Source organism: Streptococcus mitis, from assembly GCF_002096845.1.
Classification (GTDB): Bacteria; Bacillota; Bacilli; order Lactobacillales; family Streptococcaceae; genus Streptococcus; species Streptococcus mitis_A.
In genome coordinates, this window is sequence record NZ_NCVK01000009.1 from 1 (window position 1) to 57,671 (window position 57,671).

The following is a 57,671-nucleotide window of genomic DNA, read 5'->3' on the forward strand; positions in this document are numbered from 1 at the left end:
ATTCTCTAAAATATTCTTCATCAAATTTTACAAAATCAAATCCATATTTGAATAAATTTTTGTTGTTCTTTCGATATCCTAAGCGTTCATCTTGTATTCTTTGAAGCTTATCTAAACCACTGACAAATTTTGAAACTTGTTCAGATATCATTCTTTGTTCTTCAGCCAAGTAATGTTCTAATGTTTGCCCATCTTCTAGTACTAGTTCACTCAATGAGTTCTTTTGTATATTACTTGTTCTATATTCTCTATAATCCGCATTCAAAAATAAATTTGAAGTCTGATAAACCTGAATCCCTAAAGAGTCTTCTGTTTTCTTGTTATCAAAAATAACATCTACATACACTCGTTCTGCAAAATCAATTATTCTATTATTTAATTTTTTCAAACAATAGTTTTTTTCAATAAAGAATTCTTTAAATAGTCTGTAAAATTTTTCTTCTACTTCATTTTGATAAAGTCTTGAAATAACTTTAAATAAATTCTTATCAAAAATATCAAATGAAACAATACCATCAGATAAGTCTGCTTCGATTTCTTTTTTAGCTAATTCACTTGAAAACAAGACAGACTCTTTCAAAACTTCGAGCATATTTGATTTCAATTGTTGCTCTCTAATTGTTTTAAAATCAGAAGCGTTAATAGATTCAAAAACAATTAAATAAAAGAGTGAGGGAAGCAATTTCTTCCAGTTTTCTTCATTACCCCATAACAATTCTGAAACACTTACATTCATATTCTTAGCAAGCAACTCTAAAACATATTCAGACAAATGAGTTCGACTATCTTTCATTAATCGACTCATTTTTTGTTTAGCTGTGTCTTTGTTTCCGCCGTAATATGCAAACATATCAGATACTTCTCCAATTCTTTCATCATGCAAAAACAAATACCAATAATATTTTAGTCCTTTTTGTGACTGTTCAGCTTTAAAACTTTTGACTGCTTCAGGTACTGCATCAATCGTTGAACGTTTTATAAATTCTACTGTGTTTTTAAACATTTAATGTCCTACTTTCTATAAGTTTATATTTAGAGTATAACACAATATATTGTACGTTGCAACCGATTTTATAATTTATTTTAAAAACTTTATTGTACAACTATTTCTTCCTTTATATATACTGTTTTTATGTTTCGTAATTATAATAGTTGTATGAAATGCTTCTATGTTTCCATCTGTTTTATTTCAACGAAATACAATTATATTTTTGATATACTTATCTTGTGAATGATGAATCACTTAATTTCATTTCATGTCACATGATTAAAATAGTTGTATGAGAATGTTTTTAAATGTCTGTTTTTCTCTCAATCGACACTCAACCTTAATCATGATACACTTAAAATGTAAATAAAGAAGGTTCAAATATTTACAAGAAAGCTTTAAAAGAAAGAACTAGCTTCAAGCTAGTAAAGGTAAAACTAATGGAAAAATTATTGCAAACAGGCTTATTTGGAAGCAATTCAAAACAATCAGGCGATTCAATTGTAAACGACCGTCGTACTGCCCCAGCTCTTACTAATATTTCAACTTGCGTTGCAGTTAGTGTTACAGAGCCAAAACCATTTTTCCCAATCATCGGTTTTGAGAAAAATCAAAATGGTAAAAACGCCCCAGTTTTTTCTGACAAATCAATTGGTTATGAAGTATTTTTATCAATGCCCAAAGATGATGGAGCAGTTAAATTGATTAGTCTTGTTGTCCCAACTTTAGAAATTGCGAACAAGATCCAGTTCAGACATTTGTATCAGTTAGTCAACCCACGCGGTCGCTATAAGTTCAAAAGTTATGATGTTATAGAAGTTTGGGCTGAAGATGTTAATGAAGTTAGATTGAAGTAGTGAGGAAATAGATATGAAAGAAATTTTTAAAGAATTAGATGACTTATCAGCTTTAGACTTGCCCATCGAATTGCGCAAGATTTTAGCAACATACATTAATTCTGAGGTTCAAGGACGAGTTTCATCTTTCGTGAATTTGAGTTTGGTTTACTCAGATGGACGTTACACTGATTTTATTCGCTCGTATATGTATTTGGAATTTAGGCGAAAAAAAATGTTAGATGACATGCAAGAAATTTGTAGGTATTTATGATTAGATACAGGTTAAATAAAAATACAGGTCATTTAAGTCCAGCTTTTCCCAATATTGTAACTCTACTCCAAGTTCTTGGAGTTGGGTTACTATCTTTTGGGATTGTTGTTAGATGGTTAGTATTTAAAGGAACAGAGATTGGTATTTTTAGAAGTGAAGCACAGTTTAGTTTGAATTTAATAGTGATTGGAATAGCTGTCTTGCTTTTGATTAATCTTGGGTTATTGATTCGGTTAGGTTTGAATCTATCAAAAATTGGGTCAATATCTTTATACTATCAGCTAAGATTGATAGAACGACAGACACACAAAGCGCTGTTGGATTCAGCAACTGCGAATCGCAAAGTTGGTAGCAAATTCATAGATGTTAGTAAAGCGCATGCGAGCTTCGAGAAGCTAAGCAGGCGCATCACGGTTAAAATCAAAAAATTAGCTGACCAGACTAATGACGATTTAGAAAAGTTTGCGGAAATGTTATCAGCTTGTTTAGTGGGTAAAAATCGTTCTTTAATTGTTTTAGATTATTGGTTGAGTGAAGATAATACAGAATTCATTTATTTATTAGATGATATTGTAGAAGCTAGAGCAAGACAGCTACGACCAAAGAAGATAACAGAATTAAGACCAATCAATGATTTTGAAATAACAGTTGAAGAAGGCTTGACATTTTCATTCTTGCGTTCTCCTCAAATTTTATTAGTTGGAAATACAAACAGCTCAAAAACAACGTTTTTAAAATCAATGCTTGCACAAGTATTCATGTTTAATGAAGATGTTGATTTAACAATCTTGGATGTTAAATCTGAGTTCAGCTCATGGGATTTTCTACCAGTTGGGACTATTTTATCAGACAGTGAAGAGATTTTAGAATATTTTGAAGAATTGTTGGAATTAGTTATTAAACGTGAAAAAGAAATTGCGAAATTGTCGGCACGTGATGATATTACTGGAGCAACTTTTGTCAATTTCGGTAAAGAGATGAAGATGAAGCTGTGTATTATCGAAGAATATTCTGCGATGTTATCAAGTATAACTGATACTAAAATGAGAAAAAGGGTTCAAGATTTGGTCTTGTCTATCGTATCTCGTTCTCGTTCGAGTGGTGTCTATATCTGTATCTGTATGCAACAACCGCGTTCGGAATTACTTTCAACAGCTATCAGAGATAATTTAGGTGTTCGTATCTGTTTATCAAATGGCGCTATTACTGACGAATTGGCTCGCATGGTATTTGGAGAAACAGATAATATTGATAATCATGCGCCACGATTTTCAGGATACATCATGACCACTGACGGACAGTTCAGTAAACCAAGAAAATTTTGGAATATCAATCTACACGAACACGGATTGGAAAAGATTAGTACATTTAAAAAAGCGTTTTTATACGGTCAACGATTAAGAAAGAAGTGTAAATAATGGGGTACTAGCATTCATGGGGGTATAGTAATGACCCCCATCCCAGTCCCCACCCCTAACGGGGTCAACTACAAAACAATAAAAAAGGAGTTATGTTATATGATTCAATGTGACGTTGATGAAATTTCATTTGTATTTTTACCAGATTTCAATGAAATGATGTCTAATTATGAAGCATTTGCTTCAAATATCTGTTTAAAAATTGATGAATTATTGGAATTAGAAAAGTACACGGTCAATTTCAAGTTAAATGAAAAAGGATTTGCAGGCTACAATTATATTGTCAATTTTGATGAATTTGAAATTCTATTATGTTTTAACACGGATAGCCCACGAATGGGGATATTTCTCAAATTCTCAGGTCAAGGTTTAAAACATTACTTGAAACGACGCGAAGAAGATAATCAAAAAATTTCGTATCGTCAATTAGTTCAAAAATTTTTTGAATTAGAAAATTATTTTAGTGGTAGTTGTAGAGTTTCAAGGATTGATTTTGCGATTGATTTTATAGATGAAGGTTTGAAAGTGAATCAGATTCATCAGGAGTTAAACAAGTCAATAATCAAATCAAAATACGTTGACAGTTTTACAAATACAATCAAATTAAGAAAAAATCAGTCAAATATCAGTACGATTAACACAAACAACAGAGTAGAAACAATCTATGTTGGTAGCAAGGCAAACAAAGGAAACTCTCTACTACTACGAATTTATGATAAAAAATTGGAGCAGGAGAAAAAGAAGGGCATCTTTTATGATGATGCCTTGAAATGTGATGATTGGGTGCGATTTGAAATGTCAATTAGGCAGGCTTACGCTAATCAAACTGGATTAGATATTTTAAAGTGCAGAAATGATAAAGAACTATCCAGTTTGATCTTTCAACGTTTTACTGACAAATATTTATTTTTCAAAAATGATGAATTATGGGATATTTCAAAGGTTATGCTGGAATACGTTTCGACTGATTTTGATTTATTGAGGTCAAAACCAAGGCGGAAGAATGACTTACTATCTACTTACATTTATTTGTTAAAAAATAGTGGTTTAGAATCTTTTCTATACAAGATTGACAAAATTTACGGTAAAGAATCAATTCAGGAATTTTTCAAGCATGTTTTGATTCATTTCAAAACAAAGTACAAACCCTCTCCTGATACGATTATATTTTTAAATAATCGAAAAGATGAACTAAAGAAAGAAAAGAAGCCGTGGGATGTATTCAAGTAAGAGAACGAAAGGAAAAAATATATGACGGATATGACGAAATTAAATCAAATTGAAGAGCTACTTAATACGCTCATTGTTATCATTCAACAAAAATTAAAAAGTAATAATTCTCATGGGATAGTCACACAAAAAGAACTATTGAAAATTTTACAGATTTCTCCTAACACTTTGAGGTCATGGGAAAATAAAGGTTTAAAACGTCTTGAGCCTCCGATTGAAGGAACACGTACAATTTATTATAAATTGGAAGATGTCATTGGATTTTTGACTATTTAACTTTAAGTATGTTAGAATAGAATTATCAAATAAAGAATGTGAGGGTCCTATTCTAGCCTTTTAATTGTCCGAAAAAAAGAGGCTATATGAGTAAAGAAATCATTCAACACAACAATAAAAAGATAACAAAAATCACAAAACAAAATGGCGTAATTAGTTATTCACTTAAAGGTGTTTACATTGGAACTGATGTAAAGACTGGTAAACGCATCACAAAAACTATCACTGCTAAGACATTGAAATCTTTGGATAGAAAAATTGTTGAAGCTAAAATTGAATTTGAAAAAGCTGGCTCTACCCTTAAAGAAACTATCAAAATTGATAACTTTGAAAGTCTAGCTGAGGTATGGTTTAGCAACTTCAAAACTTGGGTGTCTTCACAAAACACTATCAACCGAGTGAGGGGGTATCTTGATACCTATATTATTCCTCACTTTGGGGATTATAAACCTTGTCAAATTGAACCTGCTGATGTTCAACTTTGGGTAAATAAGCTAGCTAGAAAAGCAAAGAAATCTGTTGATTCCGGTGTAAAACGTGCCCCGAAAGGTAGTGCAAAAGATTTTGGTGCAATGGCTCACAAAGTCAGTGATATTTTTGATTTTGGCATTACAAACTGTGGGCTGACCACTAATCCAGCTAAATCAATCAAGATTCCACCTAAACCAAAAGCAAACAAAGAGCGTATCATGGTACTCCATGATGATAATCTGAAACATTGGTTATTTTACCTTGAGACCTTGCCCAATACCAGAGCAAATAGACGCTTTAAGGTCATTTGTAACACGCTATTAGCGTCTGCATTACGAATCAATGAGTTGCTAGCGTTAGAAATTACTGACCTTGATTTTGAAACTAATGAAATTCTTGTCAGTAAAACATTAATGTGGAAAAGTGCAAATAAAAAACTAGGTATCAAAGGGGAAATGGTTTGTAAGAAAACTCCTAAAACGGATTCTGGGAATCGTAGGGTTGCAGTTTCACTTTCAATCATGGAAAGTCTCAAAGAGTTTCACGAGGAAATGACTGGCTATTTTGAAAAGCATAGTCTACCAAAATCTTCGCTTATCTTCCCAACTATCTATGGCAACTATATGTGTGATAGAAATGAACGTGCAACCCTTAAAAAGCGATTAGTGGCTCTTGGTTTACCTGACTATGGTTTCCATCTTTTCCGCCATACACACGCTTCTATGATGTTAAATGCTGGTATGAACTGGAAAGAGCTACAACATAGAATGGGACACAAGTCCATATCAACAACTATGGATACCTATGCTGAATTAGCTCCTAAAAAGAAGTTTGAAGCAGTGGATATTTTCCTAAATAAAATGGAAGAGCTGGCAAGTTGATTCCATCACTACCTTTTTCACTACCTTTAAACTTAAAACTCTACAATCCTTGATAATATAGGGGATATAGGTCAATTATTTAACCCTTACAGAAGTTAAGTAAGCATTCAATACGAATCAATACAGAAGAAAAACGCTTGATTAGCGTTTTTTCTTTTTGTTAATTTCACTATATTGCAAGGGAAATCATTCGAATCACTACCTTTTTCACTACCTTTTTTGAAATAAGAATATTGATTCGGACGATTAAAAGCAAGAGAAACTTCATTATGAGGTTTCTCTTTTTTTATATTTTCATTCCTAAAAATTTTTGAAATAGAGTAATCTTTTCTAAAATTTTTGGAATCCAAAACGCAGTTCAATAATATACACTATTTTTTCTTGAACAAGCGAATGTAATCCTGTTTGCTATGAATAATATCTGATACAAAGACAGCTTTTCTGTCCTCTAAAATATGATAGAAGGCTAGGTAATCGCCTAAAATGATGCATCGAGTTTTGTGGGGTGGGTATATAATAACTCCTACTCTTTCATCAGCATCAAATCCTGCTTCTGGGAAGACCTCAAGACGCGCTAATCCGTAAAGAATATTTTTAACTGTGTTTGCTCCTGCCTGCTCTGAAAAATAGTTAGCTGAGATATAGTCTTTGATACCTCTTAGCTGTTCTTGTACCGTTTCGGAGATAATAAGGCTATATGCGTTCTCGTTAAATTCCAAGGTTAGCCCTCACTTCATCAAGGCTGTAAGTTCTTCCGTGTTCTAAATCTTCAAAGCTACGGGCAATTTCAGCACGCAACCCTGATAGAAGTTCTTCTCTTTCTTTGTCTACTTGAGTTTCAAATGGCAAGGCTTTATTTTCCACAATGTGTTCCAAAAACAAGTTGAAACTGGCTGTCATATCAAGATTTTGCGCTGTGATAATAGCTTTAGCCTTCTCTAACAAGTCTCTGTTAGTCTTAAAGTTTACCTGTGTGTTTTTTTCTAAAACATTCATGGTAGTACCTCCTTTAGACTATTATATCACTTTGAACTATATCGGTCTAGTTGCGTATAGACGATTATAGCTGGATACTAAGAGAAATCAAAAAGCACTAAGGGAAAGTGACCCAAAGTGCTTAATATCAAGGCTTCAAAGCCTATCTTATTCAATAAAATATTACAACATTTTGTTGTAGAATTCAACGACAAGTGCTTCGTTGATTTCTGGGTTGATTTCATCGCGTTCTGGTAAACGAGTCAATGAACCTTCCAATTTTTCAGCATCGAATGATACGAATGCTGGACGTCCAAGAGTAGCTTCTACTGCTTCAAGGATAGCTGGAACTTTCAATGATTTTTCACGAACTGAGATCACTTGACCTGGAGTTACGCGGTATGATGGGATATCAACGCGTTTTCCGTCAACAAGGATGTGACCGTGGTTTACGAATTGACGAGCTTGACGACGAGTAGTCGCAAGACCAAGACGGTAGACAACGTTATCCAAACGGCGTTCCAAAAGAAGCATGAAGTTGAAACCTAGGATTCCGCCTTTGATTTTTGTAGCTTGTACGAACAAGTTACGGAATTGTTTTTCACCTACACCGTAAGTGAAACGAAGTTTTTGTTTTTCAGCCAATTGCAAACCGTATTCTGACAATTTAGAACGGTTGTTTGGTCCGTGTTGTCCTGGTACGTAGTTACGACGTGCCAATTCTTTACCTGTACCTGTAAGTGAAAGGCCAAGGCGACGAGCTTGTTTCCAAGATGGTCCTGTATAACGTGACATGTGAATGTCCTCCTGATATAAATAATATTTCGGTGGAAATAGTCACTTAGAAAGCCCTGATTCGTGCAGATGCCCTTCGCCTAAACAGCCAAGGTTACTTATCATAAGACACCTGTTGACGAGCTTCATGCTTTCCTGCTGATATTTCGCACAAAATCCATTCTACCATGAATGGCTAGATTTGTAAAGGGGTTTTAAGCTTTATTTTCATTACCAAAGAGATTGAGAAGGAGGGTAAAGGTGCTTCCTAGACCGTACTGGCTGCTGACTGTGATTTCCCCACCCAATTGATGGGCCAATTCACGCGCAATCGCAAGTCCTAAGCCATGACCACCTGTTTTCATGTTACGCGAAGTTTCTACACGATAAAGGCGTTTGAAAATATTCTCCAAATCCTCTGGGGCAATCCCCTGTCCTTCATCGGTCACACTGATTGAAAGCTGGTTCTTCTCCAGCTTAGCCACCACTTCCAACTTTGTCCCTGGAGCAGAGTATTTAAAAGCGTTATTGACCAGATTCACCAAGATACGAGAAAGTTTGGCATAATCTCCCTCAATTCGGGCAGACTCAGGGATTACCTGCAAATGGACATCTCGCTCTTCCTGCTCAATCAAGAACTGAAATTCACTCATGCACTCAATCAAGAGCTGGTCCAAAAAAATGCTGTCTTTGCTGGTCGTTTCGACCTGATTTCTAGCTGTGTTTAGAGTCAAAAAATTCAACTCCTCAACCAGTTTATTGAGTCTTTCCGTCTGACGCCCAATGGTTGCTAGATAATGGTCCTGTTCTCCTTCCTTGATAACCCCATCCAAAATCCCTTCTACCGTCGCTTGGATTGAAGTGATGGGGGTCTTGATATCATGCGATAGCTGGGCAATCATCAAGCCCTTTTCACGTTCGCTTTCCTCCAAGGAATCAAAGGTGGCCTGCAAATCATGGGACATTTCATTGAAAGCTTGGCCTAATTGTTGAAATTCTACAGGGCCTTGAACCTCCAGATTTGATGGAAAGTCCTTATCCGCTACCCGCTTGGCATGTTCCTTGAGTTTGCCCAACGAAGTAAAGACCGGCGATAGGAGAAAGAGACTAATCCCAGCACCGATAAAACTAGCCACGAGAGTCATCCCCACTAGGAAATAAATTTCTCTTTCTTCAATTAGCATTCGCTGGATGGCCCAAAAAACCACGATAATCGTTAGGAGTGTTGAAATGATATACCCCACTAAAATATAACTTTTTAATTTCATTGACTACCTCGTGCTTTCTCAATTTTGTAGCCCAAGCCCCAGACGGTTTTGATAGTCGGTGTTTCTGCACTAGCATGTTTAACCAACTCCTGTCGAAGAGCATGAATATGAACATTCAAGGTATTGGTATCATCTACGTAGTCTTCTTGCCAGACCTTTTCATAGAGGTCTGTCTTAGAGAAAACCCGCTCTGGATTGCTGGCTAAAAGCCATAGAAGGTCGAAGGATTTGACTGTCAAATCAAGCGCCACATCTCCGACTTGGACCTCATGGCTACCGTGATTCATCCGTAAATCCCCGAGACTGACGACCTCTGTCTCACCTCCACGATGAAGGCGCCGCAAGATATTGTGGACACGCAAAACCAGCTCACGAGGGCTAAATGGCTTGGCAATAAAGTCATCTGCCCCTAAGCTCAGGCCATAAATCTTGTCCTGCTCGCTAGTCTTAGCCGTGATAAAGAGAAAAGGCTGATCTGGAGATTGATACTGAACCTCACTAATCAAATCATAACCATCCATCCGAGGCATCATGATATCTGTAATAATCAAATCAATTGGTTTTCGCTTGAAGATTTCTAAGGCCTCTGCTCCATCATGGGCCACCAAAACATTATATCCTGCCTGAACCAGATAACGTTGATGAATATCTGTGATTTCTACCTCGTCGTCAACGAGTAAAATTGTCTTTCCCATCTGTCTCTCCTTTGAAAAAAACAGTGCTATACCACAATAGTATAACACTATTTTAATCTCTTTACGAACATTCTAAACGATATCTGGATTTTTCATATCCTAGATAGAAAGTCTGTAACTAGACTAGTCATTTTCTTCTTTTTTAGCTTTCAAACCGAGTCCACCTAGAAGTCCGGCCAAAGCTAATCCAAAGAATCCAATAGTAGCCATTGATGTTTGGGCTTCACCAGTATATGGAAGCATGTCTTTTTGGTTTTTCATTTGATCAGCCATCATTGGAGTTGACACCTTGTTAGTAGATGTCATCTTGCCTTCATCAGACATTTTGCTTGAGGTTGCTGGAGCTTGATCTTGTTTCATGCTTGGTGTTGTCATTGGCTGGCTAGCATTCATAGTTTTGTCCTGCTCTTTGTTAGACATCATCTTATCCTGACTAGCAGCTGGCATTTTAGATTTCATCTCATCTTGATTGGCACTTGGCATTTGAGCGTTCATCTTAGACGCATCTTGATGACTATTCATCATTGGGGCCGGCATAGCTGAACCATTAGAAGATGGGACGAAACCTGACTGCATCGGAATCAGAGACTGATGTCCATTCAAGTTCACTGTCAAATCCTTAGTCGCTACGAGGTTGCTCAAATCAGCCTTGCCGTCTTTTGCACCGTACACCTTGATGGTAGCTTTATAGCTTTGAGTACCATTTTGTTTCAAGAGGTCAAGAAGATCTTTATCAGATTTGCCTTGGGTACCAGCCAAATCTACTTCGTAGAAGTAGAGACCTTTGCCCAATTTCTCTACTGGTGGAAGAGCAGGATTTTTAGCTGAGCCGTTGTCTGACCATGGAGCCTTGTCGGATGCTTTCAAGATAAGGCGAGTCAACATACCGTCACCGGCGAAGAATTCGTATGGAATGACTTGGTTGACACCAGCTGTGAATGGGCCAGGAAAATTGGCTTTGTCCAAGTAAGTAGCTGGGACATCCACTGTGTCTTTGGTGTTGTCAGCCACACCTTTTTGGACTTCGGCTGGGGTAGTCAAGCCGTTCAAGTTGACATCCAAATCCTTTGTCGCTACGAGATTGCTCAAATCAGCCTTGCCATCTTTAGCACCGTACACCTTGATGGTAGCTTTATAGCTTTGAGTGCCGTTTTGTTTCAAGAGGTCAAGCAACTCTTTATCTGATTTGCCTTGAGTCCCTGCCAAATCTACTTCGTAGAAGTAAAGGCCTTTGCCCAATTTCTCTACTGGTGGAAGAGCGGGATTTTTAGCTGAACCGTTGTCTGACCATGGAGCCTTGTCTGATGCTTTCAAGATAAGGCGAGTCAACATACCGTCACCAGCGAAGAATTCATATGGGATAACTTGGTTGACACCAGCTGTGAATGGGCCTGGGAAGTTAGCCTTGTCCAAGTAAGTAGCTGGGACATCCACTGTATCTTTAGTGTTGTCAGCTACGCCTTTTTGGACTTCAGCTGGAGTGGTTAAGCCGTTCAGGTTAACATCCAAATCCTTAGTCGCTACGAGGTTGCTCAAATCAGCCTTGCCGTCTTTTGCACCGTACACCTTGATGGTAGCTTTATAGCTTTGAGTACCATTTTGTTTCAAGAGGTCAAGAAGATCTTTATCAGATTTGCCTTGGGTACCAGCCAAATCTACTTCGTAGAAGTAGAGACCTTTGCCCAATTTCTCTACTGGTGGAAGAGCAGGATTTTTAGCTGAGCCGTTGTCTGACCATGGAGCCTTGTCGGATGCTTTCAAGATAAGGCGAGTCAACATACCGTCACCAGCGAAGAATTCGTATGGGATAACTTGGTTGACACCGGCTGTGAATGGGCCTGGGAAATTCGCTTTATCCAAGTAAGTGGCTGGGACATCTACTGTGTCTTTAGTATTGTCAGCCACACCTTTTTGAACTTCAGCTGGAGTGGTTGCTGGTTGCGCTTCATTTGCTTCACGGTCTTGTCCAGCAACTGTAGCTGCAGGACTTTCCACAGGTTTAACCGCATCTTCCGTTTCTTTCTTAGATTCTGGTTTTGCTTGCACTTCTTCTTTTGGCGCTACCACTTGGTCTTTATCAGCTACATTCACTTTTTCTGGAGAGCTTGTAGCATCCAAGCTTGCCTTAGGTGCTGAGTCTGCCTGTTCTGAAGGAAGAGCTGTATCGACTGCTACTTTGAGAACTTCTACTGGTAAGTCGCTCTTTTCACTCACCGAAGTAGCATCTGGCACAACTTGAGCAGGGGTCGGATTGAGCCCATCGGCATGTACAGAACTTGGTTGACCAACTAGGACAAAGAAGCCACTGGCTACAACAACTGAGGCAACACCGACACTAAGACGGCGAATAGACCAACGAGTATATCTTTGATTTGGATTGAATTTCATAGGATTCTCCTTAGAGTTTTCTTTATTTGATGACTCTAGTATAATCTCCTAAAATTAAAAAGGATTAAGAAAAAGTTAAAATTTTTCTTAAATCCCTCTTATAAAATACTTATATTAATTAAATCCATAAACAGATTTGGTGATTTGATAGACGACATTGGAAAGTTTGCGAGCTGGCAAGACTGAATGTTTGGTCAAACGGCTCAACATAGTCTTCCGAATAGCCTGAAAAACCTCTGGATTTTCCTGCTGAATATAGGTCCACAGCTCTCGTTTTTTGGCAAGATGCTCTGCTGTGCCTGCTCGGTTGAGCAGGGCACTAGAAATCACCGTCGTAATCTCAATATGATTCAGTAGATATTCTCGCATTTTGGGATAACTCACTTTGGACAAGTCAAGCTGGTCTACTAAAAGACGATTAACCTTGAGTTGCTGGTCAATGCGCTTAATCATCACTTGCTCATTGACAGACTGGTCCTCACGCCCAATCAAATAACGATAGAAATCGACAGGCAGATAGTACATGGTCTTGACCTGCTGAAGGGGGGTAAAGACAAAGAGATTGTCGACATAAAAGGTATGCTCAGGCAATTGGAACTGGCTCGCTCGCAACAAATTTGTCCGATAAATCAGCGAGTGCATCATGATATACTGGCCTTTTGAGAAATTTCCAACCTGATCCCAGCCAAAAATCTGCTGGACAGGCAAGACGGACTCATAACTCATACTCTTCTTACGAGACTGACCTTCCTTTTCATAGACAAAATTGGTCACAAAGGCGTCAACTTCCTGCCCCTCGCTCTCAAGTTCCTGCAAGGTTTCAAGAATTTTCAAGTAGGCACGGGGATCCACCCAGTCATCACTATCCACTACTTTAAAATAACGCCCAGAAGCCTCCGCCAAGCCGCGATTGACCGCACCGCCATGACCTTTATTTTCCTGATAGATGGCTCTAACAATGCTAGGATACTTGCTAGCTAAACGCTCAGCTATTTCCTGAGTCTGGTCCTGAGACCCATCATTGATAATCAAAATCTCAACTTGCTCACCACCAATCACTAGCGATTCCACACAGTAATGAAGATAGGCTGCGGCATTATAGCTAGGAATGGCGATAGACAATAACTTCATAATCTACTCCTTTAGGGAACTGATTTTTTCTTATACTCAATGAAAATCAAAGAGCAAACTAGGAAACTAGCCGCAGGTTGCTCAAAGTACAGCTTTGAGGTTGCAGATAAAACTGACGAAGTCAGCTCAAAACACTGTTTTGAGGTTGTGGATAGAACTGACGAAGTCAGTAACCATACCTACGGCAAGGCGACGTTGACGTGGTTTGAAGAGATTTTCGAAGAGTATTACTCTCTCTTGTCACTCCTTTCTATTCTACCATAAAATCCAGCTTCTGAAGGACTTTTACTGGAATACAAGGTGTTCTACCTCTATTTGCTATCTTGAACATCAAAAAAAGAGGGGATTCCCCTCCTTAGGAATTTAATTCTGCTAAGTCATCTAGATACTGGTTGTTAATGACTGCCAAGATATAGGCACCTGCCTTCAAGAGATCATTAGGGCCAAACTGGACATCTAGCGGTGAATTTTCTTGTTCACGAAATCCTAGGACATTGAGATTGTATTTACCACGTAAATCTAGCTGGCTCAGGCTTTGACCTGCCCACACACTAGGAATTTTCATCTCTACGATAGACACATTTTTATCCAACTGAAAGACATCAACATTGTTATGAAAGAGAATGGTCTGCGCTAGGGACTGCCCCATTTCATACTCAGGTGAGATCACCGAATCAGCACCGATTTTTTCTAGTACCTTCTTAGCTGTCTGGCTTTTGACCTTGGCAATAACCCGTGGCACCCCCAAACTCTTACAATGCATGACTGCAAGCACACTCGACTCCAGATTTTCCCCTGTTGCTACTACAACCGTATCACAGGTATCAATTCCTGCCGTTCTGAGGAGTTCCTCATCTGTAATATCGCCAACAACTCCACGCGCCAAAACTGGCTCAAACTGATTGATGTGCTCGGCGTGGTCATCGATGGCAATGATATTCATATCTTGCTTGGCAAGGGCCGTCAGGACACTACTCCCGAAAATCCCCAAACCTAAAATTCCAATCGTACGATCTGACATAGTTCTTCCTTTCTTATCCAATACTAATATCTGCTTTCATATACTGAATCAAATCTTTCTTATCAGGCTGGTAGTCAGCTAGACTAACCAGCAAGGTCAAGGGACCGATACGGCCAATAAACATGAGCACCATGACAATACTGAGGGCCAACTTGCCCAATTCTGGTGTCAGATTTGCCGTTACCCCAACTGTCGCAAGAGCTGAAATGGTCTCAAACATAAGGTAGATAAATCGCGGTGTTCCTTCTGCCGTAATTCCCAGCAACACCAAGCCCAACAAGAAGGTCATCAAAAAGATAATGAAGACACTAAAGGATTTTTGGACTGTGCGAGCCTCAATAGTTCTCTGCGCAACATTGGCGTGAGGTAAGCCCAGCAATTCACTACGCGCAAAAACCAACAAGACAAAGAAAGTCGTAATCTTGAGACCCCCAGCCGTCCCTCCAGGCGCTCCACCGAGAAACATCTGTAGGATATAGATAAACAAGGTCACAGGCCGAGCTTGGGTATAGTCAATAGAAGCAAAACCAGCTGTTCTCATACTGACAGTTTGGAAAAAGCTAACCAGCACTTTCTCTGGAACACTGAGATTGCCAATGGTTCCTGGATTGTGCCACTCCGTAAAGAGTGTGGATACTGTCCCAAACAGCAAAATCCCTGCAGTCAAGAAAAGGACCAACTTGGTGTGGAAACGCAGACGGCGTTTTTTCTTCTTGTCAAACTGGGTTGCCAAGTCAAACCAAACCATAAAGCCGAGACCACCCGTGATAATCAAGCCAGCAATGACAAGATTGATCAAGGGATCCGTCTGAAAAGCCACTAAACTGCTACTGCCGAAATTATCAAAACCAGCATTACAAAAGGCTGAAATAGCTAAAAAGATAGAGGTAAAAATGCCTCGTCCCCAGCCAAACTCAGGAATAAAACGGAAACTTAGTAGAAAGGCACCCAAACCCTCCACCAGAAAAGTCGTCAAAAAGATGGAACGCATAAAAGACTTCAAAGACTTACTTTCCCCATAACTAAAACTCTCCTGAATGGTTTCACGACTGCGAAGACTGAGCTTTTGATTACCCTGAATATAAAAGACCCCGATAAAAGTCATGAGCCCCAGACCACCAATCTGTATCAAGAACATACAAATCAACTGACCCCAGACATTATAGGTAGTAGCCACTGGTTGCGTAAAAAGGCCAGTCACACAGACCATGGACACCGTCGTAAAAAGATGGTCAAAATAAGTGGCCTGAGAACCATTTGCCTGAACAAAAGGCAAACTCAAAAGAAGAGAGCCTATAAAAATAACTCCAGCGAAACTCAGAAAAATCCGACGAGCTGGCGAAAGTCCACCCAAAGCTCTTTCAATTTTTTTCACAAATAATTTGAATAACATACATCCATTGTACCATAAAAAGAAGGAGAGTAGCTAGATCTGAGAAGTTATCTCAAGGCAAAGTTCCAAGGCCTTCTCGAAAGCTTCTGAACCCCAGTCACGACTATCGTACTGGTCCAAGTCTGCTAAGGAATCAGCTGTGAACAACAATTCTCCCCAGAGAACCCCACGCAGTTGGGCTACTGCCGCAAGCGCAGAACACTCCATCTCCACAACAGCACAGCCTTCTTCCTTGCGATAAGCCACCTTTTCAGCCGTTTCTCGGTAAAAACCATCTGTCGTCCAGGTCATAACTTCTTCATAAGGAATCCCTCTGACTTCCAAAACTCGCTCAATAGCAGCAATGGCTTCTGGCTGAATTTCCATATAACGAGAAGGCGCCACATAGTGATAACTAGCTCCTTCATCTCGTAGAGCCCGAACAGGGACTAGAAAGGCATTTTCTTCTATATCAGCCAGCACACCACAGGTACCCGTAGAGATAATCTGCTCCACACCATAGCCAATCAACCAATCCATAAACTGAGCCGCTGGAGCGGAGCCGACAGGTGCCTGAGCCAGACAAATTTCCTCACCCTTGTAGTTGATAACATAGACTGGATAGGTCTTGGTAGCAGAAATGAATTCGCCGACACAATCCGCCCCTACTTCCCTCGCATAGCGGTCAATCTCCTCACCTAAAAAAGCATAGACACACTTCTTGGGCAAATGCAAATCCAGCCCCTCGTGATTGGGCATGATAACCGCCTGAGGATTGTCATCAAACTCTAAAATGGGAATCGCATGTTTCTGAATCATAACCCACCTCCTCTAATTTTGTACTATTGTATCAAAAGCTGACCGAGTGTCAAGGAGGAAGTTGATAACTTGAGTCAATAAACAAAGACGGGTAGCCTAACAATTGTAGCTTGGAAAGCTATAATTGCAAAATCACTCGTAAAATATGAATCTATAAGCGATATAAAAAGGATAACATTTCTCTTAGAATGCTATCCTTTTTTGTTTATCCTCGTCCGCCAGGGGCTGGGCCACCGCCTTGAGGACCTCCATTCGGACCTCCGCCTCCAGGCATAGAATTGACAATATCTGTTTGTTTTTCGCCGTTGATGTAGATATCCCCACCTGTGTAAGTCGCTGTTCCATCAAAATCAAACCCTGATTGTCCTATCAATTTAATGGTTCCACCGGTAACCGTGATATTCCCGTTTGAGTCAATTGGATCTGTGTCCCCTTGACCGACTTCTACAGTTAGATTACCCCCTGTCATAGTAAAGTAAATATCACTTTGCTGGGCATTTTTATTAGCTGCATTCACCCCATCATCTGTCGAGTAGACATTGATATCACCACCATTGATCGTAATGCCTTTTCCTTCAATTCCTTCAGTCGCATTCTTGACTGTGTAAGTACCGCTATCAATCACTAGGTTGCCAGAAGCGTGAATACCGTCATCTCCTGCTGTGACTGTTATGGTATTGTTAGCCAAATACATATTTCCGACAGTCATATCGTCATCATTATCAACTTTAACACCATCTTCCTTGGCATCGATGGTCATGGTTGTACCAGTGATGTTGAGTTCATCATTGACATTAAAGGCATCGCCAACTGATGTGATGTTAAAAGTTCCACCTGTGATGTGAAGCGTATCATTTGCCTTGATAGCGTTGCTTTTCTTGCCATCTACAGTAAGAGTACCTGAGCCATTGATGGTCAAATCAACCTTTGAAAAGAGAGCGGCATTTGCCTTTTCATCACTGTTAGAGCTTGAGTCAGAGAGACTGTTGGTGGTTCCCTCTGCCAGAGTCAGGTAGACATGACCGGCGCTTGTAGCTGAGATAGCTGCATCTGTATTAGTCATGGTCGCACCTTTTAAGACTAGGTGAACATCTGCCGACTTATCTGCCTCTACCTTTATTTGCACTCCGTCAGACTGACCAGAAATGACATAGGTACCTGCTTTTGAGATGGTCACCGTTGAGCCAGAAACTGTCACACCGTCTCCAGAGACACTTGCAGATGAGCCCGACAATTCAATCTTTGAAGCTATGCTTTCATCATAAGATGTGTCGTAGTCCTTTTCTGTAAAGTAAGAAGATTGACTGTTTTTAGTTGAAGTTGCGATGGCAGTAGTATCTGCTGCTGCAGTCGTACTTGACTTGGTCGTTGATTGCCCGCAAGCTGTCATCAAGGTCAGAGCTGTTAAACTGGTTAAGATTAGGGTCCATTTTTTTGATTTCATACTTTTTTCCTCGCCTTCATTTAGCTTGACCTTAGTTTACAGGGGAAGTCTGAAAAAAATCTAAACTTTTTCTGAAAGTTTTCTTAAGTTCAGTTTCAGTTAAGTTATCTTTAACTAAAGTTTTAGAAAAATTCCCTAGACTAGTCACAAGCAAATTCAACTTGCCCACATATATCTTCTAAATAAGATAGTCTACTGAAACAGTTTGATAAAGGAAACAGGATTTATGAAACCAATTGAAACAAACTTTAAACGAATTGAAACCAAATATATCGTTGCCAAAACTTACTTGGCTAATTTAATAGAAGACTTAAAAACATACCTCGTCGAGGATGATTATCCAACATCTACCATTTCTAATATCTACTTTGATACAGAGAAATTTGATATGATTCAGGATGATAGCCAAGGTACTAAGCGCAAAGAAAAGATTCGGATGCGAACCTATCTCAGTCAAGTCCAGCCTGATAGTCAGGTATTTTTAGAAATCAAATCTAAGGACAGAGCTGGTGTCGGACGAAAACATCGTCTCTTATCGACTCCCCAGTCTATCACCCAGTTTATGACCAAGGGACAGCTGGATAGCAGCATCAAGGACCAAATGATGATTGAAAAAATCCAGCAACTCCAAGAGGAATATCAGCAAGCCATCATCCCTCGTATGTATATCTACTACGACCGCTTTTCTCTCAAGGAAAAGAAAGAAATTAGCGGATTTCCCTACAATAAAATTCGTGTCACCATTGACCAAAATCTAACCTATCGTGATAATAATGTCAGTTTATTTTCAGGAAAGGACGGTTTCCCTCTACTAAACGAGGACATTGTCGTCATGGAAATCAAAGCACCAGGTAGAAAACCCCAATGGCTACAAGATATTCTCGACCAATATGGACTGGTAGAGCAGAAATTTTCAAAATACAGCTGCGCCTACCACAAGTCTCAAGGGCTGGACTATAGCCCACGACCAAGCACAGAAAGTGTAGGTACTGCTTATGTCTAATCTATTCAACTCTATTTTCAACAGTACAACTGCTACTGCCAATCCTATCCAGCTCTTTCTGGCTCTCTTGGTCAGCCTAATCTTAGGTTTGGCGCTGACCTGGGCTTACAAACACCGTACCCTCTATACACGGGAATTTGCTGTTAGTTTGACCCTACTCCCCTGCTTGATGACCTTGGTCATCTTTCTGGTAAATGGCAGCCTAGGAACCTCTATCGCCGTTGCAGGAACCTTTAGCCTCATTCGTTTCCGTTCAGCTACCAGTGGCTCACGGGAACTAATTGCTATCTTCCTTGCCATGATTATCGGACTGGCAGCAGGGACAGGCTACCTAGCTTTAGCGATTCTCTCCACCGTCTTTATCTTAGCAGTATGGCTTCTTTTGGAAAAACAACAAAGCAAGAGCAATCACCAACGTCGCAGACTATTAACCATCACAATTGCCAACCAAGAAGAAAAACTCCAAACTATCCAAGCTGGGCTGGCACAATTCTGTACTGAGTTAGACCTCATTTCGATTGATACCAACAATGATGGACAACAAGTCACCACTGTCTATGAAGTGGATTTCAAAGCTCAAATCGATGACTTCCAAATCATCAATTATCTCACTAAAGAACAGGATACTTACCAGGTTTCCCTGACCAAAAATGCCAAGAAAAGAAAGAATTTGTAGAACTTCTAGCGTAAAACCTGATTTATGATAAAAGGCATCATATCAACGTTTTTTTAAACACTTGATAGGATGCCTTTTTCTAATTTTAGTGACTTTTCGCCCAATCGCTTTATTTAACAGGTATTTCCTTAATCACGCGCGCGGGATTGCCAGCTAGAACAACATTGTCTCCAAAGGACTTGGTAATTACGGCCCCTGCTCCTGCCACTACGTTATTGCCCAGTGTCACTCCAGGAAGGACAATGACACCACCTCCAGCCCAGAAATTGTCACCGATGGTGATGGGCTTGCCATATTCGACCCCTGAATTGCGTTCCTGCGGATCTAGTGGATGTAGGGGAGTCAAGAACTGACAGTTGGGTCCAATCATAGCATTGTCCCCGATACGAATAGGGCAAACATCCAGCATGGTCAAGTTCCAATTAGAATAAAAATTTTCCCCTAGATAGATATTGACTCCATAATCGACCACCAGACGTGGATTGACACAGAGATTTTTCCCAGTCGAACCAAACCAAGTCTTGATAATCTCCGCCCCCTTTAAGGGATCTTCTTCCTTATTTAAAAGCAGACTGTTTTTGGCGAGAAACCTGAGCCAAATCCCGCAACTCGGGGGCAAAGGGATGATAGGGTTCTCCTGCAATCATTTTCTGGTATTCACTGGTCATTTTAATACCTCACACTTACTTTGAGCTCATCATATCAAAAGGGCTTTGAAAGGTCAAGAATAGCCTTTGTCAAAATTCTCATACTCTTTGTATTTATAGGAACCTAATCCGTATTTTCATGATTAATAGTAAAAAACTGTTCAGAATGGACTTACTTATGAATTCTATCTATGGTGACTACGAATCCTATTTACCGACTATCTTGCAAACCTTTATTCAAGACATAGAAAAGGCCGCAACCAATTACAAAAAGGAAACCAACCTCAAACTATATGAGCATTTGCATGCGCGCATCAAAACAGAAAAAAGTATGCGTGAAAAATGCCAACGCAAAGGCCTTCCTCAGACAAGTCAATCTGCGCTTAAAGAAATACGAGACGCTATTGGCGTTCGAATTATCACAGGCTTTACAGATGATATCTACCGCATAGTAGAGTATATTCGCCAGATGCCAAGCATCCATATTTTCAAAGAAAAAGACTATATCCGTCAGGTCAAACCCAACGGCTATCGTTCTTACCATCTGATTCTCGAGGTGACTACCCCCTACCCAGACTGTCTGGGAAATGCCCCAGGAAGCTACTTTATTGAGATCCAACTGCGAACAATTGCTATGGACTCTTGGGCTAGCCTCGAACACCAGATGAAATACAAGAAAAACATCCAAAATCCTGAGAGAATCACGCGCGAGCTCAAACGTTGTGCCGATGAGCTTGCTTCTTGCGACTTGACCATGCAGACCATCCGTGATTTGATTCAGCGCTCTGATTAAGACTAAGGAGAACCTATGAAAATCCTACTTGCCGAAGATGAAACCCAACTTAACCGTGTTATCACCGTTGCGTTAGAACGAGAAGGCTATAGCGTTGATTCTGTTTTTAATGGAAAAGATGCCGTCGAAAAAGCTACAACTAACCACTATCACCTCATGATTTTTGACATCATGATGCCAATCAAAACTGGAATCGAAGCTCTCAAAGAAATTCGCCAGTTGGGTAATACGACCCACGTTATCATGCTGACAGCCATGGCGGAAGTAGATGACCGTGTAACCGGACTCGATGCAGGTGCCGACGACTACTTGACCAAACCTTTTTCACTTAAGGAACTATTGGCTAAGCTCCGATCTACTGCCCGCCGTCTGGAGGACTATACCCCAGATACGGTCCAATTAGGAAATACTCGCTTGGATATTGACGAACAAGAACTATCTGCTACAAACAGCATTCGTTTAGGGAAAAAGGAGACTCAACTCTTGACCCTCCTCATCCAGCATGCTAACCAAGCCCTCAGTTGTCAACAACTACTAGAGAAAGTCTGGCCAGATGAGCTGGAAGAAAGTAATCACGAGCTTGTTTTTCTCTATATTTCCTACCTACGCCAAAAACTCCAAAGTGTCCAGTCTAGCTTACAAATACTTGGGGCAGCAGAAGGTCCCTTCCAATTGACAGGAGGTGACTAGATGTTTCGAAAACTTCGTATCAAATTTATCGCAACGGCCACTCTTGCCATCACTCTGATTCTAACCTTCTTTCTAGTTTTGATAAATAGTATCGTCTACACTCAGACTGAGAACAACATTCACACTGTTCTCTCTATCTTAACCAAGAATGAGGGGGAACTCCCTATTACTGATGAAATCAAAGAAAGTCTGACTGAGAAAAATATCCAGGAAGGAATCGTCTATAATTTCCAATACTTCTCTGTCAGAGAAAAGGAAGATGACTACGCCATCTCTCTCACAAATGTTCAATCCTTGACTGAGGATGAGGTCAAAAGTTTCCTCCCCAATGTCCTCAAAAAGCAGGAAACTTATGGCACCATTACTCATAAGGGGCGTTATTTTACCTACCAAGTGAGCCAATCTACGACTGGGAAACTACTGGTCTTCTTTGAAACGACTTACTATATCCGGGAACGCGGTACCCTACTTCAAGTCTCTATCTGGTTGGCCTTGGCTAGCTTACTCCTCCTCATACTACTCTTCACCTTGATTTCAGGGATTGTCATTCGCCCTTTTATAAAAAACTATGAAAAGCAACGGATGTTTATCACCAATGCAGGACACGAACTCAAAACGCCTCTAGCTATTAGGCCAATACCGAACTACAGGAGTTAATAGAGGGTGAGACTGAGTGGAGTATCAGCACTAAGGAACAGATAGAGCGTCTTAACCATCTGATTGGAAAACTAATCCGCCTTGCTCGACTCGAGGAACAAGAGGATATCAAACTAGCTCCTCAAAATATCTCCTTCATCGCTGAAAAGGTTGCCTCAGATTTTGCTCCTCTCTTTACCAAAGAGGATAAAAAATTTGAAAGTTCTATTGAAGCAGACGTTGTAGAAAAAGTAGCCCAAGAGGAATTTTATGAGCTTCTTAGCATTCTTCTTGACAATGCCCGCAAATACTGTGACCCCGCTGGAACGATTCGCTTGACTCTTCAACGAAAAAATTATCTACTACAAAAACACACTTGTATCACTATTTCTAATGATTATAAGGATGGGCAAGCAGCTGATATTAAACGTTTCTTTGATCGCTTTTATCGTGCGGAGACCTCTCACAACAACCAAACTATAGCTGGCCATGGAATAGGCCTCTCCATGGCTCAGCACCTCGTCAGCTTGTTTAGAGGAAAAATCTTTGTCAGCTACAAAAAACAGGTGATTACCTTTACAGTTTGGCTATAATGGTTTCACTCTTTATTATTCCATAAAAAGCGAACAAGTCTGTATTCTAAGAACAGAATACAAGCTTGTTCGCCTTTTCTATATCTCTAAAATAAATGATTTGTTTTCCTCGTCTCATCGTGCTAAACGAATACGGGTCACAATTCCGTCTGGGTCTGTGATTTCCAACTGGCTCGATGTCAACCACTTGATTGGTACATCAACTTCTTGTGCTCGCTGGGCAATCGTTAACAGTTCTTCTTTATGTGCGACTTCAATGACATAGTAGGCTAAGCCTGGCAAACCTGCCTTACGCGGAGCTAAGCCTTTTCCTCCCCATTCATTGACTGCTAAGTGATGGTGGTAGTCCCCAGCTGCAATCCAACTAGCGCTCGGCAAACTGAATTTATCCTCTAGTCCTAACACCTTTTGATAAAACTGGCTGGACTTTCGACTATCCTTGACGGAAAGATGGATATGCCCCATTCTCGTACCTTCTGCTAGGACAAAGGGCTCTACTCTTTCCCCCAACTCATAGATATCCTGCGCCGCAAGGACCTCAGTGACCCCTATAATACGCCCATCTTCTCGAATATCCCATGTGGAAACGGGTTTATCTCGATAGAGTTCAATGCCATTCCCCTCCAAATCTTCCAAGTAAAGGGCCTCACTGTAACCATGGTCTGCACCACCGACAAGAGGAATCTGTAAATCTGTCAGATGTTTCAAGACATCAGCCAAAGCCTTGCGTGTCGGCAAGAGAATAGCCAGATGGTAAAGGCCATAATGTTCCCTTACTTCTCCACTCTCTTGAGCTTGAATCAGCTGTACCAAGGCTTTTCCACCCAGTCCTAGAATGGACTCTGTCTCAGTTTGAGATAGGATTTCTAAACCAATGATTTGCTGATAAAAGGCTGTTTGGCTTGCCAAATCCTTTACATTTAAAACTGCCTCTGCCAAATAAATGTGGCTCTTGTATTCATAGGTCATAAATAGTCCTCTTTTCTGTTGTAATATTTTTTGTTACAACTATTATATCATTCCCATCAAGAAAGTCAAGTCAGACAACTTGAATCCTCTATTCTAACAAAAAGAGGTCAATGTTCGCCATCAACCTCTTTCTTATCATTCATTCTTTTTGTTAAGTAAAATGACTACTTTACCTATGACTTGCTATTTTCAACCTAGTTTACCCACTCACCATTACCATTTACACGGTAACCATCTGGTGTTGTTGTGCTGACTGCTAAAGCCCCTGAACCATATGCATAGTACCAGTACTTGCCTACTTTAAACCAACCTGTCTTCATGACACCTGATTGATCCAGATAATACCAAGTACCATTTTCCTTGTACCAACCTGTCTTCATAGCTCCTGAGCCATCGAAATAGAACCATCTGCTACCATCTGTTCCCCAGCCTGTAAACATCGCGCCAGAACTATCAAGGAAATACCATGCTCCATCAACTTCTACAAATCCAGTCTGCATGACACCTAAATCATTCAAGTAGTACCATTTACCACCTGTTTTTACCCAGCCTGTCTTCACATCACCAGACTCATAAAAATACCATTTTCCATTAGACTTCACCCAACCAGACTGACTAGATGTAGATGTTCTAAAATCTTTCAGCGGTTTTTCTACAACCGTAGCTTTACTTTTAACTGTTGAAAGGTTTGATGCAGTCACCTCTGTATACTGAATAGCAGAACCATATCCACCAGCCAATTCCTCTGAAGAAGCATCATCACCTAAAGCTAGAGAAATCGTTGCTACTTTCTGAGAACTAGCTGCATTTCTAAAGGCCGCGAGCCCCACATAGGTAAATTTAGAATTGATCAGAACCTCATAATAACCTGTAAATTCTTTAGATGTTCCACCCTTCTTTTTCGCTACATAATTCGCCTTCTCAGCATGCCAGTTTTCAATTGCTTTTAGAAAACCTTCATAGTTCACATCTAAAGCTTCTCCTCTTATACTATTACTAGATGGAAAAGCAGTCCAGATTTCTTTCGTAGAAAGACGCTCAGGTTTCAGAGTTACTGACACCTCAGTAGCGCGTACAAATGCAGTTTTCTCAAGATCAGTAGACCATTTGATAGGGACATACTTATCTACCAAACCTTCATCAGCTGCTTCCTTACGAATCTTATTAATCGCATCCAAAATAGCTTGTTTATCTGGGGTTAAAAATTCTCCCTTAATTCCAACTAAAACGTTGCCACTAGAAGGAGTTAACACTTCTGAACTCAAAACATTTTCATTTCTACCATCAGCAGATTGTGTTGCCACCAATCTGTCATTAGCAAAAACATCATTTGTCAAAACTGCTCCTGCCAAGGTCAAAGCCAAGGCGCTAGCAAATACAATTTTCTTCATCTTTTTCTCCTTTTATCCTCTAGATAGGACAGGTATTTTCACTATTAGATTATATCATATTCCCCTACTATTTGCCCATTTCTACTAATGTTATAAGGTAAATACTATTCCCCAAAAAGTAGAAATTCCTATCCTTTTATTTCACAACAAGTTCATAACGTGTCTTACTTGTGAAGGTTTGACCGGCTTTGAGAATGACTTGGTCTTTGAGGTCACTGTGAATAGCATCTGGTAAAGCTTGCGCTTCAAGGGCAATCCCATTGTGCTGCACCATTGGCTGACCTCCTATGATGACACTTTCATCCACAAAGTTTGCTGTGTAGACAACAAAACAAGGAGCCTCTGTCTTGAAAAGCAGGAAGCGACCTGAGTTTTGGTCATAAAGGAAACCAGCATTGTCATGGCCTGCAGGAAGAGCGAATGGATGATCCAAACCAGATACCAGCTGGATTTGCTCATCTTCTTCTGCAAAGATGTCTTTCAATAAGGCACCATTGTAGATGTGTTTAACCACATCACGATTGGCATCTGGAGTTTTTACAGGAACACCGTCGGGAGCGATTGGGTAAATGCCCTCTGTGTTTAGTTGGAAGACATGACGGTCAATCGTCTGCGTGAAATCACCAGACAAGTTAAAATAGCTGTGGTTGGTTGGATTGACCAGCGTATCCTGATCTGTCGTCACCTTGTAGCTAATTTCATAGGCACCAGTTTCTTCCAAGTGGTAACTGATCCAAATCTTGAGATTGCCAGGAAATCCTCCTGTCCCGTCTGTACGCTCTGTGTAGAGAGTCAAGCCATGGTCGCTCACTTCAACTAGTTCAAACAAGCTAGAATCCCAACCAGTTGAACCACTGTGGTTACAGTTGCTAGCATTGTTGACTTCAAGGTCATAGGTCTTGCCATTAAGCTCAAAGGTCGCACCTGCAATACGGCCCGCCACAGGACCTACGCTCGCTCCATGCTTAGGACTATTGCCTACATAGCTGTCAAAGTCATCAAATCCCAAGATAACGTTGGCAAAATTTCCAGCCTTGTCAGGTGTTACATAGCGCAAGATGGTCGCACCATAAGTCATGACCTCAAGTTGGTAGCCACCGTTCGTCTCAAATCGATAGGCCAAAACATCTTGTCCCTCAACATTTCCAAACACACGCTCTGTGTATGCTTTCATTCTGTTCTCCTTTTACTATTTCTCTCAAGCAAACAAACCATAGAAAGCCTACTGACAATCTATGGTTTACTTGTATGATTTACAAACTCTTTTATCAAGAATCTATAAACGCAGTATTACTTTTGGTATTCGTGGATGATAACACCTTGTACCACACGGTTTACGGTACCTGTAGGAGACGGTGTATCTGGTTTATTTTCTACCTTGAGTGAAGTCAATAGGGCAAAGAGTTGGGCATAAACAATGTAAGGGAAGACACGGTAAATATCATTCAAGACACCGCCACAACCAAGGGCCACTTCTTTGACATTTTCAAGACCAAAGGCTTGATCACTCAAAAGTACAACACGACGAGCAATCTGGTCACCAGCAACTTCACGAACCAAGTCCAAGTCGTACTTACGAGTGTAGTCTGTCTTTGTACCAAAGACCAAAACAACTGTATCTTCGTTGATAAGAGATTTTGGACCGTGACGGAATCCGACTGGGCTTTCATACATGGTCGCAACTTGACCAGCAGTTAGTTCCAAAATCTTGAGCTGAGCTTCATGAGCAAGACCAAAGAAAGGACCAGCGCCTAGATAGATGACACGGTTAAAGTCTAGGTCAACAAGTTCTTTGACATCTTCTGCATTGTCTAGAATTTTACGGGCAAGACTAGATACAACTTCAAAACGTTCAGCTTTAACAGCAAATTCTGTAGGATCAAAAACCAAGAGAGCTGTCAACATCATAGACGTAAAGCTAGAAGTCATGGCAAAGCCAGCATCATTAGAGGCAGCTGGCTGCAAAAGCAAGAGATTGCGGTCATCTCCTTGGGCTTGGAGAGCCAATTTACCGTCCGCTGCACAAGTAATCGTCACTTGATAAAGCTCATCCACCAAGGCTTTTGCCAAATCAACAGTCGCCACACTTTCAGGCGAGTTCCCACTACGAGCAAAAGACACAAGGACAGTTGGCACATCTTTTTTCAAATAAGTTTCTGGATTGGCAACGATATCTGTTGTCGCAATGGCATTGAAATTCCATTTGCGTTCGTCATAGACTTCCTTAAAGTAAGGTACCAAGGTATCTCCCACATAAGCAGAAGTCCCAGCACCTGTCAAGATAACCTTGATATAGTCATGTTTATCCGCAATCCCTTGCAGGAAGGCTGCAATTTCTTCACGTTTTGCTTGATAAGATTCAAAAGCTTCTTTCCATACATCAGGCTGTTGGTAGATTTCACGTGTCGTGATTTCTGCACCCAATTCGAGCAAGTCTTCTTTTGTATAATGTAGCATTGAGTTCCTCTTTTTCTATCAAATATGGGAATGGGAGTAAGCCCCATTCCCATGTATATTCTATATAAAATGCTCTAACGGTTTTCACGTTGTCACATCGTATACTCAATGAAAATCAAAGAGCAAACTAGGAAACTAGCCGCAGGCTGCTCAAAGCACTGCTTTGAGGTTGCAGATAGAACTGACGAAGTCAGCTCAAAACACCGTTTTGAGGTTGCAGATAGAGCTGACGAAGTCAGTAACATACCTACGGCAAGGCGACACTAGTATGGTTTAAAGAGATTTTCGAAGAGTATTATTCATCTTCGTCATCATCGAAGCCAGCTAACAGGTCATTGACTTTCACAATGCTTTCTGCAGCACGGCTCTTGTAGTCCGCATCTGCACCTGTAAGGCTAGCATTGATAAATTCAATCACCATTGGAAGATTCATCCCTGCGTAAAGTTCGATGTCACGACCTTCCATAATCAAACGGCTTACCACGTTACATGGTGTTCCACCGAGAAGATCCGCAAAGACTAGGAAATCATCCAATCCTTCAATAGCAGCTTCAAATTTTGCAGTAAATTCTTCTGGGCCATCTTCTGGAAGAAGAGCTACTGTGTAAATGTTGTCTTGTGGGCCCATGATCATTTCTGTGCTACCTTTAAGCTCCTCACAGAAGCGACCATGGCTCACCAAAATTAATGATTGCGTCATAAATTATGCGCCCATTCCAAGTACAAATTTACCAAAGGCAGAAAGAGCCAAAGCAAGTACGATAATAATACCGATAGCTTTAGTAGAGTTCATACCTTTCTTACCAAGCAACCAGAAGATAAAGGCAGTAAAGATTGCTGGAAGCAAGCGTGGGAAGATTTGGTTCAAGATGTCTTGGAAGTCAATCATCTTCTCACCGATTGCCCATTTGTAAGAAATTTCAAAGTTGATCATTGTTGCTACAAGAGCACCCATCATGAAGACACCAAGTACAGATGCAGCGTCAATCAAAGCTGTCAAGGTACTTTGCATGTTGTTGATAAGATTAACCCCTTCTTTGTAGGCAAATTCCAACTGTTTCCAACGGAAGATGTCATACGCTACTGCAACTGCAATCCAAAGGAAGATACCCCAAGGTTGACCAGCGATAGCCATGGTTGCTGCGATAGATCCCATGATAGCAGGTACAAGCGAACCAAAGATTGTATCTCCAAGAGGAGCAAATGGTCCCATCAAACCTGTCTTGATACCGTTAACGGCATCTTTTGAACCCACACCATCTTTTTCTTCCATGGCAAGGTCAAAACCAGCGATAATGGTGTGGAAGAATGGTGAAGTATTGAAGAATTGAGTATGAACTTTCATCATTTCTTTCAATTCAGGAGTTCCATCCCCATACATTTTACGCAATTGAGGCAAGATCATGTAAAGGTAACCAGAAGCTTGCATACGTTCGTAGTTCCAACCCAATTGGAAAGTAAACAAGCTACGTTTGTTGATTTGATTAAAATCTTCTTTTGTAAGTTTGTAATTAGAATTCGTCATCTTCGATTTCCCCACTTTCTGATGGTGTAGAAGGTGCTGCTACAGCTACTTTTTGGCTATTTTTGAAGTGAAGCACTGCAAGGAAGATACCCACGATAGAGATACCAATCATAGACAATCCTTTAAAGTTGTTGACAAAAGCAATTTTTTCAGCAACATCTTTAGGTAGAGTACCTAAGATACCAGCAACAGCGCCACCAAGACCTGTTACATATGAGTAAAGAACAGTCAACATAGCTGTCAAACCAAATCCCATTGCAAGATAGTGAAGGTTACGTTTAACTGGAAGGTAACGAAGCAGGATTGCAAATCCAAGACCTGGAAGCATACGTCCTGCGAGTGTCAAACCATCTGCAATCCATTTATATGCTTCAACTAAGTCTACCACTGATTGTACGAAGGCACCACCAAAGGCAAGGGCAAAGAAGACTGGAAGGGCACGAGATAAAGCCCATGGAATCGCACCAAGTAGGTAGTTGCGTTCAATACCTTTATAGTCAAAGCGTTCGATCGCAGCATCCACACGGTGAGCGAAGAAGGTAGTAGTCATACGTCCAAGAACGTCGAAGTAAGTCAAGAGAGCTGCTACTGGCACAGCGATTGTTGTAATCGCAAGTGCTGTATCAATTCCTTGTGAAACAGAGAAGGCTGTCGCAAGAACCGCACCAGAAGTTGCGTCAATACGAGAAGCACCACCGAAGGTACCAACCCCAAGAACGAACAGTTGCAAGTTACCACCGATAAGCAGACCAGTAGTCACATCTCCCATAATTAAACCAGTAATAAAACCAGCAAATACAGGGGAACCTGCAGATGAAACGATCGTCAACTCATCACAGATTTGATAAGCTGAGTACAAAGTGAGAAGTAAAATTTGCCACCATTGTATCATAACAATGACCTCCTAAAAATTTTTTCCTATTTTAATAAGCTCAAAAAGTCTGAAATTGGATCATTTGGAACCATTTGAGCAGTTAATTTAACACCTTTTTCTGCTAGTTTGTGGAAATCTTCCACATCCTTGTCTACTACGTTGATAGAACGTGTGATAGAACGAGTTTCTGGTGTTTGAGACATATTCCCAACATTAAGGGTTTCAAGTGGTACACCTGCTTCTACCAAACCAAGGAAGCGGTCTGGTTTACGAGCCACGATAAAGAGACGTTGGCTATCATATTTACCAGCAAGAATATTGGCTGCCGCTTTTTCAATTGGCAAAATACTCAATTTCACACCTGGTGGTGTCGCAAGTTTCAAACCACTCTTTTCAACGTCGTTGTTGACAACTTCGTCGTCTACAACCATAATACGTGAAACATTTAGTTTTCCAGCCCAAAGATTGGCTACTTGTCCGTGGATCAAACGTCCATCGATACGGCATCCTACAATTGTCATAAGTTTTCCCCCTTTATGTGTTTTAGTGTAGGTTTACGAGTTAAATGAATCTCTTCTTTATATTCACCCTCTGTCTCAAAGATAATGATGCGGTTTGCACCTTCCTTAAGATAGCTATGAGGGATATAAAGCGAGAGGGTCGGGCCGACGTTCCAAAAACGTCCTAGATTCTGCCCATTGACAAAGGCAACTCCCTTACCAAACTCAGACAAGTATAGGTAAGTATCTTTTGGCTCTTGGACTGTAAAGTCATAAGCGTAAAAGGCTGGTTGTCCTTCTGTCCATCCTTTTGAAAAATCAATTTTCTCAGGATTGTCTAGAGGGAGTGGATAGTGTTTCCAGTTTAGTAAGAAGTGCAAATCCTTACAAACTCCTGTCCGAATTCCCTTACGTTGCGTATCCGCTAAGAACTTGTGTCCATAGTTGACACGCCCCATATTTTCTATCAAGATATCCAATCTAGACAGCGCTTTCTTTTCACCTTGATAAAAAATATCTTCCCCAATTTCTGTCTGATATTGGGTTTCAACCCACTGACCATCGACATAAAGCTGAGCTCTATCTCGACCATCAATGATACGAAGTCTTTCTTCTTCTGCATCCCAGTTTGTTTCTGTTCGATAAAGTAGGTAGCCATAACTTTGTCCCAATTCCTCCATCTTTTTAGGATAGAGACTTTCTACAGGACTTGACAGACTATCCAAGGTTTCAAATAAGGAAACTTTTTCAACTAGTGGAATAGCATCCAACTCCATACTCTCTTTGTAAAGTGGCTCTAACTGCGGATACTCTGGGAAATGTGTTGCCATCATCTTCTTGACTGCCAGATATTTGGCAGTTGGATTTCCTTCCTCATCTAGAAGGGCATCGTAATCATAAGATGTAACTTGTGGCAAATCCAAGGTTCCTCGAGCTGAGCAACCATTCATGAAGCCAAAGTTTGTACCACCGTGGAACATATAAAGGTTGATAGAGCCTTGCTCCAATACCTCTCGAACAGCTTCTGCCAATTCTTTTGGATCCCGTGTGATAATCGGTTCCTTCCAACGATTGAACCAGCCATCCCAGAACTCCATACACATGAGTGGCCATTTCTTGCCATGTTCATCAAAGAATTCCTGCATCTGTGAAAAGTTGTAAGGTGCCTTAGAACCAAAGTTCCCTGTTACAAAGAGATCATCTTCGATTAGGGTTCCAGCTTTCAGAGTTGCTCTCCATGGACCATCTGATGTAAAGAGTGGACAGGTTACGCCACGCTCTTCCATCAACTGTCGAATCGCTCTCAGATAAGCCTTATCTTCTCCGTAAGAACCATACTCATTTTCAACCTGCATCATGAGAATATTGCCACCATTGTCCAATAAATGTGGAACCAACCGTGCCAAGAGCTGGTCATAGTAGCGACCTACAGCTTCAATATAGACTGGGTCTGATGAACGAATCCTCATATCTTTGGTTAAGAGCCAAGCCGGTAAACCACCAAATTCCCACTCCGCACAGATAAATGGTGACGGACGTACAATAGCATAGAGGCCTAAATCTTGTGCTGTTTGGAGAAATTTCTCCAAATCCAGAGCTCCCTCAAAGTTAAACTCACCCTCACTGGGTTCGTGTAGATTCCAAGCAACGTAAGTCTCTACCGTATTAAAACCAAGAGCCTTCAAGTTATAGAGAGAATGATACCAATCTTCTGGCGGAATCCTAAAATAATGAATGGCGCCGGACAAAATCTTGAACGGTTTCCCATCTAAATAGAAATCGTCCCTAATCTCAAATCGTGTCATGTTACTACCTTCTGACAATTAAAGTTCACGCTTTCATTTGTTGATATAGTAAATATATCTCAATATCCTGCATTTGTCAATAGGTTTTCACAATTTTTTTCATTTTTTACCAACTTTTACACAAAAAAATTATAAAGATATAGATTTTACAGACATAGAACTTCAAGTAGTTAGCATGTATAAAAATGTATAAAATCTCCTTTTTTAATATGTAATTTAACCTTATAGCCTATTATTCTAATTTTTTTATTCAAAAGACTACTATTCTTTCCGTTTTTATGGTAAAATCTTTAACGGAGAAGGAAAATCGAGGTGAAATTATGGCAATTCCAAAATATCAATATATAAAAGATGAATTAAAGAACAAAATCATCTCTGGGCAATTTGCAAGTGGAGATAAATTTTACACTGAAGCTGAATTGATTGCAATGTATGATGTTAGTTCTATCACAGTTGTCCGTGCCTTAAACGACCTTGCCAAAGATGGTTATATTGTCCGCCAACAAGGAAAGGGTACATTCGTTTCACGCGCACGCAAACACAAACTCGTAGAGTTTTCAGATGTAGAAGTTTTTGAAACTAAAGATGATAAGGTGACCGTCCTTTCTATTGAACGCGGAAATAAACTAAACTACTTGGAAAAACTTGGATTACGTGGTGATCAGTTCTACTACAAGATTGAACGTGTCCGCGAAACAAATGGTGTCGCATACATCTACCACACATCATATATCCCAGAACAATACATCAACGCAAATTATCCAAATCTTGAATATTATAGTTCTATCTATAACCGTTTCAAATCAGATTACCACATTCACATGAATGATGAACATTTTGAAGAAATCAATGAAGTAGCATTTCCAACTCCAGAACATGCGGCTTCGGTCCTCGGAGTCGATGAGCAATTCCCAACCGTTTTACAAACCAAGACTACTAAGCTAGAGTCTACTGGTCAAGTTCTCGCTTACAGCGAAACTTATAAACGAGCGGATTATTACAAAATCAAATTCATTTCATGTGACCGTGATCACTAAGAAGAAAGCCTAAGCCTAATCGCTTGGGCTTTTTTCTATACATATTATACCACAATAAAAAGAAAACGCTTACTTTTTTGTATGACCTTCTATATTTTGTAGAATATTTTATAGAAATAAGATCGAATTACACTACATATACATATGTTAATAAATAGAATTGTGTGCTTAATTTTTATTAGTTTTTATACTTATTATAGTTTTAAAGTAATCCTACTTGACTCCTGTTAACATAACAAATAAAATAAAATTGTTGAATTGTGTAAACGTTATTAATATCAAAATGCAATCAGGAGGTTTTGCAATGAAACATGAAAAACAACAGCGTTTTTCCATTCGTAAATATGCTGTAGGAGCTGCTTCTGTTCTATTTGGATTTGCTTTCCAAGCGCAGGCTGTTGCAGCCGATGGAATGACTCCTACTACTACGGAAAACCAACCGACCATCCATACGGTTTCCGATTCCCCTCAAGCATCTGAAAATCTGACTACTGAGGAAACACCTAAAGCAGAGCTTCAACCAGAAGATCCAAAAACTGTAGAAGCAGAAACTCCATCTACTGATAAGCTAGCTAGTCTGTCAAAAACAGAGGAAAAACCGCAAGCGCAAGAGGAAGTGAGTTCAACTCCTAGTGAGAAAGAAGAAGTAGCAACTTCTGCTGAAAAAGAAATTTCTAATAAAAAGTCAGAGGATCTTAGTCCTAAAAAGGAAGAGCTAAAAGAGGCTGATTCTAAAGATCCAAATACAGATAGGACTGATAAACCAGAAGCTGACAAGGATAAAGCAACTAAAAAAGATAAAACGAAAGCAGATGCTGATAAACCAACAACAGAGGCAGGAAAGGAACGCGCTACAACTCAAAATGAAAAATTAGCTAAACGAAAAATCGTTTCAATTGACGCTGGACGTAAATATTTCTCACCTGAGCAGCTCAAAGAAATTATCGATAAGGCGAAAGAATATGGTTATACAGACCTCCATCTCTTAGTAGGTAACGATGGTCTCCGTTTCATGTTGGATGATATGTCTATGAAAGTGGGCGATAAAACCTACTCAAGTGATGATGTCAAACGCGCCATTGAACATGGAACAAACGCTTATTACGATGATCCAAATGGTAACCATCTAACTGAAAGTCAGATGACAGATTTGATTAATTATGCCAAAGACAAGGGTATTGGAGTGATTCCAACTGTCAATAGTCCTGGACATATGGATGCCATTCTCAATGCCATGAAAGAACTGGGTATTGAAAATCCTAACTTTGATTATTTTGGTAAAAAATCTGAACGAACTGTTGACTTAAATAATAAACAAGCAGTCGATTTTACTAAAACTCTGATTGACAAATACGCTAACTACTTCTCTAACACGTCTGAAATCTTCAATATTGGACTAGATGAATATGCCAATGATGCAACAAATGCTAAAGGTTGGAGTGTGCTTCAAGCTGATAAATACTATCCAAACGAAGGCTACCCTATAAAAGGCTATGAAAAATTTATTGCCTACGCAAATGACCTAGCTCGTATTGTAAAATCGCACGGTCTAAAACCAATGGCCTTCAACGATGGTATCTACTACAATAGCGATACAAGCTTTGATAGTTTTGACAAAGACATCATCGTTTCCATGTGGACTGGTGGTTGGGGTGGCTACGATGTTGCTTCTTCTAAACTACTGGCTGAAAAGGGCCACCAAATCCTTAATACCAATGATGCTTGGTACTACGTCCTCGGACGAAATGCTGATGGCCAAGGTTGGTACAATCTCGATCAGGGTCTCAATGGTATTAAAAACACACCAATCACTTCTGTACCAAAAACTGAAGGAGCTGATATCCCTATCATCGGTGGTATGGTAGCTGCTTGGGCTGATACTCCATCTGCTCGCTACTCTCCATCTCGTCTCTTTAAGCTCATGCGTCATTTTGCAAATGCCAATGCTGAATACTTCGCTGCAGACTACCAGTCTGCTGAACAAGCACTAAACGAGGTACCAAAAGACCTGAACCGTTATACTGCAGAAAGCGTTAATGCGGTCAAAGAAGCTGAAAAAGCAATCCGTTCACTTGATAGCAACCTCAGTCGTGCCAGCAAGACACGATTGACCAAGCAATCGCAAAACTTCAAGAAGCTGTTAGTCAGCTAATCTTCACCCCAGAAGCTCAAAAAGAGGAAGATGCTAAACGAGAACTTGAAAAACTTAATAAGAATAAAGTCATTTCCATCGATGCAGGTCGTAAATACTTCTCTTTAGATCAACTCAAACGCATCGTAGACAAGGCGAGCGAGCTCGGCTATTCTGATGCCCATCTCCTTCTAGGAAATGATGGCCTTCGTTTCCTACTCGATGATATGACCATTACTGCCAACGGAAAAACCTATGCTAGTGATGACGTTAAAAAAGCTATTATCGAAGGAACTAAAGCTTACTACGACGATCCAAACGGTACTGCACTGACACAGGCAGAAGTAACAGAGCTTGTTCAATACGCTAAGGAAAAAGGTATTGGTCTAATCCCCGCTATAAATAGTCCTGGACATATGGATGCCATGCTGGTTGCCATGGAAAAACTTGGCATCAAGAATCCTCAAGCCAACTTTGATAAGGTCTCAAAAACAACCATGGATCTTGAAAATCAAGAAGCCCTTAACTTTACCAAAGCCCTTATCGGTAAATACATGGATTACTTTGCTGATAAATCAAAGATTTTCAACTATGGTACAGATGAATATGCCAATGATGCGACCAACGCCCAAGGTTGGTACTACCTCAAATGGTATGGACTCTATAACAAGTTCGCAGACTATTCTAACAGTCTAGCTGCTATGGCTAAGGAAAGAGGGCTACAACCAATGGCCTTCAACGATGGCTTCTACTATGAGGACAAGGACGATGTTCAGTTTGACAAAGATGTCTTGATTTCTTACTGGTCTAAAGGATGGTGGGGCTACAATCTTGCATTACCTCAATACCTCGCAAGCAAGGGTTATAAGTTCTTGAATACCAACGGTGACTGGTACTATGTTATAGGAAATCACAAACAAGATGAAGCCTACCCTCTTTCAAAAGCAGTTGAAAATTCTGGTAAAGTTCCATTCAATCAACTTGCTTCTACCAAATATCCTGAAGTAGACCTTCCAACAGTCGGTAGTATGTTAGCTATTTGGGCAGACAAACCAAGCGCTGAGTACAAGGAAGAAGAAATCTTTGAACTCATGACTGCCTTTGCAGACCACAACAAAGACTACTTCCGTGCTAATTATAATGCTCTCCGCGAAGAAATCGCAAAAATTCCTGAAAACTTAGAAGGATATAGTAAAGAAAGTCTTGAGGCCCTTGACGCAGCTAAAACAGCTCTAAATCACAACCTCAACCGTAATAAACAAGCTGAGCTTGACACACTTGTAGCCAACCTAAAAGCCGCTCGCTTAGGCCTCAAACCAGCTGCAACTCATTCTGGAAGCCTGGATGAAAATGAAGTGGCTGCCAATGTTGAAACCAGTCCAGAACTCATCACAAGAACTGAAGAAATTCCATTTGAAGTTATCAAGAAAGACAATCCAAATCTCCCAGCTGGACAAGAAAAAGTTGTCAAAGCTGGAGTTCTAGGTGAACGTACTTCTTACATCTCTGTTCTTACAGAAAATGGGAAATCAACAGAAACCGTTCTTGATAGCCAGGTAACCAAAGAAGCTGTGAACCAAGTTGTCGAAGTTGGTGCTCCTGTAACTCACAAGGGTGATGAAAGTGGTCTTGCAGCAGCTAGTGATGCAAAACCTAGACTAGATGTCCAAGAGGAAGAAATTCCATTTACAACCATCACTCGTGAAACTAATCAATTGCCTAAAGGACAATCCCGTGTCGTAACAGAAGGTGTAAACGGTCGTCTAAATCATTTCTATTCTGTAACTACGGTTGCAGACGGAACTGAAGTTAGAACATTGGTTAGCAGTGTCGTAGCTCAGGAAGCTGTTACACAAGTAGTCGAAGTCGGAACTCTGGTAACACATGTAGGCAATGAAAACGGACAAGCCGCTATCAAAGAAGAAAAACCAGCACAAAAAATCCCAAGTGTGCCAACTCCTGCGGCAGAAGAAAAATCAGTACTAGAGATTCCAGGCGAATCGGCTCCAACAACTGTTCCTGCTGAGGAAAACAAAGCTCTTCCTCAAGGCCCAACCCCTGTGGCAACAGAGAAAAAACTTCCTGAAACAGGAAGTTACCATTCTGCAGGACTAGTAGTCGCAGGACTCATGACCACACTAGCAGCCTATGGACTCACTAAAAGAAAAGAAGACTAAGTCTTTTGGATAAAAAATAAACAGCGAGATTGTGAACCTCGCTGTTTATTTTTTTAATTAATCACCAAGTCCAAGACGTTCAAAGATATCATCCACTCGTTTGGTGTAATAAAGAGGGTTGAAGATCTCGTCGATTTCCTCTTGAGTCAGGCGTGATGTCACCTCTGGATCTGCCTCAAGAAGCGGTTTAAAGTCGACTTGATTGTCCCAAGCGTAGGCTGTTTTTGGTTGTACCAAGTCATAGGCTTGCTCACGGGTCATGCCTTTTTCAATCAAGGTCAACATAGCACGTTGGCTGAAGATCAAACCAAATGTAGAGTTCATGTTGCGGATCATGTTTTCTGGGAAGACCGTCAAGTTCTTGACGATATTCCCAAAACGGTTGAGCATGTAATCAATCAAGATAGTTGTATCTGGTGTGATGATGCGCTCAGCTGATGAGTGCGAAATATCACGTTCATGCCAGAGAGCCACGTTTTCATAAGCTGTAATCATGTGACCACGGATAACACGCGCCAGACCTGTCATATTTTCAGAACCGATAGGGTTACGTTTATGAGGCATTGCAGATGAACCTTTTTGCCCTTTAGCAAAGAATTCTTCCACTTCGCGTTGTTCTGATTTTTGCAAACCACGAATCTCAGTCGCCATACGCTCGATAGAAGTTGCGATGCTGGCAAGAACTGCAAAGTACTCAGCGTGAAGGTCGCGAGGAAGCACCTGTGTAGAGATTTCTTGAGCACGGATACCCAATTTGTTGCAGACGTATTCCTCTACAAATGGTGGGATATTGGCAAAATTCCCAACCGCACCAGAAATCTTACCAGCTTCCACACCAGCAGCCGCATGCTCGAAACGCTCGATATTGCGCTTCATTTCGCTGTAGCAAGTCGCCAATTTAAGACCAAAAGTTGTAGGTTCAGCGTGCACCCCGTGGGTACGACCCATCATAATGGTGAACTTGTGCTCCTTAGCCTTATCAGCGATGATATTGGTGAAGTTTTCAAGGTCACGACGGATGATGTCGTTGGCTTGCTTGTAAAGGTAACCGTAGGCAGTATCGACTACGTCAGTAGAAGTTAAACCATAGTGGACCCACTTGCGCTCTTCACCAAGAGTCTCAGAAACCGCACGCGTGAAAGCCACCACATCGTGACGCGTCTCTTGCTCAATCTCCAAAATACGGTCGATGTCAAAGTCCGCTTTCTCGCGAATCAAAGCCACATCTTCCTTAGGGATTTCTCCCAACTCAGCCCATGCCTCGTCAGCCAAGATTTCCACCTCAAGCCAAGCACGGTATTTATTTTCTTCACTCCAAATGTTCGCCATCTCAGGGCGAGAGTAACGGTTGATCATTGTTTATTCTCCTATAATATTATTTATCAAAAAACTGTTAAGTTCATCTTTTTTCTTAACTCCGATTGTTTTTTTCAGCGAAAGTTCTACTGTTTCAATATTTACACCTTTCTTATATGATATAATCTCAATAATTCTTGAAATCGTATTTTTTAATACATCTTCTCCGTAATTTGTATTAATTCCCCTAGATTTACATTGAATTTTGAAATCATTAAGATATTCGTTTTCCCTATATCTTTCTATAAGTACCTCGTTTCCCTGAAAAAATTGATTTGAATTATAAAAATCCTTCCAATCGCTTAATGACTCCTCCCATTCTGTCCACTTTTCTTTTTGATGGGGAATGTTCGAATTTAAAAGTTTTAAGATACTTTTCTGACAATAGTTTTTATAACTTTCAATAATTTGATAATACGCTTCTTCAATCTTATACGGTGAAATTGGCAAAGTATATTCTTTAGTTTTTGTAAATTCAATTTTTTCTTTGAGAAGAGCAATTAAGATATTGAACGGTTCAAAAAAAGTCGAATCAACATTACAATAAAAATTAATATATTCTTCTAATTTTTTTATATTACCAGTACCTTTGAAATCTTCTTTTAATAATGCACGTAAATTCAATTTTTCAAATATTCTATATACCTTTTGAATACTAATTAAGGTTGAAAATTGTTTTTCGAATTCTTCGTCAATATCTTCATGATATCTTTCAAAAAAATAAACTTCATTTTCAATTTTATTTACTATAATTAAAATTGAATCCCCTTTGTAAAATACATATACATTCAATTCTTCTTTAAAGGGTCTCTTTAAAAATAAAAAGTACTTTTCACGTATATCAGAAACTATAGCTTTACACGATAAATCCGTAACTTTCTGCTCGTCAAATTCTTTTCTTGGAACCAATGTTAGCCAATAGCCATCTATTTCCTCTATACGTAATACTTTATGTTCAAACTTCATTTCCCACCTACTATTCACGAACTGGATAAAATGTTATGATATTCCCATTTCTTTCTACAATTTTAACAAGAATGTTATTACAAATATAAACACCACTAGTTGGATCGACTAATCGACATGAATGTTCTATCATATCTAAAACCTGCTGTCTAGACCAAGTCTCTGGAAAAAAAGTTGAATACCCTCGGTTGGATTCCTTTAGAATATGAGTGTTTTTGCTACGTACCATATATTCAAAAATATTACCACTAATTATTGCTTTTGTATCCGGAAGAACCTCTGCATTTTCATCTCCAAGATTTCTATTACAATGATACCCTTTAGGAGAGCCAGCTCTACTTATTTCTCCTAAAAATACGTGTTCCAATGCTCTACTTGACAAACTATAATTATTTGTAACCTCATTCATAAGTCACTGTTCCCTTTTACAATCAATCTCTTCTAGCAGTAGTCGAGTGTCTTCTCTTGCTGACTTTATCCTCTACAACAAGCCTAGGCAACCTTTAAAGGATAAGACAACGAACCTTGTAATTAAATCCTGTCTTACTCACTCAAACTCTTCTTTCCCAACCCATACAGATGGATAATGATCTAGTGTGTTCAAATCTGTATCCAGCGGTAGATCGTAGATAGCTAAATAGTTTTCAGGGTATTGTGCAACTAGTTCTTCATATTTAGCTTGCACCTTATCTTGGTCAGCACTAGCAAACAAGACTTCGACAACTGCTCCAGTCTTATCCTTTTCAACAAATGCATGTACGATTATTTGAATCATAGGTTTCTCCTAAAAATCAATTCCTTTCCCAAACTCCTCAACTTTATCCGGTTCATCACTAAACAAAGTCACATGTCCCATCTTGCGGTTGTGTTTCGCTTCTATTTTACCATATATGTGGAGGTGGGCGCTTGGATTTTCTGTGACATATTTTTCAGCAGCCTCGACGTGTTGGCCGAGTACATTAAGTATAACGGCTGGCGCATGCAGTTTGATAGCTGGCAATGGCGATCCCAGAACGCCTAGAATATGGGTATCAAACTGGGAGAAGTCACAGGCTTCGATTGAGTAGTGCCCTGAGTTGTGTGGACGTGGCGCAATTTCGTTGACAATGATGTCATCAGCTGTCGCAAACATTTCCACGCAGAGAGTTCCAGACAAGTTAAGCTGTTCAGCGATTCGCACAGCCATGGCTTTAGCTTTCTCAGCTAGATCATCAGAAATACGAGCTGGCACAATGGTCTTAGATAGAATATTGTTGCGGTGGATATTTTCCTGAACTGGGAAAACCGTCACATCCTTGCCATTTCCTGATACGATGACAGAAATTTCAAAGTCGAAGTTGACAAATTCTTCCAGGACACAGTCTGCTGAATCAGCTAGTGCATAGGCTTCTTCCAAATCTGCTTCTGAGCGAATAACCTTTTGTCCATGCCCATCATAGCCACCAGTTGCCGTCTTGAGGACATAGTTTTTAGACAGGTCGATATCAGCCAAGTCATTGCTAGAATTTACGACCTTGTAAGGAGCAACAGTTACTTGAGCCTTGTTTGAGAGAAAGTCCTTTTCAAAAATACGATTTTGGGAGATGCGAAGCAGGTCGATTCCTTGAGGAAGTTGACCATCCTTGATGACAGCATCCAAACCGTCAGCATCGACATTTTCAAACTCATAGGTGAGGATATCGCAACGCTCAGCCAACTGACGCAGAGCATCCACGTCATTATAAGGAGCCACGATGATCTCCGCCACGCGAGAGGCCGGGCAATCCGCCGCAGGATCCAGCGCGATAACCTTGTGGCCCATGTAGATAGCAGAAATGGCCATCATTTGACCTAGCTGGCCGCCACCGATAATTCCGATTGTTTTAGATGAGCTCATTTGTAGACTCCTCTGCGATTTTTCCTTGCTCCTCTGCGAAATCTGCCAATGCTGTCGCGATAGACTGATCCTCTACTGATAGGAGACGAAGGGCAAAGAGGGCAGCGTTGGTCGCACCTGCTTCACCGATAGCCATAGTTGCGACAGGCACTCCACCTGGCATCTGGACGATAGAGTAGAGCGAGTCCACACCACTAAGGGCACGCGATTTTACGGGCACACCAATGACTGGAAGGGTCGTTTTAGCCGCTACCATGCCTGGCAAATGGGCTGCGCCACCAGCACCCGCGATAATGACCTTGATGCCACGGCTACGAGCTTCTTCGGCATGTTGGAACATGAGGTCTGGTGTACGGTGGGCAGAGACAACTTTCTTTTCGTAGGCTACACCGAAGCGGTCTAGGACTTCTGCTGTTTTTTGCATGGTTGCCCAGTCGGATTTGGAGCCCATGATGATGGAAATTACTGGCTTCATTTCTTCTCCTTTTTCCTCTTTTTCAACAATTACCTTAGGTTGTGAGGGACGGAAGCAAACCTTCGGTTTCATTCCTAAAATTTTAGCCTAAGGTCTTACAATTTCCCTGAACGATTGGATTGTCATCCAATCGTTTTTTCACAACGGCGGTGATTGTTATATATTAGTTCGCTAACGCTCGCAAGTTATGCGACCATTATTGTACTTTGCGACTGCGTCGCCTTTTCTTATATCTTTATCTAATTGCCTTGCTTCCGATATCGGTTCGGTAGAAGAGGCCTTCTGTTTTTTGTTGGTCGAGTTGGCTGTAGATGATGGTTTGGGCTTCTTTGACGGTATCGGCTGTGGTGACGAGCATATAGACACGTCCACCGTTTGATAGCAGTGCTCTGCTATTTTCCGCAAACTTAGCCCCTGCATAGTAGGTGATGATATCGCCTTCTGTCTTGGCTGGCAACTTGACACCTTTTTCATAGTCTAACGGGTAACCGTTGGATGCGACAACCACACCCAGAGTCACACTCTTGTCCGTCCACGTGATGTTTGGCTCCTTGCCATCCAGAATATCTGTGATATTTTGGGCAAAGTCAGATGTCAAACGAGGCAGGATAATCTGGGTTTCAGGATCTCCGAAACGAGCGTTGAACTCGATAACCTTAGGGCCGTCCGCTGTCAAGATAAGACCAGCGTAAAGGATACCAAGATAAGGGCGACCTTCTTTAATCATCCCTTCAAGGACTGGCTTGACAATGGTGTCAACCGCTGTATCAACTACACTCTGTGGCAAGTGTGGAACTGGTGCATAGGCCCCCATCCCACCAGTGTTAGGCCCCTTATCGCCATCATAGGCACGTTTATGGTCCTGAGCTGTTGGCATGATGTAGAACTTGTCACCATTGACAAAGACAAAGAGGGAAAACTCCTCCCCATCAAGGAATTCCTCAATAACTACACGCGCACCTGAGTCACCAAATTTATTGTCCAAAAGCATCTCGTGGGCTGCTTCGACTGCTTGCTCAACCGTCTCCGCAACGACGACACCCTTCCCAAGCGCTAAGCCATCCGCCTTGACGACGATAGGCGCACCTTTCTCCTCGATATAAGCCTTGGCTTCCTCGAAATCTGAGAATGTGCCATAGGCCGCTGTCGGAACGCCGTATTTGACCATGATTTCCTTGGCAAAATCCTTGGACCACTCCAGCTCAGCTGCCAATCTTGTCGGACCAAAGGCTTTAAGACCAGCTTGGTTAAAATCATCCACAATTCCAGCAGCAAGGGCATCATCTGGCCCGATGAAGGTCCAAGCGATATCGTTGGCCTTTGCAAACTCAATCAACTTAGAATGTTCGGAAATAACGATATTTGCCAATTCCAGCCCATCCAGAGTCATTCCGTCATTTCCAGGGGCTACAAAAACTTTTTCAACGTCTTTTGACTCAAGCAACTTCGTGGCAATCGCATGTTCACGACCACCCGAACCGACAACTAACAGCTTCATCTCTCAACCTCTTTTGCGAATTATTTACTAATATTATATCACAAACGTTCGTTTTAATCTTGTTTTATTAAGCATTTTTAAGCAAAAAAGAAAGAAACTGTTTTCTTCCCTTTTGTTTCTTAATGTCTAAAATGTCTCACTCCTGTGAAGACCATGGTCAAGCCATATTTGTCAGCTGCTTCGATAGATTCTTGGTCACGGACAGATCCACCAGGCTGGATGATGGCCTTGATACCTGCTTTGGCGATTTCTTCCACGTTATCCGCAAATGGGAAGAAGGCATCCGAAGCAAGCACAGCACCGTCAAGACGGTCTTTGGCTTGGTCGATGGCAATACGAACAGAGGCCACACGGTTAGTTTGACCTGGGCCAACACCAAGTGTCATGTGGTCGTTGGTCACGATGATACCGTTTGATTTGACGTACTTGATAGCCTTCCAAGCGAACTCGAGAGCTGTCGCTTCTGTCTCAGTGGGCTGGCGTTTGGTCACCACTTGCCAGTCAACTGGACTTTCTTTGACCACGTCTTGGTTTTGAACGAGGAGACCTCCAACAACACCAGTGTATTCTGCTTCCACTTCGCTCGCTTCTTGAGCATCAAATGGCAAAGCAAGGATACGCAAGTTTTTCTTTTTGTTTGTCAAAATAGCTAGCGCCTCATCCGTATAGCTTGGTGCGATGATGATTTCAAGAAAAACACCGTGCATCTTCTCAGCTGTCTCAGCATCTACCTCACGGTTGAGAACGACAATTCCACCAAAGATAGAAACTGGATCAGACTCATAAGCGTAATCCCAAGCAGTTTCGATATCATCAGCTTGACCGATTCCACATGGGTTCATGTGTTTGAGAGCCACAACGGTTGGACGGTCTTTGAAGTCACGGATAATACGAATAGCAGCATCCGCATCGCGGATATTGTTGAATGACAATTCTTTCCCGTTAAGCTGTTTAGCAGATGCAATCGAGTAGTCAGTCGGCAAGGCTTTTTGGTAGAAATCTGCATCCTGTTGAGGATTTTCCCCATATCGCATGGCCTGCTTGAGGTCATAGGTTAAAGTAAGTTTTTCTGGTTTGCTTTCTCCGACTTGAGCTGTGAAGTATTCTGCAATCAAGGCGTCATAAGCCGCTGTGTGACGAAATACTTTGGCTGCCAAACGTTGGCGAGTTTCGTAACTTGTTTCTCCATTTGCTGCCAATTCGTCAAGAACCACAGCGTAGTCAGCTGGATCTACCACAACCGTCACGCTGGCATGATTCTTCGCTGCTGAACGAAGCATAGATGGCCCACCAATATCGATATTCTCCACAGCATCAGCATAAGTCACGTCTGGTTTGAGAATAGTTTCCTTGAATGGGTAAAGGTTGACCACAACAAGGTCGATGAGTTCAATCTGATTATCCTTAGCTGCTTCCAGGTGACTATCCAAGTCACGACGAGCAAGGAGTCCACCGTGTATATTTGGATGAAGGGTCTTGACACGGCCATCCATCATCTCTGGAAAACCAGTCACATCATCGATGGCAATGGTCTTCACCCCAGCATTATCAAGGGCAACCTTGGTTCCACCTGTTGAGATAATCTCCCAACCAAGTTTTTTAAGTTCTTGGGCAAATTCAACAATGCCCGCTTTGTCTGAGACGCTGATTAAGGCGCGTTTAGTCATTATTATTCTCCTTTTTAATCATTAGTTAAACACCAATTAAATGCAGTAACAGTAAAACAAAATAAGCAAAACCAAGGCTAATCATACCTAAGATATTGACCCATTTTCTAGTCTGTGATTTGAACACTCTTATAAAAATTTGGTAAATCAGCAAGCCTACACAAACACCTAGCGTATTTAAAGTCAAATCCGTTACATCTGTTATACCTATTGCTAAAATATACTGTAAGCACTCAAACAATAAACTAATCAAGAAACCTGTCCCGACTATTCTTAAACTAGATAAATTAGTTTTTATCAGAGGGAAACAAACACCTAATGGAATAAAGGAAATCAGATTAAATAACATTTCAGCAAAAACAATTTTTCCATCTACTATTAGTGGTTCTGAAAATGGAATCCAATTGATGTACCTTGGAGCTAAGAAAAATGCTATAAATTCAGGATTGGTCTCAAACTTAAATAAGATTCCCCAAGTTAATAACATCAGATAGACATAAAATACATATCGAGTTGTTTTTTTAGATTCTAACATCACAAATACCTCCGTTTGAATCCGTCTTCAACAATCACTGACTCCAATTTTGAATCAAAGATATCATATGAATCATCAATGGCAATGGTGCTCACCCCAGCATTATCAAGGGCAACCTTGGTTCCACCTGTTGAGATGATGTCCCAACCGAGTTTTTTTAAGTTCTTGGGCAAATTCAACAATGCCCGCTTTGTCTGAGACGCTGATTAAGGCTTTTTTCGTCATTCTATTCCTCTTTCTTTAGGTCCAAGCGCATAGCGACTTCATTATTTTCTTCTATAAATCCTGTTTCCTGAAAACCAAGACTAGTCAGTAGGTGCTTCATTTTTTCATTTCCAACCACATAATCTGCGATAATATGATTGCAAGTGCTATCCATCTGAGCCTTTTTGATCAGAAATTCCACGGCTTTTCGTCCATAACCTCTTCCTTGGTACTGCTGGCCAATCATTATCCGCCAGATAAAGTATTCCGCTTCATCCTTATCTATTTCCAACAGGAGAAAACCAACTACAAGCTCATTCCAATAAATTGCCATTGGAAACACATCCCCATTCTCTCGGTAGAGCCATGCGTCAGCTAAAGAGCGTACATTTGGAGACACGAAACGTGCTCGTTCATCAGCTTCAGATATTTTCAAATCCAGCACTGCCTGAAAACTGCTCTCATCTACTAATTTTATCTCAATCATTTTTTCTCCTAGCAATATTGCACAATCAAAACTTGATTTACTTCTTATCTTCTCCCCACCCCTAAACTCTCCAGCACTTGAGGATAGATTTGATACTCGGTGGCATGGATACGAGCTTCAAAGCTGGCTATGGTATCATCAGCTAACCGTGGCACACGGACTTGTTTGATGACCTTTCCTGTATCCACACCCGAATCCACCCAGTGAATGGTCACACCACTCTCAGCAACGCCAGCATTCCAAGCATCCTCAATCCCATGAGCTCCTGGAAACTCTGGCAGGTAGGCTGGATGAATGTTGACAATCCGACCTTCATAAGCCGCCAATAAGGTTGGCCCAACGATTTTCATGTAGCCCGCTAGGCAAATCAAGTCAATCTGATGTTCTTCCAAGAGTTCGACAAGGGCCGCTTCATAGTCTACCTTGCTCTCAAACTCCTTGAGTTCAAAAGCATAGGACAGAACGCCGAGCTTGTCTGCTCGCTCGAGCACATAGGCGTCACGATGGTCTGAAAAGACAAACTCCACTGGAAATTCTTCGGCAATCACCTGAAAATTTGAGCCATTACCAGAGGCAAAAACTGCTATTTTTTTCATTTGATGACGACACTTTCGTTTTCTTTCTTGACGATACGACCAATTTCATAGACTGGTTCATCCAACAATTCCTTGACACTACCTACATTTTCAGGGCTAACTGCCAGCATGAGTCCCACACCCATATTGAAGATTTCAAACATTTCTTCATGTTTGATTTTACCATATTTTTCAAGAGCTTTGAAAATAGGAAGCACTGGAACTTTGCTTTCCTCAATCTCAGCTGCTAGATCAGTTGCAAACATACGAGGAACATTTTCGATAAAGCCACCACCAGTGATGTGGGCAATGCCGTTGACCAACTCTTCCTTGATGAGTGGCAAAACAGCCTTGACATAGATACGAGTCGGCTCAAGAAGAACTTCCTTGAGTTTCTTGCCTTCCAATTCTGGCAAGACTTCCTCACCTGTGTAGTCGGCAAAGACACGACGGACGAGGGAGTAACCATTTGAGTGAATCCCACTTGAAGCAAGTCCGAGAAGAACATCTCCCTCTGCCACTTTTGAACCATCAATTATTTGAGATTTTTCAGCCACACCGACCGCAAAACCAGCCAAGTCATAGTCATCTTCGCCGTACATGCCAGGCATTTCAGCCGTTTCCCCACCAATGAGGGCAGCGCCTGCCTGCACACAACCTTCTGCCACACCAGCGACAACTTGTTCTAGCTTGGCTGGTTCATTCTTCCCTGTCGCTACGTAGTCAAGGAAATAGAGGGGCTCCGCACCCGCAGCGATGATATCATTGACACACATGGCCACACAGTCCTGACCGATGGTATCGTGCTTGTCGTACTTGATAGCCAGCATGAGTTTGGTTCCGACACCATCAGTTCCTGAAATCAAGACAGGTTCTTTAACCCCAGTCTTTGAAAGGTCAAACATACCACCAAAGCCACCCAGAGCTCCCATGACACCTGCACGCTCCGTACGAGCCACGTGCTTTTTAATCCGTTCAACAACTTCATAACCCGCTTCAACATCCACACCCGACTGGGCATAAGCATTTTTATTTGTCATTTTTATGTTCCTTTTCTTTGAGAAAGATTGCGACGTATTTTTAGATAAACAATCATTTTATCTAAAAATACTAGTCAGGGCTCTAGCTTTGGCCCCATGAGGCAAAGCGTCTACTGACAAATGCTTTAGCTTTTAGTCAGTAGTGAGACGTGGAGCGTACGCATTTTTATTTGCCATTTTTATATTCCTTTTCTTTAATTGAGGATCTATTGTCTATTTGTAAAAACTGGTCTTTTCTTCCAAACTTCTACGATAGTCTTCTTCATAATCATAGAGAGGTGTTGGGTAGTCACCGTCAAAATAAGCGACACATAGACCACCATTTGGCGCATCTGTTTCAATCCCAATCGAATCAATCAAACCTTCAACAGAAAGGTAGGTCAGACTGTCCGCACCAATGATTTGGCGCGTTTCTTCGACCGTATGATTGGCCGCAATTAGCTCCTGACGGGTCTGGATATCAATCCCGTAGAAACATGGATAAGCTAGCGCTGGACTACCAATGGCAACGTGAACCTCAGTCGCACCCGCTTCTTTCAAGAGCTGAACAATACGACGAGAGGTTGTTCCACGTACAATAGAGTCATCAATCATAACCACACGCTTGCCTTTTACAACGCCTGAAACAGCAGATAGTTTCATCCGCACCCCTTGCTCCCGCAATTCTTGAGTTGGCTGGATAAAGGTACGTTGCGTATATTGATTCTTGATAAGACCCATTTCATTTGGCAGACCTGATTCTTCTGCAAAGCCCATAGCCGCGCTGAGGGAAGAATTGGGCACACCGACCACGATATCCGCCTCATGCTTGAATTCACGCGCCAATTGGGCACCCATACGTTTCCGTGCCGTATGGACATTGACACCGTGGATATTAGAATCAGGGCGAGCAAAATAGATATACTCCATAGAACAGATTGCTAACTGAGTATCATCTGTATAGCTATCATACTGGATGCCCTTGTCATCAATGATCACAATCTCACCTGGCTTCAAATCACGAATCCATTCAGCACCAATAACCTCAAAAGCACAAGTTTCAGAGGAAACTACCACAGCTCCGTTGGCCATTTTCCCGATCGAAAGCGGACGGAAACCATTGGGGTCAAGAGCCGCAATCAACTTATCCTCAAACAGCAAGATATAGGCAAAGCCACCTTTGACAAGGCTGAGCGCTTCCTTGATTTTACCCATCAAGTTCGGATTATGGCTGCGACGAATGAGGTGGGCCAAGATTTCAGAGTCCGAAGTCGCGCTGAAAATCGCTCCTCTTTGTTCCAGTTCTTTCTTGAGAGAGGCTGCATTGGTCAAGTTTCCATTATGAGCCAACCCAAACTGCATATCGTGAAAACGGAAGAGGAAAGGCTGGATATTATCTACAGAAGCTTCGCCAGCAGTCGCGTAACGCACATGCCCAATCGCACCAGTTCCCGTCAATTTATCCAAATTAGCAGGATTTCTGAAGACTTCTGATAAAAGTCCCATGTCACGATGGCGCTTCAATTGCCCCTGATCATTGGAGAGGATTCCTGCCCCCTCCTGACCACGGTGCTGAAGACTGTGGAGACCAAAATAGGTCAATTTAGCAGCATCTGGATGTCCCCAGATACCGAAAACACCGCATTCTTCATTAAGAGATTTTACTTCGTATGTCATTTTATATACCTAATTTTCATTTGTGTATCATCAAGAGCTAGATTTACCTGACTTTTACATTACTGATACTATCTATTAGAAAATCTGCAAGTCTTATTTTCCAGTAAAGTATTTAACCGCTGACGCAAACAGGTGCTGGTCTTTATTGCCTGGGATGTTTTGGAAAAGACCGTCTTCATAACGTTCTGAGTGTCCCATCTTACCGATGATTTGGCCGTTCTTGCTGGTAATCCCTTCGATGGCATGGACAGAACCATTTGGATTGTACTTAGAATCCATACTTGGTTTGCCGTCAAAGTCAACATATTGGCTGAAAATTTGTCCATTGTCACGGAGCTCAGCGAATTCCTCAGCCGTCACGACAAACTTCCCTTCACCGTGTGAAACAGGAATAGCATGGATATCGCCCACTTGCACCCCAGTCAACCACGGCGAGTTGGTATTGGCAATACGGGTTTCCACCATCTTGGCCACGTGTTGGTTGGCATCATTGTAGAAGAGAGTTGGGCTAGTACTGCTGGCATCTTCGAAGTTCCCGTATGGAAGAAGACCTGATTTTACGAGAGCCTGGAATCCATTACAGATACCGATAATCAAGCCACCACGGGCGATAAAACTATCAATAGCTGCACGCACTTTTTCATTAAGCAGGATATTGACGATAAACTTAGCTGAACCATCCGGTTCGTCCGCAGCTGAGAAGCCACCTGCAAAGAAGAGAATGTTAGACTTGCCGATGTTGTCAACCATGATTTCAACTGACTTGACAATGGCTTCTTCATTCAAGGTCACAAATGGCACCAAGTTAACCTCTGCACCTTCTTTTTCGAAGGCCTTGGCTGAGTCATATTCCGAGTTGGTGCCTGGGAATACTGGGATGTAAACCTCAGGTTTTTCAACCTTTTCTTTGGCTTTAACCACAACATCTGATGCAACAGCTGGTACTTCAGCTAGTTCTTTGGCTTGAGCAAATTCTGTTGGGTAAACTTCTTCCAATTTTCCTTGGAAGGCACTGTCAAGTTTCTGTCCATCTAGCTTCACACCGTTGACAAGGAGTGTAAAGTCTGCACTTGTTTGTCCAATCTTCTCTACTCCAGCAATTTCTGCAGGAGAGGTAAAGACAAATCCGCCCAATTGTGCTGTCAAAGAACTTTCAAGTTCAGGCAAGATTACCTCTGCACCGATATGATTTCCAAAGGTAGCAAGGGCCAAACTTTCAAGCACACCACCGTATTTAACAGCTGATGCGGATGTCACTTTGTAAGCCTTTTGAAGGGCTTCAAACTGAGCAAAATTAGACTTAATCAAGTCAAAATCAATCTCTGCTGAGAGTGCTTGACCTGGAATGTAGTAGATATTTTCCCCAACAGCTTTAAATTCTGGAGAGAGCACATTACGGCTATCTGCCGTCGTTACCCCAAAGGCAACCAAGGTTGGCGGTACAGTCAATTCTTCAAAAGTACCAGACATGGAGTCCTTACCACCGATAGATGGCAAACCAAGCTGAATTTGTGCCTCGATAGAGCCTAGGAGAGCTGCTACTGGCTGACCAAAACGCTCAGCTTGTTTGTCCATACGCTCGAAGTACTCTTGGTAAGAGAAGCGAGCCTTGGACCAGTTTGCACCAGTCGCAACCAATCGAGCAGTTGCTTCGATCACCGCATAGGCAGCACCGTGGTATGGAGACCATTCAGCTACATATGGGTTGAATCCTTGAGCCATGACTGACGCAGTATGAGTCACACCGTGTTGAACTGGTAATTTCTGCACAGATGCCTCAGTTGGTGTGAGTTGATAACGACCACCAAGTGGGTGATTAACCGTGGAGCGTCCAACAGAGCAATCAAAGATAGTCTGTAATCCTTTTTGACTCGCATGGTTGAGGTCAGATAGAACCGTAAGGGTATCTGCTTCAAGTGTGTCAGCAGATGTTTGACGTTCTTCTGGAAGCTTGACATCCTTGTCCACCACCTTTGCATCAACGACCACGCGCACACCATTGGTATCAAGGAAACGACGCTCCAAGTCCACGATTGTCTCACCATTCCAGTGCATGACAAGATTTGGTTTTTCCGTCACTGTCGCCACCACAACAGCATCAATATTCTCTTTGTTACATTCCGCAACGAAGGCATCTATGTCTTCTGGACGAACCACGACCGCCATCCGTTCTTGTGATTCAGAGATAGCAATTTCTGTGCCATTCAAGCCTTGGTATTTAAGAGGCACCTTGTTGAGGTCGATTTCAAGACCGTCTGCCAATTCACCGATAGCTACACAGACACCACCAGCACCAAAGTCATTAGACTTCTTGATAAGACGAGTGACATCGCCATTACGGAAAAGTCGTTGAATCTTGCGTTCTTCGATGGCATTCCCTTTTTGAACTTCAGCTCCAGCAGTTTCCACAGACTCAACTGTTTGAACCTTAGAAGAACCTGTCGCACCACCGACACCATCACGTCCAGTCTTACCTCCAAGGAGGATAATGACATCTCCCGCTTCCGGTTTTTCACGGACCACATTGCCCTTAGGAGCCGCACCAACAACGGCACCAAGCTCCATGCGTTTAGCTACAAAGCCTGGGTGGAAATACTCACGAACGTAGGTCGTTGCAAGCCCAATCTGGTTACCATATGAAGAATAACCATGGGCAGCTGTTTTAGAAATAACTTGTTGTGGCAATTTACCAGCACGCGTTTCAGAGATTGGTGCTGTAATATCACCTGCACCCGAGATACGCATGGCTTGGTAAACATATGAACGACCTGACAACGGATCACGAATAGCACCACCGATACAAGTAGCCGCCCCACCAAATGGCTCAATTTCCGTTGGGTGGTTGTGAGTTTCATTCTTGAACATTAGGAGCCAAGGTTCCTTGACACCATCAACGTCCACTTCAATTTCGACTGAGCAAGCATTGATTTCGTCTGACACTTCCATATCATCCAAACGTCCATTAGCACGCTCATAACGACCGAAAATAGTCGCCATATCCATCAAGGTTTGCGGTTTTTCAGAACGCCCCAACTCCTCACGCATGGCAATATACTTGTCATAGGTTGACTGCAATTGTTTTTGGAATTTAGAAGCTGAGAAATCAATTTGCTTCAACTCAGTCTCAAACGTCGTGTGACGGCAGTGGTCAGACCAGTAAGTGTCCAAAACCTTGAGTTCTGTTTCCGTCGGCACGCGCCCGATTGACTTGAAATAGTCTTGGATAAAGAGCAAATCATCCACTTCCATTGCCATCCCTTGCTCGGCCTTGTAGCGAGCAAAGTCTTCTGCTGTATAGCTTTCAAAGAAAGCCAATTTAGGAATGGTCTTGTCTGACTCTGAAAATTCCTGCTTGGCAATCCCTACAGTAATATCCTTGAAACGAGAATCAACTGGGTTGAGCAAGTAGTTCTTGACCGCTTCTAATTCAGTCGTATCAATATCCTTATTGACCAAGTACAATTGGGCTGTATTAACCGTTACATCATTCGAACTTCCTAGTAAAAGCAAGGCTTCCTGCGAAGATGCTGCACGCTGGTCAAACTGCCCTGGCAGGCTTTCAATGGCAAAGAAAGCATAGTTAGCAAGATCCGCCTGCACAGCCGCTTCATCTAAGACATGGTCTGTCACCTGCTCAGAGAAGATGTGTTTCTCTGCAGGTGCAAACAGGTCCTCTGCCAAGTCAAATACATCATACACTTGCACGATGCGAATACTTTTCAAGCTTGAAAGTCCCAAGTTGTGCTGGAGTTCTCTAACCAAACTCTCTGACTTGACCTGAAAATCAGCCTTTTTTTCAACAAAAATACGTTTATCCATCAATCCTTATTCCTTTATTTCAGCTCTTGCAATGTTCCCAGCGACCTTGAGGTTGTTATTTCAATTCCTGCAACTTTTCCCAAACAATCTCGTAAACGTCGGTTAGTTCTCCCAATCCTCTACGGAGTGAAAAGGTCTGGGGGACCTTTTCAGCCTGAGTCCTTTTAGTTGAGAGACGAAGGTTTTCCGTTGCTAACAGATTATTTCAATCCCTGCAATTTCTCCCAGACAATCTCGTAAACGTCGGTTAGTTCTCCCAATCCTCTACGGAAAACATCCTTATCCATGTGGTTGCCATCCGCATCCCACAAACGGCAGTTATCTGGTGAAAATTCATCTGCCAAGATAATCTTGCCATCCTTGTCAAAACCGAACTCTAGCTTAAAGTCAATCAACTTAAGCCCAATCTCAGCAAACCAGACCTTCAAAAGTTCATTGATACGACGGGTTTCTTCCTTCAAGTAGGCAATCTGCTGGTCATCCGCAATCTGTAGGAATTTCACATGCTCATCATTGATAAATGGATCATCCAAATCATCATTTTTATAGTAAAATTCGACAATCGGAGTCTCAAATGCGATTCCTTCGTCTACGCCAAAACGTTTTGAAAAGGAACCAGCAGCATAGTTTCGGAGCACGACTTCCAAAGGAATAATCTTAACCTTTTTATTGAGTTGTTCCGTGTCTGAAAGCTTCTCCACAAAGTGAGTCGCCACACCAGCCGCATTTAACTTCTCAAAAATAAAAGATGAAATCTGATTATTCAATACTCCCTTACCTGCAATCTGCTCCTTCTTGACACCGTTAAAAGCAGTCGCCTGGTCCTTGTAAGTCGAAATAATAAGATTTTCATCCTCAGTTGTATAGATATCTTTAGCTTTTCCCGAATAGATCAATTGTTTTGACATTTTAAAGTTCGCCTTTCGTATTACTTGAGCACATTCTACCATAAAAAACCTAAAATTACAAGAATTTAACCGAATAAATAACGTAGTAACTTCGAAAATCATAAAGAAAAAACTGCAAGAAGAATCTTTCTCACAGTTTTAAAATCATTTAACTCTAAAAACACGAACATTACTCTTTGTTCAAAAATTGATCCAAATAATAACGCAGGTAACTTTTCTTACCTGTAATCATCTGTAGACGACCTTCCACCCCATATCGAAGTTTTTCAGTCTGCTCCGAAGTTAGATTAGTCTCCGCCTCAATTTTAAAGAAACTCCCTTTCTCAGTCTTGGTAGCTGTCGCATCTATGCTGGTAATCGTAGAATCTAGGAAAAGTTGATTCTTGGCATCATGAGTCGTAGTATAGCGAACAGAATCACCGACCTTGATCCTTGCTACATCTTTGGAACTAAGATAGGCTGTGAGTTTAGCTTTCCCTTCTTTCTCCAAGGATGGATAGAGTTGGGCTAGTAGAGTCCCCTCTGCTACCATGGTAGAATCACTGGTCTCAGGATTAAGATGAAGCACCCCATCCTCACTCGCCGTAATTTTCCCCTTGTCTAGAAGATTTCCCTGAACCTTCTTGCCTGACTCTGCCTCCAAGATTTTCTGGTCTAGAAGGGTCAATTCCTGACCAACCTTTGCCAAGTGTTGGGATTTGAGAGACTCCAATTGACTGCTTAAGCCTGACGCATAGGCTTGCTGGGTACCTGAACCTGCATACTGAACACGGTAAGTAGCAAGACTGGATTCTAACTGAGAGAGCTGCGCTTCAACCTGCGCCATTGCCTGGGATTTAGCTTGGGAATTTTCCTCACTCTGAGACTTATAGGACTGGTAGATAGAGTAGGCTAGATTCTGACTGGCCAAGGAAGCACCTGTTTCAATAGCTGACTTAGCTGTCTGGTAATCGCGAATTTTAGCCTCTGTTTGACTGATGAGGTTGCCGATTTCGGCTTGGGTTTGACTAGCTGCTGCGTTCTGGGACGCGATGGTCTCATTTTGTTGCGATGTACTAGCCCTAAGACTGCCCGCTTGACTGATGTAGTCGCGAAAGGTGGCTTGGTAGCCAAACTTATCCTCCTCTGGAAAGTAATCCGTCCCTTCTTGCAGGCTCTTCTGCAAATACTCCAATTGCTTTTTTTGATCCTTGAGCATGTCCAGCTGACTGGCATAAGACTCCACTTGGACACCCTCTGTCCCTTCCTGATATTGAACCAGAAGCTCCCCCTTCTTAACCAGCTTATTTTCTTCCAAATGATTGACAAGAATACGATTGTTGCTAGTTGACTGGATATTTGCAAGGATTCGACTAGGCTCGACAGTAGCTCTAGTAGACAAACTCATCTCCTTCTCTGCAAATGTTGCAAAGCCAAGCAAAAACACGAGCAGAAGGGACATGGGGACAATCACCCGACTGGAAAAATTATGGTAACGACGATTATAAAACTCCGCACTTTCTAAAAATTCTGGTTTCATCCTCTCCTCTTTCTAGCTATTCACCAAATGGGCGTAAAAGCCACCCTGTGCAAGTAAATCAGCATGCTTTCCTTCTTCAACAATCTTGCCCTGATCCAAAACAACAACCTTCTCTGTCCGCTCAGCAATGGTCAAGCGGTGAGCAATGAAAATCAAGGTCTTGTCTAAAGCCATAAGATTATCGACAATTCGCTTCTCTGTCAGAATATCCAAACTGCTAGTCGCCTCATCCAAAATTAAGACCGGCGCATCTGTCAAGAGAGCACGCGCCAGAGCGATTCTCTGACGTTGACCACCTGAGATCCCTGCCCCATCCGAAGTCAATTCTGTCTGGTAATTCAGTGGCATGCGCTCAATGTCCTCCCGAATCTCTGCCAACTCGACCGCCCGTAAGATATCCTCTTGAGTCGTCCCCTCCTTGGCTCCAAGGAGAAGATTGTCCAAAATCGTTCCGTTAAAGACATAGGGCTGTTGAGGCAGATAGTTGATATACTGGCGCAAGGCCTTTTTATCAATCTGATTGAGATTGACACCACCCAGACTAATCTCCCCTTGACTTGGGTCGTAAAAATTAACCATCATCTTGGCCAAGGTCGTCTTACCTGACCCCGAAATCCCCACAAAAGCCACCTTAGAACCCTGCGGAATGGTCAAATTGATATCTGACAAGACATCTCGACCATAGCCATACTTGTAGGAAACTTGCTTGAAGTCCATATCTCCCTTCATCAAGCTCAGATCCTCAACTGTTTTCTTCTCCTCAAACTCAGAAGCTACCAGATAAACCTCATTCAGACGGTTATTGGCAACCTGCGCTGTCTGAAGTTTGGTTTGCAGGTTGATGATGTTTTCCAAAGGATTGGTAAAGTAAACCAGCAAGGTATTATAGGTAATCAACTGCCCCAAACTCATCTTGCCATCCATG

The 57,671-nt window shown here is 41.4% G+C and carries 51 protein-coding genes and 5 pseudogenes (1 of these 56 running past the window's edge); 15 read left to right on the forward strand and 41 right to left on the reverse strand.

All coding sequences use genetic code 11. The annotated features are described in order from the left end of the window. Positions 1–1,003: hypothetical protein (locus tag B7695_RS02855; RefSeq protein WP_084889607.1), on the reverse strand; the 1,003-nt coding region annotated here is incomplete at its 3' end. A gap of 425 nt (positions 1,004–1,428) precedes the next feature. Between B7695_RS02855 and B7695_RS02860 the strand changes: the two genes are divergently transcribed. From B7695_RS02860 to B7695_RS02885, 6 genes are all read left to right on the forward strand, one after another. Further along, complete coding sequence (locus tag B7695_RS02860) at positions 1,429–1,845, forward strand: hypothetical protein (protein ID WP_084889608.1); 417 nt, start codon at positions 1,429–1,431, stop codon at positions 1,843–1,845. A gap of 13 nt (positions 1,846–1,858) precedes the next feature. Continuing rightward, a complete protein-coding gene (locus tag B7695_RS02865; RefSeq protein ID WP_084889609.1) occupies positions 1,859–2,098 on the forward strand; it encodes a hypothetical protein in 240 nt (79 codons plus the stop codon). Further along, positions 2,095–3,516, forward strand: a complete 1,422-nt coding sequence (locus B7695_RS02870) for an FtsK/SpoIIIE domain-containing protein (protein WP_084889610.1) — start codon at positions 2,095–2,097, stop codon at positions 3,514–3,516. The genes B7695_RS02865 and B7695_RS02870 overlap by 4 nt, the downstream gene beginning before the upstream one ends. Positions 3,517–3,615: 99 nt before the next feature. After that, on the forward strand, positions 3,616–4,746 hold the full coding sequence (locus B7695_RS02875; RefSeq protein ID WP_084889611.1) for a replication initiation factor domain-containing protein: 1,131 nt from the start codon (positions 3,616–3,618) through the stop codon (positions 4,744–4,746). 21 nt (positions 4,747–4,767) lie between these two features. Next, entirely contained in the window at positions 4,768–5,022 is a 255-nt protein-coding gene (locus tag B7695_RS02880) for a MerR family transcriptional regulator (RefSeq protein ID WP_084889612.1), read from the forward strand. An 86-nt stretch (positions 5,023–5,108) separates the two neighbouring features. Then, positions 5,109–6,374 carry a tyrosine-type recombinase/integrase gene (locus tag B7695_RS02885; protein WP_084889613.1) on the forward strand — a complete coding sequence of 422 codons (1,266 nt, stop codon included), beginning with the start codon at positions 5,109–5,111 and terminating at the stop codon, positions 6,372–6,374. 371 nt (positions 6,375–6,745) lie between these two features. On the opposite strand, the gene B7695_RS02890 is transcribed toward B7695_RS02885, so the two are convergent. The 7 genes from B7695_RS02890 to B7695_RS02920 all read right to left on the reverse strand — a co-directional run bounded on the left by B7695_RS02890 (position 6,746) and on the right by B7695_RS02920 (position 13,605). After that, on the reverse strand, positions 6,746–7,093 hold the full coding sequence (locus B7695_RS02890) for a type II toxin-antitoxin system RelE/ParE family toxin (RefSeq protein ID WP_084889614.1): 348 nt from the start codon (positions 7,091–7,093) through the stop codon (positions 6,746–6,748). After that, on the reverse strand, positions 7,083–7,370 hold the full coding sequence (gene relB / locus B7695_RS02895) for a type II toxin-antitoxin system RelB/ParD family antitoxin (protein ID WP_023939238.1): 288 nt from the start codon (positions 7,368–7,370) through the stop codon (positions 7,083–7,085). Before relB ends, B7695_RS02890 begins: the two co-directional genes overlap by 11 nt. 162 nt (positions 7,371–7,532) lie before the next feature. Beyond that, positions 7,533–8,144 carry a 30S ribosomal protein S4 gene (gene rpsD, locus B7695_RS02900; protein ID WP_000092756.1) on the reverse strand — a complete coding sequence of 204 codons (612 nt, stop codon included), beginning with the start codon at positions 8,142–8,144 and terminating at the stop codon, positions 7,533–7,535. A gap of 194 nt (positions 8,145–8,338) precedes the next feature. Beyond that, complete coding sequence (locus tag B7695_RS02905; RefSeq protein WP_084889615.1) at positions 8,339–9,391, reverse strand: sensor histidine kinase; 1,053 nt, start codon at positions 9,389–9,391, stop codon at positions 8,339–8,341. Next, positions 9,388–10,086, reverse strand: coding sequence for a response regulator transcription factor (locus B7695_RS02910; RefSeq protein WP_084889616.1), 699 nt, complete (start codon positions 10,084–10,086; stop codon positions 9,388–9,390). The genes B7695_RS02905 and B7695_RS02910 overlap by 4 nt, the downstream gene beginning before the upstream one ends. A 123-nt stretch (positions 10,087–10,209) precedes the next feature. Beyond that, a complete protein-coding gene (locus B7695_RS02915) occupies positions 10,210–12,474 on the reverse strand; it encodes an SSURE domain-containing protein (protein WP_084889617.1) in 2,265 nt (754 codons plus the stop codon). A 114-nt stretch (positions 12,475–12,588) separates the two neighbouring features. Further along, complete coding sequence (locus tag B7695_RS02920; RefSeq protein WP_084889618.1) at positions 12,589–13,605, reverse strand: glycosyltransferase family 2 protein; 1,017 nt, start codon at positions 13,603–13,605, stop codon at positions 12,589–12,591. Positions 13,606–13,644: 39 nt separating this feature from the next. Here B7695_RS02920 and B7695_RS11360 point away from each other — a divergent pair, with 39 nt between their 5' ends. Next, positions 13,645–13,869, forward strand: a complete 225-nt coding sequence (locus tag B7695_RS11360; RefSeq protein WP_084889619.1) for a hypothetical protein — start codon at positions 13,645–13,647, stop codon at positions 13,867–13,869. A gap of 91 nt (positions 13,870–13,960) precedes the next feature. Here the strand turns inward: B7695_RS11360 and B7695_RS02930 are convergent, their stop codons facing one another. From B7695_RS02930 to B7695_RS02945, 4 genes are all read right to left on the reverse strand, one after another. Then, a complete protein-coding gene (locus B7695_RS02930; RefSeq protein ID WP_084889620.1) occupies positions 13,961–14,626 on the reverse strand; it encodes a potassium channel family protein in 666 nt (221 codons plus the stop codon). 13 nt (positions 14,627–14,639) lie between these two features. Continuing rightward, positions 14,640–16,019: a TrkH family potassium uptake protein gene (locus tag B7695_RS02935; protein ID WP_084889621.1), complete on the reverse strand. Its 1,380-nt coding sequence runs from the start codon at positions 16,017–16,019 to the stop codon at positions 14,640–14,642. 33 nt (positions 16,020–16,052) lie between these two features. After that, positions 16,053–16,817, reverse strand: coding sequence for a nucleoside phosphorylase (locus B7695_RS02940; protein ID WP_084889622.1), 765 nt, complete (start codon positions 16,815–16,817; stop codon positions 16,053–16,055). 205 nt (positions 16,818–17,022) lie between these two features. Continuing rightward, entirely contained in the window at positions 17,023–18,261 is a 1,239-nt protein-coding gene (locus tag B7695_RS02945) for a carbohydrate-binding domain-containing protein (RefSeq protein ID WP_084889623.1), read from the reverse strand. A 226-nt stretch (positions 18,262–18,487) separates the two neighbouring features. Between B7695_RS02945 and B7695_RS02950 the strand changes: the two genes are divergently transcribed. After that, positions 18,488–19,264 (forward strand): polyphosphate polymerase domain-containing protein, encoded by a 777-nt coding sequence (locus B7695_RS02950; RefSeq protein WP_084889624.1) that lies wholly within the window; start codon positions 18,488–18,490, stop codon positions 19,262–19,264. Next, entirely contained in the window at positions 19,257–19,940 is a 684-nt protein-coding gene (locus B7695_RS02955) for a DUF4956 domain-containing protein (RefSeq protein WP_084889625.1), read from the forward strand. The genes B7695_RS02950 and B7695_RS02955 overlap by 8 nt, the downstream gene beginning before the upstream one ends. A gap of 109 nt (positions 19,941–20,049) precedes the next feature. On the opposite strand, the pseudogene B7695_RS02960 reads toward B7695_RS02955, so the two are convergent. Beyond that, positions 20,050–20,608, reverse strand: a pseudogene (locus tag B7695_RS02960) (sugar O-acetyltransferase). A gap of 157 nt (positions 20,609–20,765) precedes the next feature. Here B7695_RS02960 and B7695_RS02965 point away from each other — a divergent pair. The 3 genes and pseudogenes from B7695_RS02965 (at position 20,766) to B7695_RS11710 (ending at position 23,299) form a co-directional block, all read left to right on the forward strand. Continuing rightward, entirely contained in the window at positions 20,766–21,380 is a 615-nt protein-coding gene (locus B7695_RS02965) for a GTP pyrophosphokinase (protein WP_084889657.1), read from the forward strand. 15 nt (positions 21,381–21,395) lie between these two features. Continuing rightward, the gene (locus B7695_RS02970; protein WP_084889626.1) at positions 21,396–22,070 is read left to right on the forward strand and encodes a response regulator transcription factor; all 675 of its coding nucleotides are present in this window, start codon (positions 21,396–21,398) and stop codon (positions 22,068–22,070) included. Then, a pseudogene (locus B7695_RS11710) lies at positions 22,071–23,299 on the forward strand (sensor histidine kinase). Positions 23,300–23,413: 114 nt separating this feature from the next. On the opposite strand, the gene B7695_RS02980 reads toward B7695_RS11710, so the two are convergent. The 4 genes from B7695_RS02980 to B7695_RS02995 all read right to left on the reverse strand — a co-directional run bounded on the left by B7695_RS02980 (position 23,414) and on the right by B7695_RS02995 (position 28,116). Next, positions 23,414–24,268 (reverse strand): VOC family protein, encoded by an 855-nt coding sequence (locus B7695_RS02980; protein ID WP_084889627.1) that lies wholly within the window; start codon positions 24,266–24,268, stop codon positions 23,414–23,416. Between the two features lie 194 nt (positions 24,269–24,462). Continuing rightward, on the reverse strand, positions 24,463–25,659 hold the full coding sequence (locus B7695_RS02985) for a CAP domain-containing protein (RefSeq protein ID WP_084889628.1): 1,197 nt from the start codon (positions 25,657–25,659) through the stop codon (positions 24,463–24,465). A gap of 136 nt (positions 25,660–25,795) precedes the next feature. After that, positions 25,796–26,833, reverse strand: a complete 1,038-nt coding sequence (locus B7695_RS02990; RefSeq protein WP_084889629.1) for an aldose epimerase family protein — start codon at positions 26,831–26,833, stop codon at positions 25,796–25,798. Between the two features lie 116 nt (positions 26,834–26,949). Continuing rightward, complete coding sequence (locus B7695_RS02995) at positions 26,950–28,116, reverse strand: SIS domain-containing protein (protein ID WP_084889630.1); 1,167 nt, start codon at positions 28,114–28,116, stop codon at positions 26,950–26,952. A 108-nt stretch (positions 28,117–28,224) separates the two neighbouring features. On the opposite strand from B7695_RS02995, the gene B7695_RS11375 reads away from it, so the two are divergent. Next, positions 28,225–28,383 carry a hypothetical protein gene (locus B7695_RS11375; RefSeq protein ID WP_239822260.1) on the forward strand — a complete coding sequence of 53 codons (159 nt, stop codon included), beginning with the start codon at positions 28,225–28,227 and terminating at the stop codon, positions 28,381–28,383. Between the two features lie 28 nt (positions 28,384–28,411). On the opposite strand, the gene B7695_RS03005 is transcribed toward B7695_RS11375, so the two are convergent. Genes B7695_RS03005 through B7695_RS03025 form a run of 5 tightly spaced genes read right to left on the reverse strand, consistent with a single transcriptional unit; the run spans position 28,412 to position 32,820 of the window. Beyond that, positions 28,412–28,816, reverse strand: a complete 405-nt coding sequence (locus B7695_RS03005) for a PTS sugar transporter subunit IIA (RefSeq protein ID WP_081005504.1) — start codon at positions 28,814–28,816, stop codon at positions 28,412–28,414. A gap of 3 nt (positions 28,817–28,819) precedes the next feature. Next, complete coding sequence (locus tag B7695_RS03010; RefSeq protein WP_084889631.1) at positions 28,820–29,641, reverse strand: PTS system mannose/fructose/sorbose family transporter subunit IID; 822 nt, start codon at positions 29,639–29,641, stop codon at positions 28,820–28,822. Further along, positions 29,628–30,533 (reverse strand): PTS mannose/fructose/sorbose/N-acetylgalactosamine transporter subunit IIC, encoded by a 906-nt coding sequence (locus B7695_RS03015; RefSeq protein ID WP_084889632.1) that lies wholly within the window; start codon positions 30,531–30,533, stop codon positions 29,628–29,630. Before B7695_RS03015 ends, B7695_RS03010 begins: the two co-directional genes overlap by 14 nt. Positions 30,534–30,559: 26 nt before the next feature. Next, on the reverse strand, positions 30,560–31,036 hold the full coding sequence (locus B7695_RS03020) for a PTS sugar transporter subunit IIB (RefSeq protein WP_000156973.1): 477 nt from the start codon (positions 31,034–31,036) through the stop codon (positions 30,560–30,562). Next, positions 31,033–32,820 (reverse strand): glycoside hydrolase family 35 protein, encoded by a 1,788-nt coding sequence (locus B7695_RS03025; protein WP_084889633.1) that lies wholly within the window; start codon positions 32,818–32,820, stop codon positions 31,033–31,035. The genes B7695_RS03020 and B7695_RS03025 overlap by 4 nt, the downstream gene beginning before the upstream one ends. A 320-nt stretch (positions 32,821–33,140) precedes the next feature. Between B7695_RS03025 and B7695_RS03030 the strand changes: the two genes are divergently transcribed. Beyond that, positions 33,141–33,857, forward strand: coding sequence for a GntR family transcriptional regulator (locus B7695_RS03030; protein WP_084889634.1), 717 nt, complete (start codon positions 33,141–33,143; stop codon positions 33,855–33,857). 304 nt (positions 33,858–34,161) lie between these two features. Continuing rightward, a pseudogene (gene strH / locus B7695_RS03035) lies at positions 34,162–38,165 on the forward strand (LPXTG-anchored beta-N-acetylhexosaminidase StrH). Positions 38,166–38,222: 57 nt separating this feature from the next. Here the strand turns inward: strH and purB are convergent. The 19 genes and pseudogenes from purB to comA all read right to left on the reverse strand — a co-directional run. Further along, positions 38,223–39,521 (reverse strand): adenylosuccinate lyase, encoded by a 1,299-nt coding sequence (purB, locus tag B7695_RS03040; RefSeq protein ID WP_084889635.1) that lies wholly within the window; start codon positions 39,519–39,521, stop codon positions 38,223–38,225. A gap of 3 nt (positions 39,522–39,524) precedes the next feature. Further along, positions 39,525–40,487 carry a hypothetical protein gene (locus B7695_RS03045; RefSeq protein WP_084889636.1) on the reverse strand — a complete coding sequence of 321 codons (963 nt, stop codon included), beginning with the start codon at positions 40,485–40,487 and terminating at the stop codon, positions 39,525–39,527. A gap of 10 nt (positions 40,488–40,497) precedes the next feature. Beyond that, entirely contained in the window at positions 40,498–40,896 is a 399-nt protein-coding gene (locus tag B7695_RS03050; RefSeq protein ID WP_084889637.1) for an EndoU domain-containing protein, read from the reverse strand. Positions 40,897–41,034: 138 nt separating this feature from the next. After that, complete coding sequence (locus tag B7695_RS03055; RefSeq protein ID WP_084889638.1) at positions 41,035–41,262, reverse strand: phosphoribosylaminoimidazole carboxylase; 228 nt, start codon at positions 41,260–41,262, stop codon at positions 41,035–41,037. A 9-nt stretch (positions 41,263–41,271) separates the two neighbouring features. Next, entirely contained in the window at positions 41,272–42,363 is a 1,092-nt protein-coding gene (purK, locus tag B7695_RS03060; RefSeq protein WP_084889639.1) for a 5-(carboxyamino)imidazole ribonucleotide synthase, read from the reverse strand. Then, positions 42,350–42,838: a 5-(carboxyamino)imidazole ribonucleotide mutase gene (purE, locus tag B7695_RS03065; protein WP_084889640.1), complete on the reverse strand. Its 489-nt coding sequence runs from the start codon at positions 42,836–42,838 to the stop codon at positions 42,350–42,352. The genes purK and purE overlap by 14 nt, the downstream gene beginning before the upstream one ends. Positions 42,839–43,073: 235 nt before the next feature. Then, positions 43,074–44,336 (reverse strand): phosphoribosylamine--glycine ligase, encoded by a 1,263-nt coding sequence (purD, locus tag B7695_RS03070; RefSeq protein WP_084889641.1) that lies wholly within the window; start codon positions 44,334–44,336, stop codon positions 43,074–43,076. A gap of 119 nt (positions 44,337–44,455) precedes the next feature. After that, positions 44,456–46,003: a bifunctional phosphoribosylaminoimidazolecarboxamide formyltransferase/IMP cyclohydrolase gene (gene purH, locus B7695_RS03075; RefSeq protein ID WP_084889642.1), complete on the reverse strand. Its 1,548-nt coding sequence runs from the start codon at positions 46,001–46,003 to the stop codon at positions 44,456–44,458. A 25-nt stretch (positions 46,004–46,028) separates the two neighbouring features. Continuing rightward, positions 46,029–46,538, reverse strand: a complete 510-nt coding sequence (locus tag B7695_RS03080; RefSeq protein WP_084889643.1) for a VanZ family protein — start codon at positions 46,536–46,538, stop codon at positions 46,029–46,031. Positions 46,539–46,609: 71 nt separating this feature from the next. Next, positions 46,610–46,763: pseudogene (locus B7695_RS03085) on the reverse strand (bifunctional phosphoribosylaminoimidazolecarboxamide formyltransferase/IMP cyclohydrolase); the annotation flags it as partial. 1 nt (position 46,764) lies between these two features. Next, positions 46,765–47,229 (reverse strand): GNAT family N-acetyltransferase, encoded by a 465-nt coding sequence (locus B7695_RS03090; protein WP_000569798.1) that lies wholly within the window; start codon positions 47,227–47,229, stop codon positions 46,765–46,767. Positions 47,230–47,273: 44 nt separating this feature from the next. Further along, positions 47,274–47,825, reverse strand: a complete 552-nt coding sequence (purN, locus tag B7695_RS03095) for a phosphoribosylglycinamide formyltransferase (RefSeq protein WP_084889645.1) — start codon at positions 47,823–47,825, stop codon at positions 47,274–47,276. Next, on the reverse strand, positions 47,822–48,844 hold the full coding sequence (gene purM / locus B7695_RS03100) for a phosphoribosylformylglycinamidine cyclo-ligase (RefSeq protein ID WP_084889646.1): 1,023 nt from the start codon (positions 48,842–48,844) through the stop codon (positions 47,822–47,824). Before purM ends, purN begins: the two co-directional genes overlap by 4 nt. A 213-nt stretch (positions 48,845–49,057) precedes the next feature. Next, positions 49,058–50,500, reverse strand: coding sequence for an amidophosphoribosyltransferase (gene purF, locus B7695_RS03105; RefSeq protein ID WP_000220647.1), 1,443 nt, complete (start codon positions 50,498–50,500; stop codon positions 49,058–49,060). Between the two features lie 93 nt (positions 50,501–50,593). Further along, entirely contained in the window at positions 50,594–54,319 is a 3,726-nt protein-coding gene (locus B7695_RS03110; RefSeq protein WP_084889647.1) for a phosphoribosylformylglycinamidine synthase, read from the reverse strand. Between the two features lie 55 nt (positions 54,320–54,374). Further along, a pseudogene (locus B7695_RS11835) lies at positions 54,375–54,443 on the reverse strand (phosphoribosylaminoimidazolesuccinocarboxamide synthase); the annotation flags it as partial. A 76-nt stretch (positions 54,444–54,519) separates the two neighbouring features. Continuing rightward, the gene (purC, locus tag B7695_RS03120) at positions 54,520–55,227 is read right to left on the reverse strand and encodes a phosphoribosylaminoimidazolesuccinocarboxamide synthase (RefSeq protein ID WP_192855719.1); all 708 of its coding nucleotides are present in this window, start codon (positions 55,225–55,227) and stop codon (positions 54,520–54,522) included. A 169-nt stretch (positions 55,228–55,396) separates the two neighbouring features. After that, the gene (comB, locus tag B7695_RS03125; protein WP_084889649.1) at positions 55,397–56,746 is read right to left on the reverse strand and encodes a competence pheromone export protein ComB; all 1,350 of its coding nucleotides are present in this window, start codon (positions 56,744–56,746) and stop codon (positions 55,397–55,399) included. A 12-nt stretch (positions 56,747–56,758) separates the two neighbouring features. Beyond that, on the reverse strand, positions 56,759–57,671 hold the end of the coding sequence (comA, locus tag B7695_RS03130; RefSeq protein WP_084889650.1) for a peptide cleavage/export ABC transporter ComA. 1,241 nt of this gene lie beyond the right edge of the window; 913 of the gene's 2,154 nt are visible here — the last part of the coding sequence; its start codon lies beyond the right edge, outside the window; it ends in the stop codon at positions 56,759–56,761.

Bases quoted from the DNA above. Each gene is read 5' to 3' on its own strand.
- B7695_RS02860 (WP_084889608.1), top strand. From the start codon at position 1,429: ATGGAAAAATTATTGCAAACAGGCTTATTTGGAAGCAATTCAAAACAA.
- B7695_RS02865 (WP_084889609.1), top strand. From the start codon at position 1,859: ATGAAAGAAATTTTTAAAGAATTAGATGACTTATCAGCTTTAGACTTG.
- B7695_RS02870 (WP_084889610.1), top strand. From the start codon at position 2,095: ATGATTAGATACAGGTTAAATAAAAATACAGGTCATTTAAGTCCAGCT.
- B7695_RS02875 (WP_084889611.1), top strand. From the start codon at position 3,616: ATGATTCAATGTGACGTTGATGAAATTTCATTTGTATTTTTACCAGAT.
- B7695_RS02880 (WP_084889612.1), top strand. From the start codon at position 4,768: ATGACGGATATGACGAAATTAAATCAAATTGAAGAGCTACTTAATACG.
- B7695_RS02885 (WP_084889613.1), top strand. From the start codon at position 5,109: ATGAGTAAAGAAATCATTCAACACAACAATAAAAAGATAACAAAAATC.
- relB (WP_023939238.1), bottom strand. From the start codon at position 7,370: ATGAATGTTTTAGAAAAAAACACACAGGTAAACTTTAAGACTAACAGA.
- rpsD (WP_000092756.1), bottom strand. From the start codon at position 8,144: ATGTCACGTTATACAGGACCATCTTGGAAACAAGCTCGTCGCCTTGGC.
- B7695_RS02905 (WP_084889615.1), bottom strand. From the start codon at position 9,391: ATGAAATTAAAAAGTTATATTTTAGTGGGGTATATCATTTCAACACTC.
- B7695_RS02910 (WP_084889616.1), bottom strand. From the start codon at position 10,086: ATGGGAAAGACAATTTTACTCGTTGACGACGAGGTAGAAATCACAGAT.
- B7695_RS02915 (WP_084889617.1), bottom strand. From the start codon at position 12,474: ATGAAATTCAATCCAAATCAAAGATATACTCGTTGGTCTATTCGCCGT.
- B7695_RS02920 (WP_084889618.1), bottom strand. From the start codon at position 13,605: ATGAAGTTATTGTCTATCGCCATTCCTAGCTATAATGCCGCAGCCTAT.
- B7695_RS11360 (WP_084889619.1), top strand. From the start codon at position 13,645: ATGAAAATCAAAGAGCAAACTAGGAAACTAGCCGCAGGTTGCTCAAAG.
- B7695_RS02930 (WP_084889620.1), bottom strand. From the start codon at position 14,626: ATGTCAGATCGTACGATTGGAATTTTAGGTTTGGGGATTTTCGGGAGT.
- B7695_RS02935 (WP_084889621.1), bottom strand. From the start codon at position 16,019: ATGTTATTCAAATTATTTGTGAAAAAAATTGAAAGAGCTTTGGGTGGA.
- B7695_RS02940 (WP_084889622.1), bottom strand. From the start codon at position 16,817: ATGATTCAGAAACATGCGATTCCCATTTTAGAGTTTGATGACAATCCT.
- B7695_RS02945 (WP_084889623.1), bottom strand. From the start codon at position 18,261: ATGAAATCAAAAAAATGGACCCTAATCTTAACCAGTTTAACAGCTCTG.
- B7695_RS02950 (WP_084889624.1), top strand. From the start codon at position 18,488: ATGAAACCAATTGAAACAAACTTTAAACGAATTGAAACCAAATATATC.
- B7695_RS02955 (WP_084889625.1), top strand. From the start codon at position 19,257: ATGTCTAATCTATTCAACTCTATTTTCAACAGTACAACTGCTACTGCC.
- B7695_RS02965 (WP_084889657.1), top strand. From the start codon at position 20,766: ATGAATTCTATCTATGGTGACTACGAATCCTATTTACCGACTATCTTG.
- B7695_RS02970 (WP_084889626.1), top strand. From the start codon at position 21,396: ATGAAAATCCTACTTGCCGAAGATGAAACCCAACTTAACCGTGTTATC.
- B7695_RS02980 (WP_084889627.1), bottom strand. From the start codon at position 24,268: ATGACCTATGAATACAAGAGCCACATTTATTTGGCAGAGGCAGTTTTA.
- B7695_RS02985 (WP_084889628.1), bottom strand. From the start codon at position 25,659: ATGAAGAAAATTGTATTTGCTAGCGCCTTGGCTTTGACCTTGGCAGGA.
- B7695_RS02990 (WP_084889629.1), bottom strand. From the start codon at position 26,833: ATGAAAGCATACACAGAGCGTGTGTTTGGAAATGTTGAGGGACAAGAT.
- B7695_RS02995 (WP_084889630.1), bottom strand. From the start codon at position 28,116: ATGCTACATTATACAAAAGAAGACTTGCTCGAATTGGGTGCAGAAATC.
- B7695_RS11375 (WP_239822260.1), top strand. From the start codon at position 28,225: ATGAAAATCAAAGAGCAAACTAGGAAACTAGCCGCAGGCTGCTCAAAG.
- B7695_RS03005 (WP_081005504.1), bottom strand. From the start codon at position 28,816: ATGACGCAATCATTAATTTTGGTGAGCCATGGTCGCTTCTGTGAGGAG.
- B7695_RS03010 (WP_084889631.1), bottom strand. From the start codon at position 29,641: ATGACGAATTCTAATTACAAACTTACAAAAGAAGATTTTAATCAAATC.
- B7695_RS03015 (WP_084889632.1), bottom strand. From the start codon at position 30,533: ATGATACAATGGTGGCAAATTTTACTTCTCACTTTGTACTCAGCTTAT.
- B7695_RS03020 (WP_000156973.1), bottom strand. From the start codon at position 31,036: ATGACAATTGTAGGATGCCGTATCGATGGACGTTTGATCCACGGACAA.
- B7695_RS03025 (WP_084889633.1), bottom strand. From the start codon at position 32,820: ATGACACGATTTGAGATTAGGGACGATTTCTATTTAGATGGGAAACCG.
- B7695_RS03030 (WP_084889634.1), top strand. From the start codon at position 33,141: ATGGCAATTCCAAAATATCAATATATAAAAGATGAATTAAAGAACAAA.
- purB (WP_084889635.1), bottom strand. From the start codon at position 39,521: ATGATCAACCGTTACTCTCGCCCTGAGATGGCGAACATTTGGAGTGAA.
- B7695_RS03045 (WP_084889636.1), bottom strand. From the start codon at position 40,487: ATGAAGTTTGAACATAAAGTATTACGTATAGAGGAAATAGATGGCTAT.
- B7695_RS03050 (WP_084889637.1), bottom strand. From the start codon at position 40,896: ATGAATGAGGTTACAAATAATTATAGTTTGTCAAGTAGAGCATTGGAA.
- B7695_RS03055 (WP_084889638.1), bottom strand. From the start codon at position 41,262: ATGATTCAAATAATCGTACATGCATTTGTTGAAAAGGATAAGACTGGA.
- purK (WP_084889639.1), bottom strand. From the start codon at position 42,363: ATGAGCTCATCTAAAACAATCGGAATTATCGGTGGCGGCCAGCTAGGT.
- purE (WP_084889640.1), bottom strand. From the start codon at position 42,838: ATGAAGCCAGTAATTTCCATCATCATGGGCTCCAAATCCGACTGGGCA.
- purD (WP_084889641.1), bottom strand. From the start codon at position 44,336: ATGAAGCTGTTAGTTGTCGGTTCGGGTGGTCGTGAACATGCGATTGCC.
- purH (WP_084889642.1), bottom strand. From the start codon at position 46,003: ATGACTAAACGCGCCTTAATCAGCGTCTCAGACAAAGCGGGCATTGTT.
- B7695_RS03080 (WP_084889643.1), bottom strand. From the start codon at position 46,538: ATGTTAGAATCTAAAAAAACAACTCGATATGTATTTTATGTCTATCTG.
- B7695_RS03090 (WP_000569798.1), bottom strand. From the start codon at position 47,229: ATGATTGAGATAAAATTAGTAGATGAGAGCAGTTTTCAGGCAGTGCTG.
- purN (WP_084889645.1), bottom strand. From the start codon at position 47,825: ATGAAAAAAATAGCAGTTTTTGCCTCTGGTAATGGCTCAAATTTTCAG.
- purM (WP_084889646.1), bottom strand. From the start codon at position 48,844: ATGACAAATAAAAATGCTTATGCCCAGTCGGGTGTGGATGTTGAAGCG.
- purF (WP_000220647.1), bottom strand. From the start codon at position 50,500: ATGACATACGAAGTAAAATCTCTTAATGAAGAATGCGGTGTTTTCGGT.
- B7695_RS03110 (WP_084889647.1), bottom strand. From the start codon at position 54,319: ATGGATAAACGTATTTTTGTTGAAAAAAAGGCTGATTTTCAGGTCAAG.
- purC (WP_192855719.1), bottom strand. From the start codon at position 55,227: ATGTCAAAACAATTGATCTATTCGGGAAAAGCTAAAGATATCTATACA.
- comB (WP_084889649.1), bottom strand. From the start codon at position 56,746: ATGAAACCAGAATTTTTAGAAAGTGCGGAGTTTTATAATCGTCGTTAC.